This window comes from Hydrogenophaga sp. (assembly GCF_026125785.1).
Lineage (GTDB): Bacteria > Pseudomonadota > Gammaproteobacteria > Burkholderiales > Burkholderiaceae_C > Hydrogenophaga.
Genome location: NZ_JAHCKL010000030.1, coordinates 1 through 40,373 on the forward strand (window position 1 = coordinate 1; position 40,373 = coordinate 40,373).

The window sequence follows — 40,373 nt, forward strand, 5'->3', positions numbered from 1 at the left end:
CGGCCAAGGCCGCTGCTCACGCCCGTAATGAACCACGTTCTTTGGGTCACGATAGTTCTCCTTATGCTTTCGAAGGCATGAAGATGCTGAGGGTGAAGGCACGGTAGTCCTGCTCCGAGGTACTGCGGCGTGCCTTCAGGATGGGCTGGATGTCGTTGGTCGGCGTATAGCGGAGTTGGTCGGTCCCGTCCGTTGCCGCCGCGAAGATCGATGCCACGACCTTCTCAACGGCATCCGCATCGGCGTTGCTGCCCATTCCCGCATACATCTGGCCGATGTGCCCCAGGAACGGACCGTAGTCGGGGATCTGCTGCTGGCTGCCGCTTTCGCCGCCTACACGGGCCATGAAGTTCGTTTTCATGGCGCCGCCCGGCTCCACGATCTTCACCTTGATGCCCAGCGAGCCGAGTTCATAGGACAGGCCCTCAGACCATCCCTCCAGCGCGAACTTGGAGGAACTGTAGACCGAGGCCATCGGGAAGCCGATGGCGCCGGCTCCCGAACTCACATTGACGATCGTGCCTGCCTGCTTCGCACGGAAATGCGGCAGGATCGCGCGCACCACATCCATCGGGCCGAAGACGTTGACATCGAATTGCGACTGAATGGCATCGCGCTGAATGCCCTCGAAGATGCCGAACAGACCGTAGCCGGCGTTGTTCACAACGACATCGATCTGGCCGAATTGAGCGACGCCCTGCGCGATTGCATCGTCGATGCTTTTTTTATCCTGCACGTCGAGGCGGCTAACCACGACGCCCTTGCTTGCCAGCAGTTCCGGCGACGCTGCTGCCGGATTGCGCATCGTGGCGATGACATTCCAGCCAGCTTGCGAGAAGTGGCGAGCGACAGCCTCGCCGAAGCCGGTTGAGGCACCAGTGATAAGAACGGTTTTCATCATCAAATTCCTAGAGGTTGTTCAGTTTTCGTACTTTATTCAGAATGATAGATGATGTAAACTGTTCAAAACAGAACAGCATAGTGTCGAAAACCGTACAATGGAAGAACTTGGACTACGATCCTTGAAGGTCGCCAATGCCGTGGCAGCTCATGGAAGCTTCCGCGGTGCCGCGCATGAACTGGAAATGTCGCCCTCATCGGTCAGCCACATCGTGGCCAATCTGGAGAGCCGACTAGGCATACGGTTGTTCTTAAGAAATACCCGCAGCGTGTCGCTGACGGAGGCTGGCGAGTCCTTCTTGAAGCGCGTTAGACCCGCCCTTGAACAGATCACCCAAGCCATTGATGGCGTCAACGATCTGCGCGATAGGCCGGCGGGGCTGATTCGGCTCAATGCCGCCGCATGGGGAGCGGATCGCCTGTTACCCATCATCGTGGGCTTCATGCAGAAGTACCCTGATATTCGGGTGGATCTCGTTACCGAAGGACGCTTGGTGGACATCATCGGCGAAGGTTTCGACGCGGGACTACGGTTGGTATCGGTAGTCCCTCAAGACATGATCGCCTTGCCCTTGGGCATCGACGAAGCATTAGTCATCGTCGCCTCGCCGGCGTATCTCAGTGCCCGTGGCACCCCCGTCACTCCCGGCGACCTTTTGAATCACGAGTGCATCCGTGCCCGCTTGCCCAGCGGTTCACTGATGAGATGGGAGTTCCCTAAAGGCGGCACAACACCGGAGATTGGTGTCGCGGGTCGTCTGGTCTTGGGCACAACGGCTCTCGCTGCGAAGGCTGCCGCTGCGGGCGCTGGAATAGCCTACGTGGAGCAGCGCGAAGCCCAACCATTCTTGGACAAGGGCGACTTGGTTCAGGTGCTTAACAAGTGGACGCCGCCATTCGAGGGCGAGGCGCTTTATTACCCTCGGATGCGCCTGCCCTCGGCCGCGTTTCGGGCCTTTATTGATTACGTCAAGGAATGGAGACTCGCCAGAGACGTAACGCAAGGTCTTCAACCCAAATAGCTCCGCGCGCTCACTCTGGCAATACAACTCCAGAAATTTCCTCGCAGATACGGATGAGGCGATCCTGTAGCGTGGAATCTAGCGCCTGCGGGTTCGCCGCCATACGCTTCAGGTGATAGAAGTACTTGCCCGAGACGTCGGTTTTGGAGTCCTCGGTGGCGGCAAGCCAAGCCTGAGTTCGGTGCGCTTGATCCATATCGTCCGGCGCGCCTGGCCCGCCCATCTTTGTCGGCACCCACCCCGGCTCCAAGGCATTGGCGCGAACATCAGGCCAGCGCCGCGCGATGGCGAAGGCCAGCATGGCATCGTGTAGCTTGCTTTCGGCATAGGCGTCCGAACCGTTCCATCGGCGTTTGCGCCAAAGGATGTCGTCCAAGTTGGCTTGCGCATGGTGATGCATGCCCGAGCTGAGGTAAATCAGACGCTTCGGCCGCTCGATCAGCGCCGTGAGTATGTAGGCCGACAGCGTGTTGATCGCAAAGACATGCGGCAGGCCATCACTCGTCAAGCGATGCCCTTCACGGTATCCGACTGCTGCGTTGTGGATCACGGCGTCGAAGCGACCCAGCGCGTTGACCTGTGCCGCAATGTCTTTGGCGCCAGCGATAGTTTCCACATCGCCGACGACCACGGCCTCCGCTTGGGGCAATTCGCGCAGAGCATCCTCCGCGCGCCTGGCATTGCGGGCGTGAAGCACAACTTTGTGCCGTTGCTGTACTAGGAGCTCGGCGGCCATGAGGCCAAGACCGGTAGATGAGCCGGAAATGAAAATGCGAGACATGATTTTCTCCTTAGATGAGTCGGCGGACAGTGCCCGGCCGACAATGTGTGATGTTCAAGGTTGCGGAGTGCGCGATGTGGCGGCGAGCACGGCTCCAACCAGTGCGCAGGCCGCGCCGAACAGATAGACGGAGGCATAGCCGAAACTCCCGGCGATGGCTCCTGCGGCTGGCCCCGAGATGCCGTAGGCGATGTCGAGAAAGGCGACGAATGCGCCCATCGCGCTGCCGCGGTTGGCCGGCGGTACTCGCTTGAGTGCTTCGACGCCCAGCGCCGGGAACACAAGCGCGCAGCCGAGGCCAGTCACCAGCGCGCCGGCGAGTGCCACCCATGCGTTCGGCGCAAGCCACAACATGGTTTGGCCGACTGCTTCGACCACCAGCGACCACACAGCGACGCGGTAGCCGCCCATGCGATCCGGCAGATGCCCCAGCACCGCACGCACGAAGATGAAGCCGACACCAAAGGCCGTCATCACAAGACCGGCATTGCTCCAGTGACGTGCTGCGAAGAACAGCGAAGCGAATGCAGTGAGTCCAGACAGGCCGACCCCTTGGAGCATCAGGCCAACACCTTCGCGCCAGATCCGGCCGATCACGCGGTAGAACGGCAACCGCGCGCCGCCGGGCGACAGATAAGACGCTGAACCCCACGCGATCAGCACGGCAAGCGCGGGAGCGACGATGCAAGCGATCATGGCGGCAGCGAGACCGTAGCCTTGGTACAAGGCCATGCCGATCGGCGCGCCGATCGACAACGCGGCAAACATGGCGATACCTGTCCAGGACATGGACATGCCGGCCCGCTGCGGGCCTACCGAGGCAATCGACCAGGAAACGCAGCCGGTCACGAACTGGCTTTCGCCGAAACCGGCAGTCAGGCGACCCGCAATGACAATCGCCAAGCTGGCCGCAGGCGATATGCCGGGCATGGCAGCAACCCAGTAAAACAGTCCAGCGAGAGCCGAGACGGCCGCACCTTGCAGAGCGGAACGCTTTCCACCTTGCTGATCGGTCATGCGGCCGGCATAGCCGCGCGTCAGCACCGTCGCCAGGAACTGGATGCCGATCACCAGTCCGACCACGAGATTGCTGTAACCGAGATGGTCGTGGACGAGCAGGGGGATAACCGGCAGCGGTAGACCGACGGCCAGGTAGCCGCAAAACAGTGCGGCGATGATGCCCGTTGCCGGGCGCGACAAGTGTGCAAGAGCGGCATCGGCCTGCGCCGCCCGCTTCATAGCGAGAGCTTGCATGACAGCCTCCAGTTAAGTGATTGAAAACGAGGCGGCCCGGCGATACGGGCCGCCCTATTCCTTTACGCTGCCGCGCCGAAAAGGTCGGCGCGGTAGCCGCTCGCTTCGATGAGGTAGTCACGCGAAGCGGTGACATCCGCGTTGAGCTTGCTCAGGTCCATGCCGAGCAGTTGGCCGTTACGCTTGCGCAATTGACCCGCCACCATCACTGTGTCCACATCGGCACGTTCGACCGCTTGGACGATCGTGCCAATGGCGTTGGTCACGGGGAAGACCGCGATGCCGTTGGTGCGAACCATGATGATGTCGGCCTGCTTGCCCGGCGTCAGCGTGCCGATCTGATCCTCCAGACCGGCGGCACGGGCACCGTTGACCGTTGCGGCCTTCAGCACTTCTTCGACGGAAATCGGCGCGGGTGCGTCGGCTTCGCCGCGGAAACGCCGATAGCGCATCGCTGAACGCTGCTGCCCGAACAGGGCGTGCATTTCTCCGAACATGTCACTGCCGAACGCCGTATCGAGGTCGATGCCGAGTGCCGGTGTCAGGCCATGATCCACGGCCTGCTGATAGGCAAAGGTCTCGTCGTCGAAGCCGAACAGTGCATCCGAGCGCGGGTTGACCGTGATGTTCACGCCTGCATCGGCCAGCAGCTTCCACGTCTCCTGCGGCACGCGCGTGCAGTGGTTGAAGATGTTGTGCGTGCCCAGCACGCGTGGCTTGGCGAACTCCGGGCCGAGCTTGGCCAGGTCGCCAATGAACTCGGTCAGGATGCGCATGTCGAGGCCGCGCGCGACCTTCCACCAGTCCAGATTGAGCTGGCCGAACAGGCCCACATGTACGAGGCTGTCCGCGTTGTTCCAGTTGTGCGCCAAGCGTTGCAGGTCGCCCGGCAAGTGGGTCGCAGACGCCTTCTTGTCCATCGCCGCCCCGACCATGTGCAGCGCACGAATGCCGGTGGTATCCAATGCATCGAGCGCGGCATCGGTGTGCTCGGGGCTGCGCGAACTGTGGCAGGCGTCGATGATCGTGGTGATGCCGGCATCCAGCGACGCGGCGGCCGTGAGCTTCGTGCTCAAGTACATGTCCAGCGGGCGGTAGTGAGCGCCCAATTGTTCGGCGACTACATCGATGTAAGCGAACAGGTCGTCCACGTTCGGCATCATGCGGCGCATCACGCCGAGCCACATGTGATGGTGGGCATCAACCAGGCCCGGCATGACGATGTGGCCGGCAGCGTCGATGACCTGGGCGTCCGCGGCCTGCAAGGCCGGGCCGACCGCAGCGATACGGCCATCCTGAACCAGGACATCGCCGACGGCGAGATTGGGAACCTTGGCATCCAACGTCAGGATGGTGCCGCCTTTGAAGAGAGTGCGTTGCGTATTCATGGAATGCTCCTTGGAGGTGAGGTGGATCGGTCGCCACGAAGCCCGCTCAGTGGATATTTCCCCCTGGAAAACTTCGACTTGTGTCGGCACGGTTGTCACGATAGGTTGCGAACCATCTTTGATAAAGGTAGATTCACTCAAATTATTTTTGCTAAAAATCAAAGATGGGGGCGATATGAGTTTCGACGGACGGCTGTTGTCAGGGATGAGCGTGTTGGCTGCGGTCGTGGAGGCTGGCAGCTTCAGCCGTGCTGGCGAGGTGCTGGGGCTGTCGGCTTCAGGGGTGAGTCGGTCGATCTCTCGGCTGGAGGAGAGATTGGGTGTGCGGCTGCTGGATCGCACGACGCGCACGCTTCACCTAACTAGCGAAGGTGCCGGCCTATATGAACGCGCTGCACCGCACCTTGAGGGGATCGAGGAGGCCGCCAGCTACGTGTCCGGTGCGGCTGTCACAGTTCGCGGTACTCTGCGGATCAGCCTGAACCCGATCTTCGCGCGTCATGTTCTGGCGCCCAAGCTGACGCTGTTGCGCGAGCGCCATCCCGGCCTTGATCTGACGGTTCTGCAGCAGCCAGACGTGGGAGATCTGGTGACTGAAGGCATCGATGTCGCCGTGCGTTTCGGCCCCCAGCCGCCGTCGACTATGACCTCACGGCTATTGCTTGAAACGCGCGTCCTGACTGTTGCCTCACCCGCTTATCTGGCGCGACATGGCCGACCCAAGCGCCCGGAGAAACTGTCCGATCACGATTGCATCCAGTACATCGACCCACGTAGCTCCAAGCCCTTCCCGTGGGAATTCCATCGCGGCAGAGAAATCCTGCCAGTGAAGACTCAAGGCCATCTCACGACCACCGACGTGGATCTCATGGTTCAGGCGTGCGTCAGTGGATCGGGCATTGCCCAAGTGCTTGCACTTAGCGTCCGCCACCTAATAGCCAGTGGTGATCTAGTCGAGCTGTACCCTGATTGGCCCGACGAAACGTATCCTTTGTACGCCACTCGTCCATCTCGGCGCCTAGCGCCAGCGGCGGTAGAGGCCTTCTTGGATTTCTGCACAGAGATTTGCCGCGTACATGCAGCATAAGGCGCGTGAAGCCTGAATCACCCCGGCCTCATCGCATTGCGGCATCGTTGCGTTTGAACATTTCCATCCCCCACTCCCGCTGGCCACTTCAGGAAGGCCCGAACACGCGGAGATAACTGGCGCCCTTGGGGAAGTGTGGCAGTGAGGAACTGCATCGGGCCACCACTGCGAAGATCCTCCTGGACCACCGACCGCTCAGGCCTCGAGTGCCGCTAGTTTGAGAGGATTCGGCAGCGGTGCGCGCGCGATCTGGGCTGGAGTCGCATTCGCCTAGCCCCAGTTGGTACCCGTTGGTCCACCAAAGTGACGCCGCGCCCCCGTTTCCTTATCTGACGGCCAGCCAGTGTTTATTGTTCGATTGCATGGAACAGTAATGGCGACTCTCGGGCGATTATCTTTTCCTCTCCGGTTTGCATAGTTCAATTGCCCGCCGATCTTGGCGGCCAACTAACCGGAGAAATCACATGAGCACTACGGAAACCAAGGTCGCCATCGTTACAGGCGCATCCCGCGGCATCGGCGCAGCAATCGCCCAGCGCTTGGCCCAAGACGGCTTTACCGTCGTCATCAACTATGCCGGCAACGTCAAGGAAGCCGAAGAACTGGCCGCGAAGATCGAGAAGGCTGGCGGCAAGGCGCTGACTGCCCAAGCCGACGTCAGCGATGCGAAGGCCGTCGCCCGCATGTGGGACGCCGCCGAGGCGGCCTACGGCGGCGTAGACGTTCTGGTCAACAACGCCGGCATCATGCGTCTGGCGACCATCGCCGAGGGCGACGACGCGCTGTTCGACAGCCAGATCGCCATCAACCTCAAGGGTCCCCGCAACACCATGCGCCTGGCGGCACAGCGGCTGCGCAGCGGCGGTCGGATCATCAACCTGTCGTCGAGCGTCGTGGGCCTGTACCAGCCGACCTATGGCGTCTATGCCGCCACCAAAGCGGGCGTCGAGGCCATGACCCACGTCCTGTCCAAGGAGCTTCGTGGCCGCAACATCACGGTCAACGCGGTCGCGCCGGGTCCGACGGCCACGGCCCTGTTCCTCGACGGCAAGCCGCAGGCGGTCATCGACACCCTGACCAAGCTCGCCCCACTGGAGCGCCTTGGCCAGCCCGAGGACATCGCCAACACGGTCGCCTTCCTCGCCGGCCCGGACGGAGCATGGATCAACGGCCAGGTCCTGCGCGCCAACGGCGGAATCATCTGACCGGCACAACTCACCCCATTAACAGCGTCCGCTTCCTAGCGGGCCAACCGAAAGGAATACAGTCATGAGCAAGAAAATCATTCTCGTCACCGGCTCCTCCAGCGGCTTCGGCCGCCTGACCGCCGAAGCCTTGGGCCGCGCCGGCCACACCGTGTACGCCTCGATGCGCGACGTCGCCGGCCGCAACGCCAAGAACGCCGCCGAGCTGGCCGCGATCGCCGACAGCGACATCCGTCCGATCGAATTGGACGTGCAGTCCGAGCCGTCGGCGAACGCCGCGGTCGAGAAGATCATCACCGAGAGCGGCCAGATCGACGTGATCGTCCACAACGCCGGCCACATGATGTTCGGTCCGGCGGAAGCCTTCACCCCCGAGCAGTTCGCCCAGCAGTACGACGTCAACGTGCTCGGCACGCAGCGCGTCAACCGCGCCGCGCTGCCGCACATGCGCGCCCGCCGCGAGGGCCTGCTGGTATGGGTATCCAGCTCCAGCTCGGCCGGCGGCACGCCGCCGTACCTGTCGCCCTATTTCGCGGCGAAGGCCGGAATGGACTCTCTGGCGGTCCTCTATGCGCGCGAACTCGCCCGCTGGAGTATCGAGACGACGATCGTCGTACCCGGTGCCTTCACCAGGGGCACTAACCACTTCGCCCATTCCGGCCGTCCTGCCGACGAGGCGCGGCTCGCTGAGTACGAAGCGGGTCCGTATGCCGGGTTCGGCGAGCAGGTGCAGAAAGCCTTCGCCGCGATCGTGCCCGAAGACGCTGATCCGGCGCCGGTGGCCGAGATGATCGCCGACGTCGTCAACATGCCCTTGGGTGAGAGGCCGTTCCGCATCCACTACGACCCGACGCAGGATGGCGCCGACGTGGGCTTCACCGTGCTCGACCGCCTGCGTGCCGAAATGCTCCACCGCGTCGGCCTGTCCGACTTGTTGAAGCCGGCTAAGAAGGCATGACCAGCACGCGGGATCGCTGGCGGTGACCACTGCCAGCGATCAACCAATCGCACAACGAATTGATCTGATTACAGGAGAATTGATATGTCCCATCCCACCCCCTCGCGCCACGCCTTCGTAGTGACCACTGTCGTGGCGGCCGTCACAGCTGCGCTCGCGGCTGCCGGAAGCATGGCGCTGTCCTTGCCCGTCTGGGCCATGTTCGTCGGCTGGATCGCGTTCTTCACGCGCGGCCTCAATACGCGCAGCGCATTCGAAAACCTTGCGTGTGTCGGCATCGGCATGAGCATCGGCGTGGTCGCCGCTCTGAGCATTTCGCAACTGGCCACGGTCGCGGGTCCGGGGCTGGCGCTGCCGGCGGTCGTGTGCGTAGTGGCGCTCGTCGTTGTTGCCCTGCGCGGGCTGCCAGTCCTGAACAACCTGCTGGGCTATTTCCTCGGCCTCGTGGCGTGGTTCGCCGCCCACCTTGAGCCGTCAATCGAAAGCGTCGCACAACTGTTCGGCGCAAGCATGATCGGTTCCGCTGCAGGTTGGATATCGCACATGGTCCCGCCTCGCTTGCTGAAGCAGGCACAGGCGCATGCTTGATCCAGAAAGCCTGTTCGTTATTCGCAATCCTGACCACTGCTGGAGAGTCGCCGACCGCGATCCGCCATCAGTGGTCTTTTAACGCTCTCAACTTTTCCCTCACTGCTGTGCAGCGTCCCCAGCTTCAGAATCCACTATGCAGGGGTTAGGTAGAAGTCCGCCATATGAAACCGGCTCGACGACTGTTGGATCGTCTCGCCACCCGCTGATTCGATGCGAGGCTCACGCGTCCGGCGCGGCTTTCCTGGCGGCGTTCTTTCGCGCGAACTCACTTGCCGCCCAGTCTAGGAATACCCGTACTCGCGGCGAGAGCTGACGGCTGCGCGGATAGATCAGCGAGACAGGCACCGACGGAGGGGGATGATCCTTGATGACTTGGACAAGGGTACCGCGCCGCAGATCCTCCTCGACATGGAAGCGCGGGACCTGCGCCAGCCCGATGCCGAGGCGAATGCCAGCGAGATAGCTCTCGGTGCCGGTGACGGACAGCGTAGCAGGCACCGTCACTGTGCGCTCTTCGGTGCCGTCGCCAAACTCTAGCGGGGTTATGCTGCCCGTGGTCAGCGAGCGTAGTCCGACGACACGATGCCCTTCGAGGTCATCAATGCCGGACGGCGTGCCGTACCTTTCAAGGTAGGCCGGCGTTGCGCACGTCAGGCGTTCCAGTACTGCCACCTGCCGCGCCACCAGGTCGCTGTCACGCAGGCGGCCGTAGCGCAGCGCGCAGTCCACACCCTCCTGAACCAGGTCCACCCAGCGGTCGCTCTCGCTCATTGCAAGCTCGATATCCGGGTACTTGGCAAAGAACTCTGGCAGTCCGGGCAAGATGAAGTGTCGGGCCAACGTGCCCTGGACCTCTATGCGCAGCAAACCCTTGGGGAGTGCCCCGCTGAAGGCGCCCTCAGCATCCTCTATGTCGTCGAGGATCGCCACGCAGCGCCGGTAGTAGGCCTCGCCGTCCAGAGTCGGCTTTACTACCCGAGTCGTGCGTTGCAAGAGCCGCACGCCGAGTCGTGATTCCAGCTCCTTGATCACGGTAGTGACCGTAGAGCGCGGCACTTCAAGATCCTGCGCGGCGACGGTGAAACTGCGTCGCTCAACGATGCGGGTGAAAAGCCGCATCACGTCTAGCCGGTCCATCGTCACGCCCCTTTTGTTCGTTCTTATTGAATAGTAATGACCATTTTAGGACGATTATCCATACGTGGCCAGCGCCCATAGTTGACCTAACCGCAGGTCGCTTCGCGCACCCAATGAGATCGGTTGAGCCCTCCCTATGAGCCGCTAACCATGAAAAACCATCGCCCTTCCCGCGCAGCAGCGATCGCCACCTTCACGATCAGCGTGTTGGTTGCGGCCTGCAGTTGGCCCGGCCGGGCAGTCGATGACGCCCCGGAGAACGCCACGATGAAACCCTCGGTGACCTATCTGCATCTGCTTCGCCACACGCCCATGTTCACGCAACTGGACACGTTCCAACTGCGCTGGACAATCGAACGCTCTCGTGAATGGGAGGCCCGCCCCGGAACGGTGGTCTCCACCTTCTCGCCGTGCAAGATGGCGAAGGCATAGGCGATACCGTTACGTACATTCCATCGCGGTCTGAAGCCTTATAAATCTTGGACTTAGGCTTGAGGCTGCGCAGTGCGGTGTCGGTAAGCATCGAGGTTTTTCTCCTGTTTCGTGACGGCTTTTACCGTCAGGGGCCAGGAGACCTGCTGATGCCGGGAAAGCCGCATAAAACAAGCTTTCCCGAGGAGACCTTTACCGTCAAAGACGGCTTTGGTCTGGATAGTGAACGGGACGGTTTTAATCCGGTCCTCAGTTCTTACCGCCAGTTCCACCGCCAACCTGTTCTGCTGGCCGGCGATAGCCACCGATAGTTGTCGTGACGTATCGTCTTTTAAATCAACACGTTACAACGGTTTTTCGATAGCCTCCGATAGTCCCCGAAGGACCTGATTTCACTCCCACTCGATCATCAACAAGCCACGCAAGTCCGCGTGGTTAAAGGGTTTGGCTTTGATCGACATAGGCCCATACCGCCGCTTTTACCGTCAGGGAAACACGCCCTTTCCTGGCGCGGGTTTGCGCGGCATCGGCTCATCATCAATCAGCTTTAATCATACCGAACAAGGGGCCGAACTTCATCCTCTCGCCTCGCGCTGTGATTCCGCATACGAGAGCTTCTTTCGACCCATCATGCGATGCGATGCCGAACCCAAGTGGCTGCCTCTTCAACGGAAGACATGACCCGGCACGGGAAATCGCGTTCGATGCTCAAGTGCCGCTGCGTCAGAAGCGTGTGCATAGGCCCGTCCGTCAAAAGGACATCGCAGTAGCCTAACGCAGCGCCGGCATGATGAAAGTCGAATATGTCGTTGGCATTCAGCTTCTGCGTGCGATTCCAGCGTAGCGCCGCATGCAACAGAGCACCAACTTGCAGCGTGCGCAGAGCACGCCGACCGACTGGCTTCCGGACTGCTGCCCGTAGCAAGCCGAGACACTGCCTCGTGATTCCTTCCCGCTCATCTGCTGAAGGTTGGATGCCGAGGCCGAGCGACTTCACGGCCATGTCGTGCAGCACCTCGGCGGCGATCGGAGCTGCGAGTTCCAAGACACCATTAATCTCGTCGCGATAGACCTGCGCGAAGCTCTTCATCGACGGAGCGTGCGCCGCGTTGTCACGATTCAGCCGATCGGCAATGTCGACGAATGGCGAGGCGGGCGGCCAAGCGTCCCCGATGGTCTCAACCATCGTCGATAAAGAAACCTCCCAGAGGTGGTCGAAGAACGCCTTCTGAATGACGAGTCGCTCATCCTCTGGGAAGGCTGTGGCCACTGGATGCTGGACACCCAGGATGTACGGGACCTTGGTCCAGACCAAGTGTTCCAATGGATGAACGCTGTGCCCAACATTCGCATGGAGGAAATGCGCCACTTCCGTTGCCACGCGCGTCGGTTCGGGACTAAGCGTGATGCCGCAGCTCAGCTCGTCAATCAGTTCGGCCGTTGCACCCCGGGTTACTGGGTCCGACTGCTTCATTAGGGCGTGTTAACACTAATGGCGACGGCGACGATTGCGCCAGAAAATCTCCGACATGGAGATCACGCCCGAACAATTCGCTACCATTGAACACTGCCTGCCCAGGCAGCGTGGCAACGTCAGCCTGAGCAATCTGCAGGTGGTCAATGCGATCCTCTATGTGGCCGAACATGGTTGCAAGTGGCGCGGACTGCCCAAACGCTTCGGCAACTGGCACACGATTTACACGCGCATGAATCGCTGGACCAAAGCTGGCGTCCTGGATCGCATGTTCGAGGAGTTGCAGCGTGCGCAAGTCGTGCGTATCAGGATCGAAGCCGTCTCGCTGGACTCCACAAGCATCAAGGTCCATCCCGACGGCACAGGGGCACTAAAAAAAAGGTCCGCAGTCCATCGGAAAGTCCCGAGGCGGATGGAACACCAAGATTCATATGGTTGCCGCGGATGCTCGAACGGCCGTGACGTTTTGCCTCTCGCCTGGGCAGGCGCACGACGCACCCGAAGGCCGGCGCCTGCTCAGCAGTCTTGGGCCGACCAGCAGACCGGTGCATTTGTTGATGGACCGTGCCTACGAAGGCAACGAGACACGGCAGCTGGCACTGGATCTGGGTTTCATTCCGGTGGTGCCACCAATGAAGACGCGGATCGAACCGTGGGACTACGACCGCGAGATGTACAAGCGCCGCAATGAGGTGGAGCGGTTGTTCCGTCGACTCAAAGGCTATCGCCGTATCTTCTCGCGGTTCGAGAAACTCGACCTCATGTTCCTGGGCTTCATCAGCTTCGTGCTCGTCGCTGATGGACTGAGGATGTGTTAACAGGCCCTAGTAAACGGCAGCGGATTTATCGAGCTTTGTTGGTTTTGCCCACCAGAGGTGGGTATAGGAAGTTCAACCGCCCTTTTTGGCGAGTCTGGCGGGTAGGAAGCGGCCGCGCAAGCGCCGCTTTGGGCACAGATCGGGCACAGATCGGGGGTTCATGCGTGGGTTTTCGACATCGCGGGGCCGCGCAGCGGCTCAGTGCGTAGCCATTTCTCACCGAATCCCGGCACAGGGCCGAGCGCAGCCCTGCGGGGTCGTGGCCGCATCGGATCGGACTCTGGCTTGGCTGCCGGCTGTGTGGCCGGCGCCTCATCACGCGGCCGGCGGCGGCGCGCGCGCTGCGGGCCGGTAGTGCGCTTGCTCCAGCGCGCCGTGTTTCTCGAAGTGGGCGAGGATGGCGCGAATGGCCTTGGGGTCTTCGATGCTGGCGACGATCCGCACCGCGCCGCCGCAGTGGGCGCAGGTGGTGACGTCGATGGAAAAGACCCGCTTGAGCCGTTGCGCCCAGCTCATCGCACGGCGCTTCTGCTCGGGGCTGCGCGGCTCGTCGTGGGCGCTTGCGTCAACCGGCACCGCATCGCCCGCAGGCCGCCTGCCGCGCCCCGAGGGCGTCAGCTGCGCACGCAGGTTTGCATTCGGGGCGAATACGCCGTGGAAGCGGGTGAGATGCGCGCGAGGTGGCGGGACCAGTGCCGCCAGCTTGGCGATGAAGTCCACCGCATCCCATTCGACATGCGTGGTCCCATTTCGCCACGGCGTCTTGAGCTGGTAACGCACCCTGCCCTGTGGCGAGATCGACAGCCGCTGCTCGCTGATCGCCGGGCGCGTGATGTAGCGGCACAGCTTTTCGAGCTTGTGGCTTTCGTGTGCTTCCGCGGCCACGCCGGCATGCAGCGAGAAGCCGCCGACCTTGCCGGCGTCGCCCTCCAGCGAGCCTGCGTCACCGGGCAATGTTTGCAGCGTGACGACCTTGCGGCCAGCGTCGCGACCGGTGGCGATGCGGTAGGTCATCGAACTCATCCGCAGCCCATCCATGCCGTCGTCGCTACCCGCGCTGTCGGACAGGAACACGGATTCGTCTTCGCCTTCGAGCCAGCCGCGGCGCGACAGGTGCCGGCACACGCGATGCGCGATGGTGTGCCGCGACCGGCACGGCAGGAAGGGCGTGCGTACGCTAGAATACGCGCTGGCGGAGTCGGCCAGACAGTCGCGTCATCCCTTCGGGGTGCCGAGGAAAGTCCGGGCTCCATAGGGCAAGGTGCCAGGTAACGCCTGGGCGGCGCAAGCCGACGGAAAGTGCAACAGAAAGATACCGCCTACGTCTTCTTCGGAAGGCCGGTAAGGGTGAAATGGTGCGGTAAGAGCGCACCGCGAGTCTGGCAACAGACCGGCACGGCAAACCCCACCTGGAGCAAGACCAAATAGGGATCCTTTGGCGCGGCCCGCGTTGGATCCGGGTAGGTTGCTTGAGCGTTGCGGTGACGTAACGCCTAGAGGAATGACTGTCCACGACAGAACCCGGCTTATCGGCCGGCTCCGCCTCTTTCTTACGGTAGGCCGAGCATGGCTCGGCTCTACAGTAGAGCCGAGCCATGCTCGGCTGCTCTTCGCCCAGATGCTTGGGATGTTGTTCAACCCGGCGTGCGGTACTGCCCGGCGGAAATGAACTGCTCGAACCGTTCGCACCACACCACTACGGTGGTGTAATCGTCCACGTTGACGCTTTCAGGCACGTCCACCAGGAAACGGTTGAAGGTCTTCACCTCGCCGATGCGCTGGGCCTGTGCCTTGATCTTCAGGAAATCGGCCTTGTTGTCGACGAAGTCACGGACCAGGTACACCTTGTAATCCGGACCCGGACCCATCTTGCCGTCGAACGCGACCTGGCGCGGGCTGACGCTGACGTTGCCTTCCGCCCAATGCACCGCATCACTGCCCTTGAGGTCGCGGCGAAAGGTGGTGCGGTAGGGGGCGTCTTTCATGGCCGCCTGCACCTGCGCAACCGGCGGGTCATCGGGGGCGATCAGGATCGGCAGGAGATAGACGCCCAGGCCGAAGCCCAGGCCGAGGGTGAGCAGGTGGGTGGCGAGCAGGATGAGGATGCGGCGCATGGGGCCTCCTTGTGGTTGCGATCGATCGCGCGGCGAAGTGCCGGGCCTGACCACCCTGGGAGGTCAGGGCCGGGGTATAGGAAGTTCAACCGCCCTTTTTGGCGAGTCTGGCAGGTAGGAAGCGGCCGCGCAAGCGCCGCTTTGGGCACAGATCGGGCACAGATCGGGGGTTCATGCGTGGGTTTTCGACATCGCGGGGCCGCGCAGCGGCTCAGTGCGTAGCCATTTCTCACCGAATCCCGGCACAGGGCCGAGCGCAGCCCTGCGGGGTCGTGGCCGCATCGGATCGGACTCTGGCTTGGCTGCCGGCTGTGTGGCCGGCGCCTCATCACGCGGCGGGCGGCGGGGCGCGCGCTGCGGGCCGGTAGTGCGCTTGCTCCAGCGCGCCGTGTTTCTCGAAGTGGGCGAGGATGGCGCGAATGGCCTTGGGGTCTTCGATGCTGGCGACGATCCGCACCGCGCCGCCGCAGTGGGCGCAGGTGGTGACGTCGATGGAAAAGACCCGCTTGAGCCGTTGCGCCCAGCTCATCGCACGGCGCTTCTGCTCGGGGCTGCGCGGCTCGTCGTGGGCGCTGACGTCCACTGGCACCGCATCGCCCGCAGGCCGCTTGCCGCGCCCCGAGGGCGTCAGCTGCGCGCGCAGGTTTGCATTCGGGGCAAACACACCGTGGAAACGGGTCAGGTGGGCGCGAGGTGGCGGGACCAGTGCGGCCAGTTTCGCGATGAAGTCGACCGCATCCCATTCGACATGGGTGGTGCCATTGCGCCATGGCGTCTTGAGCTGGTAACGCACCCTGCCCTGTGGCGAGATCGATAGCCGCTGCTCGCTGATCGCCGGGCGCGTGATGTAGCGGCACAGCTTTTCGAGCTTGTGGCTTTCGTGTGCTTCCGCGGCCACGCCGGCATGCAGCGAGAAGCCGCCGACCTTGCCGGCGTCGCCCTCCAGCGAGCCTGCGTCACCGGGCAATGTTTGCAGCGTGACGGCCTTGCGGCCAGCGTCGCGACCGGTGGCGATGCGGTAGGTCATCGAACTCATCCGCAGCCCATCCATGCCGTCGTCGCTACCCGCGCTGTCGGACAGGAACACGGATTCGTCCTCGCCTTCCAGCCAGCCTTTGCGCGTCAGGTGCCGGCACACGCGATGCGCGATGGTGTTGGCCAGTTCCGTCAGTTGCGCCGATGTGGGCGCACGGGTGCGGTGCAGGCGCGGCTTGCGCTGCGGACGCTCGGTGGTGTCCTCGTACACGCCGTCGAGCCACAGCATGTGGAAGTGGATGTTGAGATTCAGCGCGCTGCCGAAGCGCTGGATCAGGGTCACCACGCCGCATTGCGCCGTATCCCGCGGCACGCCGGCCTGATCGGCAAGCCAACCGGCGATCACACGATGCACGATGCCCAGCACCGGGCTGATGGCCTCAGGCTTGCTGGCGAACAGGAAGCGCAACGGGTACGGGAAACTCAGCACCCATTGCCGCACCGGCCGCGGGCCGAACACCTCGTCCACCAGATGCCGCGCCGACTCGGCCATGCGCCGCGCCCCGCAGCTCGGGCACAGCCCGCGCTTCTTGCAGGAATACGCCACCAGCCTCTCGGCACGACAGTGCTCGCAGACCACGCGCAGGAAGCCGTGCTCGAGCACGCCGCAGCGCAGGTAGGTCTCGAACTCCTCGCGCACATACTCGGGCAGCGGGCGGTCTTCTACCTCACGGCGCGCGAGAAAGTCCGGCCAATGCGCCTGCACCAGCGCGTACAGCAGGGTGCGCTCGGGACGGTGAGGCGCATAGCGAGCCGTGGGCAGATGCGCTGCCGGCGACGTTGCGTGCGCCACGGCATCCTGCAGCTGCGACACGGTCGCGGCGAAGCGCGGCACGAAACACTCCGGTGCAGGGAATGGCTGCTCAGGCTTGCGCCCGCCCCGGCCGGTTCATATCGGCCTTTTCCGGTTTTCGTATCGGACATCGCCGAAAAGCAGTTGCTCGAAGTCGCCGATCAGATGTTATACAAAGCTAAAACCCAAGGCCGCAATCAAACCAGTGTGTTCGCCACACTGTAAGAGATCTGTTCACGCTGCGCTGATCTCAAGACCTCATAAAAACTGAGGTCTTGCTTCGGTCGATAAGCTGGTCTGATATTGGCATTATTTATTCCTTTCAAATACATGGGTAATGCGACTTACACAGATTTTTTATGCTCTCTTGGACTCCATGTGAAGGAGATCGTCACATTCTTTACATATAGAAAATAGAGTTCTTTAGCCAGCTGCAATTTCAGATTAACCGATTCGGTAAGCTTTCTGCATTTCCGGAGACAACTTTTTTAGCCAGCTTGAGAGACTGAAGCCTTTTCTATCGGTACTATTTAATTTAGTAAAATACAGATGTTCATCCCAGCGAGGACCGAAATCTACTTCTGCAAGACTTACAAGCTGTTTGTTTCTGCGAAGACGATGCTTTTGATGGTAATCTTCGGCGGGCCAAAAATAACCATTTTGTTCTCCGGCCTCAATCACCTCGGGAGATTTCTCCTTTCCAATCGCTTGAATCAGTTCTTCAGCTACTTGTTTTTGCTCCAGATCAAAAACAAAAAGTATCTGGCGATACTGGCCCTGCTTTCTACCATGAACAGACCATGATTCAAAACTTCCAAGAAGTTCCCTGTAGCTGATTTGGTCTTTATCGTAGATCACTCTGACGACTTCGGCGTGTCCGTTGATGTTGCGGTAACTCGGATCCAGAGTTGATGCTCCAGCGTAGCCAACACGTGTTTGCACTACTCCCTGCGTCCCTCCAAAATTAGAATCCGGTCCCCAAAAGCAACCCATGCCGAAAACCGTTTGACTAAGCTTCCCGATTTTCAATGCTTCTTCGATTGCTTCAGGGGTTGCAAATTCATAGCTTTCAACACCGTCTTCTTTATTCATTTTTAGATCCGACATATTTTTCTCCTAACTTTCAAGAATTGTAGCCACTCCCATTCCTCCCGCCGTGCAAACGACGATAAGGCCACGTTTTCCAGGACCAGCTGAGTGCAGTATCTTTGCTAAAACTCCGACGATCTTAGCGCCAGTAGCCGCAAACGGATGCCCAAGGGCAATGCTACTTCCACGGACATTTAGCTTCGAGCGGTCAATTTTTCCGAGAGGCTCTGATCGTCCCAAACGTGTTTTGCAGTATTCAGCAGACTCCCACGCCTTCATCGTGCAGAGCACTTGTCCAGCGAACGCCTCGTGAATTTCGTAAAAATCAAAATCCTGAAGCTTTAAGCCGTTTCGCTTCAATAATTCACTGACCGCCACAGTTGGAGCCATGAGCAAACCTTCGCCAGCGACGTAATCCACGGCAGAAGTATGAGAATCCACAATCTTAGCCAACAGGGGCCAATTATTCTTTTTTGCCTCTTCTTCTGATGCTAAAAGAACGGTGGATGAGCCATCTGTGAGCGAGCTTGAATTTCCCGCCGTCAAAGTCCCTTTTTCTGATTTATCAAAAACAGGTTTTAACTTCGACAATTTTTCCAAAGTTGTATCAGCACGCAAAATTCCATCGGTCTTATTTCCTTGGAATGGAAAGACGAGATCATCATAAAACCCATCTTTATATGCTTGAGCTGCATTTCTGTGACTTGCCAGCGCTAACTCATCTTGCTCTTGGCGAGAAATATTCCACTCTTTAACCATGAGCTCGCAATGCTCACCCATTGATTTTCCGGTGCGTGGCTCAACCACTGCGGGCAACACTGGCTTTAGATCGCTAGGTTTAATTCCTAAAATGATTTTTACTTTCTCACCAAGCGTTCTGGCAGAATTCAACGCAATCAATTTTCTTGCGAAAGTTCGACTAACCATAATGGGCAAATCGCTGTTGCTATCAACACCGCCCGCAATGCCACTTTCAATTTGGTGGCTAGAAATTTTGTGAGCAATCTGAATCGTATTTTCCAAGCTCGTTCCGCAAGCACGTTGCACGTTATATGCCGGAGTGTTTGGATGCAAACCGGAGGATTGAACGACTTCACGAGCCAAATTCCAGTTAGCCGAGCTGTGCATGACAGCTCCTAAGGCTACATCGCCCACAGTTTTTCCTTCCAAGTTATATCTATCAACTAAACTCTTTAGGCTCGCCGTCATTAGTTCTTCACTTGAGACGTCTCGATATGCGGTCATAGATTTCATAAATGGAATCCGAGCTCCACCTACGATATAAACGTTTCTCGTTTTCATAATTTCACCTCCGGCTTTGTGTGCCGTTCAAAAACTTCTCCGACCTTCACGTCGTACGATTCAAAAATGTAGTCTTTGCCAAGCATCTTGGCTTTTTTGTGTTCGGGATGCTTATCCCAAGCATCGAAAGCTTCTCTGGTAAGGAACTCGACAATTAGAACATCTTCACCGTTAGGAGAAGAAAACCGCTCATGGCTTCCGTAACCAGGAATGGCTTCGACAAGCGCGGACATCTCGGCGTATCTTCTTTCAAACTCCCCACCGTGCTCCTTGGCAACACGACTGCGGAAAACTGCTATAATCATTGATCTGACTCCTTACTAAGCTAATTACAATCCTCAAAAAAAAGATCTCGTTATTTCATCGAAGCTTCCAACCACTTGTCGAGATCCTTGAACTTGGGGTTTCTCAGCTTCTTTGTCCCAACCAGTATTGTCGGGAAATTTAACTTTCCAGTAGTATAAAGGGATCGCAGTTCATCAGCTGCCGCGTCGTCTTCGTGAACATCTAAAAAATCAAACTCGATTCCTTTTTCTTTCAAGTACGACTGGTAAATCTTGGTTTTGTGGCAGTCCTTATGACCGAACAGCTTAATCCCCACGACCCCCTCCATTTTCTAAAATTACTCTACAAACTTCAACGACTCCGAGTTGATGCAGAATCGAGCCCCAGAGGGCTCAGGACCATCTGGAAAAACGTGCCCTAAGTGGGCTTCGCACACATTGCATAGCACTTCGATTCTTCGTCCGTAAGTCGTGTCCAGTTCATATTGAATTACGTTGTCGGCGACGGGCTCAGAAAAACTCGGCCAACCTGTTCCCGAATCAAACTTAACGTTCGAATCAAACAGTTCAGTGTCGCAGCCCGCGCAGGCATACCGTCCTGCCTCATAAAATGAACAGAGTTCCCCAGTGTGAGGGCGCTCGGTGCCTTTCTTCCGCATGACATTAAATTGAGCGGGCGTCAGAATTTTTTTCCACTCTTCCTCGCTCTTTTCTACTTTTCTAGGAGGAGCGGGAGTGCCGTTATCGAGATAGTTGTTAATGCTTTCCCAGTTGAACATAAATTTGCTCCTTTATTTTTGGGTTTGTTCTTTAGCTATCAATCCACGCGAAGAAGTCAGTCGCGCTACCAATGAATTTTCCATCCACAAAAACTTGCGGAACAGTTTGAAGGTTGGTTTTTTTCTTCAACTCATCATAAGTCTTGGGATCGTCATCCACGCGAATTTGTTTAAAATCAACTTTTTCAGAAGTTAAGTACTCCTTCACGCGTTTACTAAACGGACAATGGTCTTTTGTGTAGATGACAACGTTCTTAAGTTCGCGTATAGGAAGTTCAAACGCCCTTTTCGGGCAGTCTGCTGGGTAGGCGGTGGTCGCGCAAGCCCCGTTTTGGGCACGGATCGGACGTCTGTGAGTGGGATTTCGGCATCGCGGGGCCACGCAGCGGGGTTGTCAGCAGCCATGCTTCGCTGATTCCCGACAGCGGGCCGAGCGCCGCCCTGCGGATCGTGGCCGCATCGGCTCGGATTCCGGTTTCGCCGTCGGCTGTGCAGCCGGCAGATCGTCACGCGGCTTGCACTGGCGGTGCGCGCGCTGCGGGCCTGTAGTGCGCTTCTTCCCGCGCGCCCTGCTTCACGAAGTGGCCAAGGATGGCGCGGATGGCGGCAGGTTCCTCGATGCTGGCGACGATCCGCACGGTGCCACCGCAGTGGACGCAGGCGGTGACGTCGATGGAAAAGACCCGCTTGAGGCGTTGCGCCCAGCTCATCGCACGGCGCTTCTGCTCGGGGCTGCGCGGCTCGTCGTGGGCGCTGACGTTGACCACTTCCGGGCCCAGGCGCAGGAGCAAAGGGCACGCGAGCAACGTCAGCACGAACAGGCCCTTCAGGCGTTGCAGGTCGAACTCCGCCAGGCCGCGGACCAGGTCACCGCCAAGAACGCGGAGCTGCTGAGACTCAATCGTGATAACGGCCGCCTGCTTGAACAGACCACGCACCAGCAGAAGGCGTTGACGGAGGCCGAACGCGAGGTCCGCAAAGCTCGTGAAGAACTGGAATCCTTGCGACCGCTTCCGGCACAAGTGACATCCCTCGAACAGCGAACGGCAAAGGCGATCACAGACGCAGAGGTGCTGCAGTCCCACCTGGACCAGGCGAGATCGCAACTTGAGCAAACGCGCCGAGAGCTACGCGATTCCGAACTCGAACGCGAGCGAACCCAGGCTCGGTTTGAAGGCATGCAGGCCGCGTGGGCTCAGCGTGATGCGACATTGACGCCGGCGACGGAGCCCGTCGAGCGCACCGGCAAGCGTCGCGTGCGTCCGCCTGCAGCCGAAGAGGCGACCCAAGACCTTCCTCTGAAGTAATGGGCGCCAGCGGCGCGGCGAAGGAACACAACGTCTCACTGATCTGCGGTGGCGAAATTGCTGCAGCGACAATCGGTTACCGAAGATTGTCGGACTTTTCCCGAATTAACGGCCAACCCTCGGTAACGGTGTTCATGTGAAATCTCCTGTCCCACAAGGGGACCTTGTTCAAACAATGGAAGACATAGTGAAAAGGTTGGGAAGTCAGTCGTTGCTGTGCATGGGCGCTCTCCTTGGGTGTTGGGCTCCGCAGGGGCCGCGAAGCCCTTCGCGGCCATGGGCAGCAGCTGGGGCCGGCGCGGGTGCGCCGTCAAGGGAGGAAGCGAAGGCGCTGGCGCGGCCCGCAGGCGCAGCCGAGGACACGGGCGCCGCAGCGGCCCTTGACGGGGGGAGCGCCCGCAAAGGCCAGGCAAGCCGGTGAAACCGGCGCGCAGGGGGTGCGAATCGCGCAGCACTGCCGGAGAGAAAGGGGTCGGCCCATTGGGTTGAGGGTCAACCCCAACAGCGCAGCACAGCATCAGAAAAGCGCCGCTCCCGCGATGTACGGGGCGGCGCCACAAGGCCTCAACGCAGCGTCAATCTGTCGCAGGCACCATCGCCTGCAGTTGTTCGATCACGCCAAGCTCGACAAAGACACACGGCTGCTCGGCCGCGACCGGAACGTTGAACACCCGGGCGAAGGCATCCCGCTTCAAATGCGCCAGCCGCCCGGTGCGGTACGCCTGATCAGGCTTCATCAGGCCCGAACCCGACGGCGTTCCGCTGCGCTGCGGATCGCATTCGACCAAGGCCACGAAGCCCTCCGAAAACAGGCGCTGGTGCTTGGGACACAGCCCCCAGCCCGTCGTCGTGTGGTGCTTCATGCTCGCGCGCAGGCGCCGGTCGAGCAAGATGTTGCCGGTATCAAAAGCAGTGCCGCACACCAGACAAAGCTGCTGCTCCAGCGAAACGTGTGATTTGTCGTCCATGACCAACTCCGGTGATCGGGCGGGATTGCCCGAGACCGGAAACGGCACGCCGCAGCGCAGCGGTCACAGGTTCGAAGACGGCCGAACGGCCGCCAGCGACCACAGGACGCGCAGACCTTGACAGCGAGAACGGTGTGCAAGGATGAAGGGATCAGCAAGCCAGCCCCACCACACAAGCAGGCACGAAACAGGCAAGCGCAGCGCGCAGGCCGGGGGCCCACCGACGGCCGGAGTGCGTCAGAGATCGGAGCCGAATGGCTGCGACCCGCAGGGGCGCGGGGCGCAGCCCGCAGAGCCCGACGGAGGTACGCCGAGACGCGAACGCCAATCTCTCGCACCAAACAACATCAAGTTCTGCGAGAACCACCGATGTCAAAGAACAAGCTACAAACGAAAGCAATGAATACACCTCGACCCAGCGGGCCAAAGCACAGTACGTACAGGTGGCGCCAGCCATGCGCTCGACCAAGGTTTCCCTCGTAGCCGCCTGCACCAGACCCCATATTGCCGGGGACTTCTATACCGACAACCAGTTCGTCAGTCTCGTCACCGAAACCCCCGCGACTTCGGTGTATGCATGCTCGTTGTTCAGAATAACTGGCAGCTTGATTTGAACGGCAGCAATTCAACGCTCTTGGCTGAGTTCAATCAGGCGCTGACGGAACACCTGTTTCAGTCAGGCGTTCCGTCCCAGTCCGTGTTGGAGACGAACTCCGCCGCGTCGACCGCTTGAGCCAGACCCCCTTCGCGCACTGCAGCCCGTGCCAGCAGGTGAGAAGCCACCGGCAAGGTCGCCAGCAGAAAACCCAGGATCAGCAGCAGCCGCCAGGTCCAGGCCGTGTCCTGGGCCACGAGCAAGGCGCCCACGCACACGAGCGTCAGCGCCAACGTGCCCGCCTTCGTCGCCGCGTGCTGGCGGGCCAGTGCATCGGGCAACACGATCACGCCCCAGGCTGCGATCACCAGCAACACCGCGCCAGCAGCAAGCAGCAGCCCGCCCAGGGTCGTCATCATCGCCGCTCCTCCTGCGTATCGGACGGCGCCGACCGCTCGATCAAGCGTGCCCACCCCACCGTCCCCACGAAGCCGACCAGCGCAAGGCCGATGGCCACGTCGAGGAACACGGTGCGGCGGGTGGCCAGCGAGGCCGCAACGCACAGCGCCACGGCGGCCGCCAGGAAGATGTCGAGGGCCACCACGCGATCCGCATGCCGAGGCCCGCGCACGATGCGCACGGTGGCGATCAGGGTCGCGCACAGCGCCAGCAAGGTGAGCACGGCTGTGGCCCAGCCCACCGAGGCCGCGTTCAGCAGCCCGTTCATGCCGACTCTCCAAACCAGGCCAGCAGCGGCGGCTCGAAGTCGCGCCGGATGGCGTCGACCTCAGCCGCCGCGTTGTTCGCGTCGAGCATGTGCAGCACCATCTCCCGGCGCACCAGGTCGATGTCGATCACCGTCGTCCCCGGCGTCAGCGAGATCATGCAGACCAGCAGCGCAGCGCCCTGTGGACTCATCGGCGCGAAGCCGATGCGCACGAAGGTCGCCGCAGGCGCCGTGCCGATAGCCAGGCCGCGCCGAACGATCGCGGCAACCGTTTGCACGCCCGAGGCGAGCATCGCCCAGCCAAAGCGCAGTGGCAAAAGGACGGCGGCGGTGAGCTTGTTCATGCGGCACGGCAATTCATGTGGCGGCTCCTGCGGTTCATTTCCGGCCCAGCGTCGCGGCCGCGGCCTGCGCGAACTCGATCAGTGTCTGGGGTGCAAATCCGATCGCAAGCGTCACGGCCGCCAGGCTGACCGTCGCCGCCCAGGCCGGTGCGAGCGCCACGCGCCGCGCTGGCCATACACCTTCCGCATCGGCCAAGGGATGGGGCTTCCAGAAGGCCTCGGTCCAGATCTTCATCATCGAGTAGAGCGTCAGCACGCTCACCAGCAGGGCCAGCGCGGCCCACGTGTAGCGCCCCTGTGCAAAGGCCTCCTGCAGCACCAGCAGCTTGGCCCAGAAGCCCGACAGCGGCGGAATGCCTACCAGCGACAAGGCCATCACCGCGAACAGCAGCGCCAGCATCGGCCGTGCGGCGGCCAGGCCACCGATGCGCCGCAGGTCGTAGCTGCCGGCCACGCTGGCCACCATGCCGGCGGTCAGGTACAGACTGGCCTTCACCAGGCTGTGGTGCAGCGTGTAGAACAGCGCCGCGGCATGGCCGGCCGGGCCGCCCAGTGCCACCGCCAGCAGCACGTAACCGATCTGGCTGACGCTGTGGAAGGCCAGGATGCGCCGCATGTCCCAGTGGTGCGCCGCGCCCAGCACACCAGCCACCATGGTGGCCACCGCCACCCAGCCCAGCACCTCGTACAGCGCCGCACCTTCGGGCATGAACACGTCGCCCAGCATGCGCAGCACGGCGTAGGCCGCCACCTTGCCCAGCAGCGCGGCGAACAGGGCCAGCACCGGCGCGGGCAGCGTGGGGTAGGACGCCGGCAGCCAGGCATACAGCGGAAAAGCCCCGGCCTTCAGCAGCAGCCCCACCGTCAGCGCCGCCAGCAACGTGTGCAGCAGGGCCGGGTCGAGCTGGCGCGCCGCCAGTGCCAGCCCGCCGTAGTTGAGCTGCCCTGTGGCGGCATAGAGCAGCCCGATGGCGGCCAGCAGCAGGAGCGTGCCGAACAGGTTCAGGCCCAGGTACTTGAAGGCGGCATCGAGCTGGTCGCGCCGGCCGCCCAGCGCGATCAGGCCCAGGGCGCAGATCAGCATCACCTCGAACCAGACATAGAGGTTGAACAGGTCGGCGGTGCTGAAGGCACCGGCCACGCCGGCCAGCGTGCCGTGCAGCAGCGGCAGCAGCAGCCGGTGGCGCGGACCGGGGTCGGCGTCGCTGCCCAGGAAGATCAGCGTGACCAGGCCCATCAGCGCCGTCAACAGCAGCAAGGCGGTGGACAGGCCGTCGAAGCGGAACTGAATGCCGTAGGGCGCGGGCCAATCGCCGAAGCTGACGCCGACCGGGCCGCTGGCGCTGACCTGCGCCAGCAGCGTCACCGCCGCCCCCAGGAAGCCCAGGACGCCGACGAAGCTGATGGCCTGCTGCGTGCGGGACCGGCCCGAGAACAGCGCCGTCAGGCCCGCGGTGGCCAGCGGCACGAGCACGGGTGCGGTGGCGACGATGCTCACGTGTCGGCCCTCTGCGGCCGCGCATCGTCGTCGGCATGGACGGCATCGAAGGCCAGCGGCGGCTTCACGGGGTCCGCCGGCTCGGGCTCCACCAGCCGCAGCGCCAGCGCATCGTCGGTGCCGACGCGCCGCACCAACTGCATGACCAGCACGAGCGCAAAGCACATCAGCGCGAACCCGATCACGATGGCGGTCAGCACCAGCGCCTGCGGCAGCGGGTTGGCCGCCTCCTGCAGCACCCGGCCGCCCGCCTCGATCACCGCCGGCTGCGCCGACCCCAGGCGGCCCGCGGCCAGCAGCAGCAGGTTCACCGCGCTGCCCAGCAGCGCCAGGCCCACCACGCAGCGCAGCACGTCGCGCGACAGCGCCAGGTACAGCCCTGCGGTCAACGTGATCCAGAGCGCGAAGGCGACGGCCCAGATCATTGCGCGCCCTCCTCCGCCTCGTCGCTGTCGAGCAGTGCGATGGCATAACCCCCCAGCGCACCCCACACGCACAGGTAGACGCCGAGATCAAACACCAGCACCGTGGACACCGGCAGCGTCGTGAAGCCCAGCGGCACACCGGCCCACAGGTGCGTAAGGTAGGCCTTGCCCATCAGCCAGGCCGGCAGGCCCGACAGCGCGCCGACCAGCACGCCCAGCGCCGCAAGCCGCACCGGCGAGCGCAGCGGCAGGCGCTGCGTGGCGGCATCGGGTCCGTGCGCGACGGCCCACAGCACGCTGGCGGTCACCGCCAGCAGGCCGCCGATGAAGCCGCCGCCGGGCTCGTTGTGGCCGCGCAGCAGGACCACCAGCGACGCGGCCAGGATCACCACGTACAGGGGCTTAGCCACTACCTCCAGGATGACCAGCCGGCGGTTCATCGTCCGGCCTCCGTGTCGCGCCGGGTGCGCACAGCACGCAGCAGCGGCACCGCCGCCAGCAGCGACAGCATCACGACCGTGATCTCGCCCAGCGTGTCCAGCGCTCGGAAGTCGACCAGGATCACGTTTACCACGTTGCGGCCCTGCGCGGCCGGCACACTGTGCTCGCCGAACCAGCGCGACAGCGTGTCGTCGAAGGGCAGCGCCACGGCGGCCAGCAGCAGCGCGGTCAGCACGGTGGCGAAGGCCAGCGACAGCACGAGCGCCATCGGGCGCCAGACCGGCTCGGGCACGCTCATGGCCTTGCCTTGGCGTTTCAACGCCAACAGCACCGCCGCAACGACGATGACGAACACCGTCTCAACGACCACCTGTGTGAAGGCGACGTCCGGCGCCCCCGCAAAGAGAAACAGCACTGCGCTGCCGTAGCCCACGAGACCGGCACCCAGCAGCAGCACCAGGCGGTCCTTCAGCGTGGCGGCCGCCATGGCGCCGACAGCGATCAGTAGCACGGCACCGGCCACGCCCAATGGCGGCGCAGACCAGGCCGGCCAGGCCAGCGTGGGCGCGGCTGCCACCAGCGGGAGCCCGATGGCCAGCACCGCCGCGGCCGCCGCCACGGCCATGTAACCTGGCGAGCGTCCGTGCTGCAACGCCCGCGTACTGAACGCAGCGAGACGCGGAATCCAGTCCAGGGAACGTTCGTAGAGCCTGGCAAGGCCGAAGGTGGCTAGCCGCGGGGCAACCGCATCCACCATGCGGTGCAGCACGTCCCACAGCAGATAGACGATCGCACCCAGCGCCAGCGTGGTGGCAAAGGTCAGCGACTCTGCCAGCAGTGCCCGCGCCAGCGGCGCCAGCACAGGGTCGTCGCCGGCGGTCATGGCCACCCCCGCAGCTTCTACCATCGGCTGGGCCCAGGCCGGGAACAGCCCCAGCGCGACGCCGAAGCCGGCCAGCACCATGGGCGGCAGCACCAGCGCGGGACCGGCCTCATGCACGCCGGTGAGCGCGGGCTCGGGCGCGCGGTGCCAGAACACGCGCACGGCGGCGACACCGGCCACGGCCACCGCGATGGCCGAGAACACCGTGTTGGCCAGCGGCGCGAAAGCCAGCACGTTGTCGGCCGCCTTGGCGTCGCCGATCAGGTCCTTCACCACGAAGCCGAACGACAAGGGGATGCCGGCCATCGACATGCCGGCCAGCGCCGCCGCCGCCGCGGTCCACGGCATGGCGTGGCGCAGGTTGCCCAGTCGGTCGATGATGCGGGTGCCGGTGCCATGATCGACATTGCCAGCGACGAAGAACAGCGGCGCCTTGTACAGCGCATGCGCCAGCAGCAGCGCGCCCACAGCCACCGCAGCACCTTCGCCTGGCATGCCCACCAGCGCCACCAAGGTGCCCAGCGTGGCCACCGTCGACCAGGCCAGGATGCGCTTGAGGTCGCGCTCGCGCAGCGCCAGCACCATGCCCCAGGCGGCGGTGATCGAACCCGCGCCCTGCAGCAGCACCTGCCACAGCAGCCAGTCGTCGAGGCCGGCGTCCAGCCGCGCCAGCAGGTACACACCCAGCTTCACCATCGTGGCCGAATGCAGGTAGGCCGACACCGGTGTTGGCGCGGCCATCGCGTTGGGAAGCCAGAAGTGGAACGGGAACTGCGCGCTCTTGGTGAAGGCGCCCACGATCACCAACAGGACACCCGCCGTCAGCAGCGGGGTGGGCGCGGTGGCCGGCAGGCGTTCGACGATCACGCTGATGGTGCTGGTGCCCATCACCTGCCCGATCAGGATCAAGCCCGCCAGCAGCGCCAGGCCGCCGGTGCCTGTCACCAGCAGCGCCTGCTGCGCCGCCTTGCGGCTGACCGCGCGTTCATGGTGGAAGCCGACGAGCAGGAAGGACAGCACGCTGGTGGCTTCCCAGAACAGGAAGAGCGTGAACAGATTGTCAGCAGTGACGCAGCCGATCATCGCCACCATGAACAGCGTGAGCTGCACGAACAGCCGCCGTTGCCCCGGGTGGCTTGCGAAGTAGCCGCCGGCGTAGACGAATACCGCGCTGCCCACAGCCGTGATCATCAGCAGCATCAGCACCGCCAGGCCGTCGATGCGCCAGGCCAGCGAGATGCCCAGCGCCGGTATCCACTCGAGCGCACCACCCGTCGGCAGCTGCAGCCACAACAACATGCCCACCACGACGCCCAGCGCGGCCAGAGGCAGCGCCGTGAAGGCGGCACGAGAGGCCAGCCCCATGCCGCCATCGGCCGCCGAGCTCAGAAGCGGCGTGCCCACGCTCAGCGCCCCGCCCGCCGCAACATCGTCACGCCCAGCGTGACGATGGTCAGCGGCACCACGAACCCCAGCATCGCGTCGCCGAAGGCCTGGACGCCGTCATGGCGCTGCGCCGCCAGCACCAGGTAGGCCACATACGCGACGTAGTAGCCCAGGAACAGGCCGCCCTCCCAACGGGCGATCTCGCGACCGGTCAGGAAGACCGGCAGGCAAGCCACCAGTGCGGCGAGCATGACCCACAGATCAAACCGGGCCACGTCCGGCGGCAGCGGCAGCGCGGCACCGGTGCCCACAGCCGCCACGACGGCCCCCAGGCCAACGACGCCAAAGAGGTTGAACACGCAACTGCCCACCACGTTGCCCACGGCGATGTCGCGTTCGCCCTTGAGGCTGGCCACTACCGATGCCGCCACCTCCGGCAGCGAAGTGCCCGAGGCGACGATGGTCAGGCCGATGATCACCTCCGACAGACCGAGTGCACGCGCGAAGATGACTGCCGCCTGCACCAGCCAATCCGATCCCAGCACGAGCAGCACCAGCCCGGCGACGATCAGACCGAGCTGTGCCGGCAGCCGGGCGTCCCACCGCCCCGCCTTGGCCGGCTGCAGTGTGTCGGCGTACTCGTCGGGACCGGTCGCGGCCGGCTCCGCGCGCGACTGCCGGACCAGGAACGCGGTGTAGGCCATCAGCAGGCCGAGCAGCAGCGATCCGTCGAACAGCCCCAACGATCCGTCCAGGCCCAGGACGATGAGCAACACGGCGCCGCCGATCATGATCGGCGCCTCCTGGCGGATGACTTGCCGGTGCACCGCCAGCGGCGTGATGAGCGCGGCCAGGCCCAGGACGAACAGCACGTTGAAGATGTTGCTGCCCACGGCGTTGCCCACCGCCAGCCCGCCCTGCCCGGCCAGCACTGCGCCGGTTGTCACGGCCATCTCCGGTGCACTGGTGCCAAAAGCCACCACCGTGAGACCCACCACCAGCGGCGACAGACCCAGGCGCAATGCCAGGAGCGACGCACCGCGCACGAGGATGAAGGCGCCGGCAACCAAGGCCAGGAGCCCCCCCGCGAACAGAAGAAAAGTCATTGCCGCAAAGTCGCCATGGCTCAGTTGCTCAAGGGAGGTTTCGAGGTGGCGCCGCGCACCCAGCTGCGAACCATGGACAGGAGCGTGCCTCCCGTCAGCATGCCCAGCACGTACACCGCCAGCAGCAGCAACGACAGCGGTAGCGTCAAGCTCGCAGACAGGAACTGCACGGTCACAGTGTCGAGGTTCTGGAACTTGAAGAGAAAAACGACAGCCGTCATGGCGAGCAGCAGGGCCAAGTAGACATGTTTCATGTTGTTCCTTCTTCGCACAGCAGACAAGCTGTTGCGGGAATTATGCCTTTGTTGGTTAGCTCGACAAACAACAAGGCCGACAGCGCTGCAGCGCGGCCGGCCTCGGGAATGGAGAATGGGGGAAGGGGAATCACCTGATGCTTGATCGAACGTTAGCCCGGCATCGAGATGCCAGGGCGCGGCACCACCTGAAAGTCGAGGCCGTAGACCAGTGGTTCGACACACTCCTGGTCTTCCATCGGCAGCACCCACCGCTCAAGTGCCGCGCGCAACAACATCGACTCGCCCGGGTGCACCTCGCCGTCGGCCTCGATGACTTGAGCGCAAAGCTTGATCACCAGCGCCTGCAACGCGACGTTATCGATCTCGTCCAGCCAGGCAGCGAGCGTCGGGCCGTCGATCAGGATATCCCGCCCCGGGCGAACACCGGTCATCAGGTCCTGGCACAACTCGTCCAGAACGACATGCCATTGCAGGCCATGCAGATCGAGCCGTTCGAAGGCCTGCGTGTCGGCCAGTCGCTGCCATTCGACATCCTTGATGTCGCCGTTGGCGAGCAAGGCGGTGGCCAGGATGCGCCCGGCGGCCTGAGGGCTGTTGCGGGGGTAGTGCCGGAAAACTGGGTGGTTCATTGGCTTGGTCCTCCTTAAGGGGCCATGGAGAGCGGTGGATGGCGGTGGTCAGCCGAGCCTGAACACCACGAAGACGGTCAGCGTCATGGCCAGCAGTGTCCAACCAGCGGCTCGCGCCGCGGGGTACCAGCGGGTGACCGATGGCGTGATGGCGATGGTGGTGGCACGTTGCTGCCGGGCGCGGTGGGAATGAAGATGGTGCATCGTGAAGCTCCTGGAGTTAGGGCGTGTTAACACTAATGGCGATTTCTGCGACTGCGCGGGACAATCTCTGGCATGGAGATCACACCCGAGCAATTCGCCACCATCGAGCACTGTCTGCCCAAGCAGCGCGGCAATGTCAGCCTGAGCAACCTGCAGGTAGTCAACGCCATCCTCTATGTGGCCGAGCATGGCTGCAAGTGGCGTGGACTGCCCAAACGGTTCGGCAACTGGCACACGATCTACACGCGCATGAACCGCTGGACCAAGGCCGGTGTACTCGATCGCATGTTCGAGGAATTGCAGCGGGCCCAGGTCGTGCGCATCAAGATCGAGGCGGTCTCGCTGGACTCCACCAGCATCAAGGTCCACCCAGACGGCACCGGAGCGTTAAAAAAAACGGCCCTCAGTCCATCGGCAAGTCCCGAGGCGGATGGAACACCAAGATTCATATGGTTGCCGCGGATGCTCGAACGGCCGTGACGTTCTGCCTCTCGCCAGGACAAGCGCACGACGCACCTGAAGGCAGGCGTTTGCTCAGCAGCCTCGGGGCGACAAGCCGACCCGTTCATTTGCTCATGGACCGGGCATACGAAGGCAATGAAACCCGCCAACTTGCTCTGGACCTGGGATTCATTCCGGTCGTGCCCCCGACCAGCAAACGCCTTGATCCTTGGGAATACGACCGGGCCATGTACAAGCGCCGCAATGAGGTCGAGCGACTGTTTCGTCGCCTCAAGGGTTACCGGCGCATCTTCTCGCGCTTCGAGAAACTCGATCTCATGTTCCTCGGCTTCATCAGCTTCGTGCTTGTCGCAGATGGACTGAGAATGTGTTAACAGGCCCTAGTTCAAGAAACAGTACATCGCTGATGGGACACACCAACTGCCCGTTGGAGACACCAGCTACGAGGGCATCCAAAAGATCCGCCGCTCCCGGTGGACTCGACGCGAGCGTGCGTGCGGCGCGCAGGTGAATCCAGAAGCACTTGTCGAGGTAGATGCGGCCCCGCGCAGCCACCCACTCACCGAGTTCGATCACGCGGCGTCGCTCATACTCATCGACCGTGATCTGTGGCGTAGAACGATGGAACGCAAATCGGTCGGCAATGCGGGGAGAAGTCACTGGGTTTCGTGTCCATTTTTTAGCGGGTCAGGCCGGCTTGTGTTGAGGAATCCCCCTACCCCAACCTTGCGGCCAGCGCATCTGCTTGCTCGGCAAACTTCTTCGCATCGGCCTTCTGCAACTGCGCCAGGTTGTGCAGCTTCCAGCGGATGCCCGGCAGTTGTTCGAGGTGTGCGATGTCCAGCAATGACCACTCCGGCGTGCCAGCGGCCAGCGACAGCAGGAAGCGCCGCTCGTCGTCGTCCAAACCCTGCTGGATTTCGCGCACCATGCGTTCTCGCGCGTCGAGCAGCGCATCAAGCGGCACCGGCTCGGTCGTCATGCCTTGGAAGTTGTGCTCGTAGTCGTGCCGGATGTCTCGCAGCGGCGTGAACAACACTTCATGGATCGGCCGGTTGCTGCTGGCCAGATAGACCACGAAGGCGCGCCGGATGCCGGGCGTGATGCCCTCGTGCGCAAAGAGCTGCATCACGTCGAACAGATCACGCGGATGCTGCCGATCCAGCGCCGCCACCAGCTTGCCGCCGTACACTTCTTCCAGCGACACCACCGGAATCTCCAGATCGGCCATCAACACGTCACGGGCCATCGGCGTCAGCGAGGCGCGGCGCACCGGCTGCACCGTGCCGCGCATGACGAAGTTGACTTCGACCTTGACCTGAATCGAGCCGCGACGCACCAGCAACTTGGTTTCCCCTGCTGCTGCCGCTGGCGCGTGTGTGTGGAATCCTCGCTTCTTCAACCGCTCCGCAGCTTGCCGGATGGCCTCGTTGATGCGCGCCAGTGCCTCGTCGCGCGGCAAGGTGTGATCGGGAAAAACCAGATCGAGATCGACCGACAAGCGCGGCATGTCGCGCACGAACAGGTTGATCGCCGTACCGCCCTTCAGGGCAAAGGTATCGTCAACAAACACCAGCGGCGCGACCTGCGTCAGCAGGCGCGCGGTATCGAGATAGGTCTGGTTCATGGCTTGAGTACCAGCAGGCCATCGGCCGATCGAGACACCCAGGGACGGTCGCTACCCGTCGGCAGCGCGGCCGGATCGAGCTTGGCCGCCCAGGGCAATGACGCCTCGCGGCCGAGTTGCAGGCACAGCCGCACGGTCTTGACGTTTGTGCAGTGTTGCAACAGCTCGCGTAACACGTCGGGGCGCAGGCTATAGGCGCTCTCCACCAGTTCGCGGGCTTCCTGTAAGGGCTGGCGCACGCCAACCTCACTCAACAGTTCCAGCAAGGCGCGCTCCGGCGCGGACACCTGCGGCGCCCCGCTGCGCTTCTCGAACGCGCCAACGTGCAACAAGGCGGCCGGCTGCTCGTCGAACAGCCGTTTGCGGTGGTATTCAGCTGGGAATCGTTCCGTGAACCATTCCGGCAAGCGTGCGGCCTTCCAGCCATACAGATGCAGCACCGGCTGCTGCGCTACGTACTGCCGCACACCGTACCAGTCCAGCGCCGACTTGCCGCCGACGTGCAGCCCCTCGAACTGGCGCTGCAACAGCAGCAGGCTGGGATGAAGCGCCGGGGGATCGTTGGGGCGGCAGAACACCCCCCGCGCCAGGCGCTTGAGCCACCCTGCCCGGACGTAGTGAACAGCCAGGTCAGCAGAGATGCCCAACGCCGCCAAGTCCAGCGAGGTCAGCGGCGTTCCCGGTGCCAACCGGGTGTAGAGCACATTTAGTCTGCTTGAATTAGTCGTAGCCATACTACGATATATATATCTTTTCCAAGAAAACGTCAATTTGATATGGAACCACCAATCGTAGGCTGGATACGACAATGGAATCTAATCCAAACAATCACCCTTTCGGCATAGCCGTGCGGGAAGAAGGTCGGGTGTCATCTCCCCTGCCCCGCCGGAATCCTCGATCCCCAGCGATAAACGCCTCCAGCATGTGCGGGATCAGCGTCATGGCATCGACCGTCTCGCCATACGCCTGCGCGTGCAGCGTGGCGTAGCGGTCAAGGTCGGCTTTCAAGCTGACCGGGCACGCAAAGGTCAGCTTGATGCTCTCGGTCTTGGGCAGCGGCCCGAGCCGCAGGTTCTTGGTTGTGCTCATTGCATCGCCCCCCGTTGGAAGAACATCGGCTGGTAAGGCCGCAACACCAAATCGCGGTTGACGATGATGCGCACCGGCAGGCCCGGCCGCGTGGTCAGCGTCGGCTGGATATTCATGTTGCGCCGGGTGATCTCTTGGCCGACCTGATTGATGCTGTCCTGCGCGCTGTCGCGCCCGGCAATCACGATGCGGTTGCCGTCCTGCCGGTTCTCCGGCGCGGCCAGTTCGGCGCCCACGCCCAGCAGCGTCGTCAACACCGCGCCCGCAACGATGCGATTCCAGTGCCAGTTCACGTCATCCTCCAGGCCGGCGTAGCCGGCCGGATCGGTGCCCACTAGGTTGTCGAGCGTCAGCGAAGACGTGTCGGGCAAGATGATCCGGTTCCACACTACTTGCACGCGGCTCTGCCCGTAGCTGACCTGGCTGTTGTAGCGCCCAAGGATGCGCGCCCCCTGCGGAATCAGCAGGAACTTGCCCGTGGCTGTGTCAAAGACCGGCTCTGTCACCGTGGCGATCACGTCGCCCGGCAAGTCCGACTTGATGCCTGTCACCAGCGCGCCCGCGATCACGGTTCCAGCCATCACCTGATAGGGCGACGCCGGCAGCGCCAGATTGCCGGAATTGCGGGTTTCCGTAGAACCGGCTTTCAGGAACGCCTCTTTCTGGTCTTGCCGGTTCTGCACGGCGGTCGGGTCGGCGGGCTGGGCCGCCGTCGAGGCAGGCCCGGCAGCGAGAGGATCGAAGGCCGCGAGCGTGCTTGCAGCACCCGGCGCTGCCTGCGCGACCGTGGCGGCGGTCTGACCTTGGCCGCCCGAGCGGAAGAACACCGACGAGGCCGCCGCCGCGTCCGCCTCCTTGCGCAAGGCATCCTCGGGATCATGGCCTGGCGGCGCATAGGCCGGCGTCACCGGCTGCTGCGAAGCGACGATGGCAGGGCCAAGGTCGCCTGGTAACGGCGGCCCTAATTCCGGCACTTTTGGCGGTAGCTTCGAGTAGTCCGAAGGCAGGCCATCCAACCCTTCGGACTTCGACACACGATCGACGTTGTAAAGCTCGGTCTGTTCATTGGCCCCGCGCCGCTGCGGTTGCAATGACCAGATCGTGGCCCCGAGCACGGCGACCGACAGGCCGCCAACGAGGATGGCCAGCACGCGCCGGTTCAGGCGCATGACGGGGCGTGGCTGGGCGCGCAGCGGCACCGCCTCGGGCGCAACCTTGCCCGCCTGCGGCGTGGCGAGGTCGGTAGTGTCGTCTTGGCTCATGGTCAATTCCTCCGCGCAACGCCGTCCGTGCGCTCGATCCGTACCACGTCGCCCTTGTCACCACCCAGGCGCAGTTCGGCCGCGCCGAACAGCCGATCCACGATGTAGTACGGCGAGCGGAAGCGGTAGTTCACCAGTTGCCCATCACCTTGTGGCCCAATGACGAACAGCGGCGGCAGCTCGCCTTGCGCGATACCAGGCGGGAACTGGATATAGACCTTCTCGCCGTCATCGAAAGCGCGCAGTGGCTTCCACGGCGGATTGCTGCCCGAGACGGTGTAGCGGAAACGGATCTTCTCCAGCGACAGCCCGCTATCGACCGGCGCGGCGGCACTGGCCGCCTGCGCCTGGCGCTGCAAGGCCAGCATCTTGTCCTTCGGGTACTCCCAGGACACCGACGCCATCCACGTCTTCTCGGTCGAGGTCAACTCGATCAGGTAGGTGCGTCGGCTGGTCGTGATGACCAGATTGGTCTTCAACCCCGAGCGAATCGGCTTGACCATTACGTTCACGCGCAACGCATCACCGCTGCCGCTCGATGTGTCGCCCACGATCCAACGCACGGTATCGCCGGCGGCGACCGTCACCAGCTCCTCACCCGGCTGGAGCGCGATTACGGTCACGCGACCCACGGCCGCATAGACCTGATACAGCGCACCATCGGTATAGGGCCACACCTGAATCGCATTGACGTAGCCCTCGCGCGTGGGCGCGATGCGTGCCTCGGCGTTGGCCCGAGACACGCGCACGGTCTCGTCCGCCGGCTCCGGCGCGGGCTTGGCAGCCTCGGACTCGGGCAATGGCTTCAACTGCGCTGGCATCGGCAGCACCTCGGGCACGGCCACCATCTCCACCGGCTTGGGCGGCTCCGGCAGCGGCTGGGCCTGCACGGGCTCATCGAGCGAGATGGTCGGCGGCGGCTTGCCCTGTGTGGCGCAGCCCGCCAGGGCCGCAAGCGCCAGCACGGAAACATAAATACGGAAAGACGATTTCATGGTTTGGCTCCTTCGGAAGAATCCAGTTCACGCGCCCAGGACAGGCCGTTGACGTAGATGCCCAAGGGGTTCTTGCGCAGGCGCTGCTCGGTGCGCGGGGTCTGCTGCACGATGGAAATCACGGCGTTCCAGCGTTCAGTCCCTGCGGCAGCGCCGTTGACGAAGCGCTGCTCCGTCCAGCGCACGTTGAAAGACGTGTCGCTGGCGCGAGTCACGCTGGTGATCTGCACCGTCACCGACTCCTTGCCGATGCGTGCGAACGGGTCGCTCACGCGCGCGTAGTCGTTGAGGACGGCCGCGCCTTTGTCGGTCGTGTAGTCGTAGGCATCGAGCCAGTTCTGGCGGACAACGATGGGGTCGATTGACAACGAGCGCACCAGACCGATGAAGCGGCCCAGGTGGTACGCAGTCTGTGCATCGCTGGGCCGGTACGGCGTGGCGGCTTCGCCGACCGCGCGCACCTGGCCGGCGTTGTCCACCTCCACGACGTAGGGTGTCACGATGGACTGCGCCGAACGCCACACCAGGCCGCCGGCCATCAACAGCGCGAGCGTCAGGCAGCCGAAGGCCATCAGCCGCCAGTTCTTCGCCTGCACGCGCGGCGAGCCGATGCGGTCGTCCCACACCTGGCCGGCAGCTTGGTACGGCGTGGCAGGCTGCGGCGTGTCGGCATAGCGCACCTGCGGTTTCTTGAATCGCATGGTCAGTTCTCCTTATGAATCGCTTCAGTCGTCGGAGCCGCGCAGGCTCGGCCCTTGGCCAGAGCCGCCGCCATCGCCACCGCGCAGCGCGTGGGCGGTGGTGGTCGCGGCATGGGTGATTTGTTGGCGGCGGTGCAGCCGCTTGGCCCAGGCAGGTTGTTCCGGTGCCTGGGCCGCAGTGGCACTTGCCGGGGCGGGGCCACCTGACGCTCCCGCATCCCCATTCCAGCCTGCGCGGAAGGGAGCGGCCATGCGTTGCCCGGCAGCGGAGGCTCGGGACGCAGCGCCTCGCCCAGCTGCCTGCGCACCCGTCTTGACGACGCTGCCCAGTCCCGCCATTGCGCCTTTCGCACCACCTCCTGCGGCGGCGGAGCCGGCCTGGAATGCCGACTTCGTACTGCCAGCCGCCGATGTGGCCGCACGCGCACCAGCGCCGGCCAGCTTGGCGGCTGCCGGTGCCATGCGCGCGCCAGCCGCCACCGCACCACCGACGCCGGTTGCTGCAGCACCGATAACGACGGCCGTGCCGGCTGCACCGACAGCGGCACCCGCCATCGCACCCGCGCCGAGCTGCGGCGCACCGGACACGAGGCCTGTGGCGATGCCAGGGCCGAAGATGCCCAGCGCCAGCAGCGTGAGTGAGGCCAGCATGATGACCAGCGCGTGGTCGATGGACGGCTCGGCGGGATGAACCTGAAACTGAGAGAACAGGCCCGATCCAATGCCCACGATCACGGCCAACACCAGCACCTTGACGCCGGAGGCCACCACGTTGCCCAAGACCTTTTCGGCCAGGAACGAGGTCTTGTTCCAAAGCGCGAACGGCACCAGCACGAAGCCCGCGAGCGTGGTCAGCTTGAACTCAATCAGCGTGATGAAAAGCTGGATCGCCAGCACGAAAAAACACAGCACCACGATCAGCCACGCGAGGAACATCACCACGATGGGGTCAAGGTTCACGAACACTTCGGGGAACCCGGCCATGTCGCCGATCTGCTTCAGGATCGGCGCACCCGCGTCAATGCCCATCTTCGCTAGGCGGCCCGGCTGCAAGAAGTTCTCCATCGTGATGGCCGAACCGGTGGCGGTGATACCCAAACCCGCAAAGGAGCGGAACACGATGCTGGCCAGCCAGTTGAAGTTATTGAGAATGTAGGCGAAGGCACCGACGTAGAGCACCTTGCGCAGCAGCTTGGCGATCACGTCCTCGCCCTGGCCAGTGGCGTGGCTCATGGCCCAATACAGTCCGGCGATCGTCATGTCGATGACGATCAGCGTGGCCGTGAGGAACGCCACTTCGCCCCGCAGCAGCCCGAAACCCGAGTCGATGTAGGTGGCGAAGGTGTTGAGGAACTGGTCGATGATGGTCACGTCATTCATGGCGTGCCCTCTGGTTCATCGAAGCTGGGCGGGATCGGCGGCAGGTCCGCCAGCGTCCGGTATTCGTCCGGCCCGGACTGGCCGGCGAAGAAGCGCCGCCGGAATACCTCAGCTGCGGCGCGGCAAGCGTCCTCGCCCGTGGTCGGCATAACCTGTTGTGGATGGGCCGCGCATTGCGCGCGCAATGCCTTGAGCCGCACGGGATCGGCGGACAAGGCATCCGCAAGGTTGTCGGTCGGCTGCTCGCCGCACGCAGCCAGCAGCACGACAAGCATCACAACAGACGGGGCGAGGACACATCGCATGGCGACCTCCCGTCAGTCGCGGTAGAAGTTGATGGACTGCGGTGTGTACGGCGTGCCTTCACCGAGGAAGCGTCGTCGCACCTCGCGGGCACGCTCCGTGGCCGCCGCTTGTCGCGCCAGCTCCAGCGAGGCGGCCCGGTCTTGCGTGATCTGGAGCCGCTGTGACTGGATCGACTGCTTGGCCTGCAAGGCCAGCAACTGGTTCATGGCCTGCATGGCTTGCAGCGCACCCTCGGCCGACTGGCTCTTGCCCACCAAGTCGGCCAGCACGCTTTCGTCATCGCTCAGGTTCTGCGACGCCTGGGCCTGCATCTGCATGGTGGTTTGCAGGCCGTTGAGCGTGTTCTTCCAACGCTCCTGCGCATCGAGGTACATCTGATTGCCGCTCACCGTGGCGGCGTATTTCTCGGGGTACAGGCGTGCGAACTCCCGGTCGATGCTCGTCACGTCGTAGGCCAAGCCCTTGGCCTGCGCGATGAGGCGCTGGGTGGTCGCCAGGTTGGCGCGCAACTGGCCCACCACGCTGGACGGCAGGCTGGCCAGGTTGCGCGCCTGGTTGATCAGCATCTGCGCTTCGTTCTGAAGCTGCTGGATTTGGTTGTTGATCTGCTCCAGCGTGCGGATCGCGGTCAGCGTGTTCTGCACGAGGTTCGTGGGGTCGATCACGACCCATTGCGCATAGGCGGTGGCGGTGCAAAGCATGGCCGCGATGGCAGCGGCGACAAGGCGCTTCTTCATGGCAGGTTCTCCAGTGGTTGGTCAGCGAGGGAACCCGGCGCGAGGCCGGGGAACGAGGGCAGCAGGTCAGCCGCCCAATCGAGGCCGCGATGGCGCAGCCAGGCGCCTGCGAAGCCGGGCGTGCCGGCGTCCAGCAGCACGCGGTCTATGTCGCGCTGGTCTTGCGGCGTGGAAGCACCCGCAAACGCCAACGCTGCCGGCCCCAGGTCGAGGTCGAACAGGCGGTTGCCGAGGCGGGATTGGTAGTAGTAGTCGCGCTTGGGCTGCGCCGTGGCGACGATTTCGATCTGCCGCCTGTTGAGGCCGAAGCCCTCGTAGATCGTGCGAATCTGCGGCTCGGTCGCCTGCGGGTTGGCGAGGAAAATGCGGCTCGCGCAGCTCTCGATGATCGCGGGCGCGATGCTCGATTCCTTGACGTCGGCGAGGCTCTGCGTGGAGAAGATGACGCTGACGTTCTTTTTCCTGAGCGTCTTGAGCCATTGCCGGATACGCGCGGCAAACACCGGGTCATCAAGGAACAGCCACGCTTCATCGAGAATCAACAGCGTGGGCGCACCGTCGAAGCGTTCATCGAAGCGCGCAAAGAGGTAATGCAGCACGG

At 62.8% G+C, this 40,373-nt stretch carries 46 protein-coding genes, 1 other RNA gene and 2 pseudogenes; 11 read left to right on the forward strand and 38 right to left on the reverse strand.

From position 1 onward, the window contains the following. Nucleotides 1-61 precede the first annotated feature (61 nt). Nucleotides 62-898 (reverse strand): SDR family oxidoreductase, encoded by an 837-nt coding sequence (locus KIT53_RS19045; RefSeq protein ID WP_297755988.1) that lies wholly within the window; start codon nucleotides 896-898, stop codon nucleotides 62-64. 124 nt (nucleotides 899-1,022) lie between these two features. Between KIT53_RS19045 and KIT53_RS19050 the strand changes: the two genes are divergently transcribed. Continuing rightward, nucleotides 1,023-1,922, forward strand: coding sequence for a LysR family transcriptional regulator (locus KIT53_RS19050; RefSeq protein ID WP_297755989.1), 900 nt, complete (start codon nucleotides 1,023-1,025; stop codon nucleotides 1,920-1,922). Nucleotides 1,923-1,932: 10 nt separating this feature from the next. Here KIT53_RS19050 and KIT53_RS19055 read toward each other — a convergent pair whose 3' ends face one another. From KIT53_RS19055 to KIT53_RS19065, 3 genes are all read right to left on the reverse strand, one after another. Further along, complete coding sequence (locus KIT53_RS19055; protein ID WP_297755991.1) at nucleotides 1,933-2,703, reverse strand: SDR family NAD(P)-dependent oxidoreductase; 771 nt, start codon at nucleotides 2,701-2,703, stop codon at nucleotides 1,933-1,935. Nucleotides 2,704-2,757: 54 nt separating this feature from the next. Further along, nucleotides 2,758-3,957, reverse strand: coding sequence for an arabinose transporter (locus KIT53_RS19060; RefSeq protein WP_297755993.1), 1,200 nt, complete (start codon nucleotides 3,955-3,957; stop codon nucleotides 2,758-2,760). A 62-nt stretch (nucleotides 3,958-4,019) separates the two neighbouring features. After that, nucleotides 4,020-5,345, reverse strand: a complete 1,326-nt coding sequence (locus tag KIT53_RS19065; RefSeq protein ID WP_297755994.1) for an amidohydrolase family protein — start codon at nucleotides 5,343-5,345, stop codon at nucleotides 4,020-4,022. A gap of 175 nt (nucleotides 5,346-5,520) precedes the next feature. Between KIT53_RS19065 and KIT53_RS19070 the strand changes: the two genes are divergently transcribed. From KIT53_RS19070 to KIT53_RS19085, 4 genes are all read left to right on the forward strand, one after another. Then, nucleotides 5,521-6,432 carry a LysR family transcriptional regulator gene (locus KIT53_RS19070; protein ID WP_297756025.1) on the forward strand — a complete coding sequence of 304 codons (912 nt, stop codon included), beginning with the start codon at nucleotides 5,521-5,523 and terminating at the stop codon, nucleotides 6,430-6,432. 464 nt (nucleotides 6,433-6,896) lie between these two features. Further along, nucleotides 6,897-7,637 carry an SDR family oxidoreductase gene (locus KIT53_RS19075; RefSeq protein ID WP_297755995.1) on the forward strand — a complete coding sequence of 247 codons (741 nt, stop codon included), beginning with the start codon at nucleotides 6,897-6,899 and terminating at the stop codon, nucleotides 7,635-7,637. 64 nt (nucleotides 7,638-7,701) lie between these two features. Next, nucleotides 7,702-8,595, forward strand: coding sequence for an SDR family oxidoreductase (locus KIT53_RS19080; RefSeq protein WP_297755996.1), 894 nt, complete (start codon nucleotides 7,702-7,704; stop codon nucleotides 8,593-8,595). A gap of 84 nt (nucleotides 8,596-8,679) precedes the next feature. Next, a complete protein-coding gene (locus tag KIT53_RS19085) occupies nucleotides 8,680-9,183 on the forward strand; it encodes a DUF1097 domain-containing protein (RefSeq protein WP_297755997.1) in 504 nt (167 codons plus the stop codon). Nucleotides 9,184-9,405: 222 nt separating this feature from the next. On the opposite strand, the gene KIT53_RS19090 is transcribed toward KIT53_RS19085, so the two are convergent. Further along, nucleotides 9,406-10,323: a LysR family transcriptional regulator gene (locus tag KIT53_RS19090; protein WP_297755998.1), complete on the reverse strand. Its 918-nt coding sequence runs from the start codon at nucleotides 10,321-10,323 to the stop codon at nucleotides 9,406-9,408. Nucleotides 10,324-10,473: 150 nt separating this feature from the next. On the opposite strand from KIT53_RS19090, the gene KIT53_RS19095 reads away from it, so the two are divergent. Together KIT53_RS19095 and KIT53_RS19100 are read left to right on the forward strand one after the other, a co-directional pair. Further along, the gene (locus KIT53_RS19095) at nucleotides 10,474-10,755 is read left to right on the forward strand and encodes a hypothetical protein (protein WP_297756028.1); all 282 of its coding nucleotides are present in this window, start codon (nucleotides 10,474-10,476) and stop codon (nucleotides 10,753-10,755) included. A 59-nt stretch (nucleotides 10,756-10,814) separates the two neighbouring features. Then, nucleotides 10,815-11,066 (forward strand): hypothetical protein, encoded by a 252-nt coding sequence (locus tag KIT53_RS19100; protein ID WP_297756030.1) that lies wholly within the window; start codon nucleotides 10,815-10,817, stop codon nucleotides 11,064-11,066. A 317-nt stretch (nucleotides 11,067-11,383) separates the two neighbouring features. Here the strand turns inward: KIT53_RS19100 and KIT53_RS19105 are convergent, their stop codons facing one another. Then, entirely contained in the window at nucleotides 11,384-12,229 is an 846-nt protein-coding gene (locus KIT53_RS19105) for a hypothetical protein (RefSeq protein WP_052914393.1), read from the reverse strand. A 55-nt stretch (nucleotides 12,230-12,284) separates the two neighbouring features. On the opposite strand from KIT53_RS19105, the gene KIT53_RS19110 reads away from it, so the two are divergent. After that, nucleotides 12,285-13,047 (forward strand): IS5 family transposase gene (locus tag KIT53_RS19110; protein WP_150359743.1). Its coding sequence is split into 2 segments (ribosomal slippage): nucleotides 12,285-12,610 and nucleotides 12,609-13,047, totalling 765 coding nucleotides; the frame shifts between segments, so codons are not numbered across the junction. Nucleotides 13,048-13,362: 315 nt separating this feature from the next. Here KIT53_RS19110 and KIT53_RS19115 read toward each other — a convergent pair. Then, a pseudogene (locus KIT53_RS19115) lies at nucleotides 13,363-14,190 on the reverse strand (transposase); the annotation flags it as partial. A gap of 51 nt (nucleotides 14,191-14,241) precedes the next feature. On the opposite strand from KIT53_RS19115, the gene rnpB reads away from it, so the two are divergent. Then, nucleotides 14,242-14,592, forward strand: an RNA gene (gene rnpB, locus KIT53_RS19120) — RNase P RNA component class A. 89 nt (nucleotides 14,593-14,681) lie between these two features. Here rnpB and KIT53_RS19125 read toward each other — a convergent pair. The 9 genes from KIT53_RS19125 to KIT53_RS19165 form a co-directional block, all read right to left on the reverse strand. Next, nucleotides 14,682-15,161 (reverse strand): DM13 domain-containing protein, encoded by a 480-nt coding sequence (locus KIT53_RS19125; RefSeq protein ID WP_047290306.1) that lies wholly within the window; start codon nucleotides 15,159-15,161, stop codon nucleotides 14,682-14,684. A 328-nt stretch (nucleotides 15,162-15,489) separates the two neighbouring features. Next, on the reverse strand, nucleotides 15,490-16,989 hold the full coding sequence (locus KIT53_RS19130) for a transposase (RefSeq protein WP_297756027.1): 1,500 nt from the start codon (nucleotides 16,987-16,989) through the stop codon (nucleotides 15,490-15,492). 444 nt (nucleotides 16,990-17,433) lie between these two features. Further along, nucleotides 17,434-18,096 (reverse strand): peptide-methionine (S)-S-oxide reductase, encoded by a 663-nt coding sequence (locus KIT53_RS19135; protein WP_001281573.1) that lies wholly within the window; start codon nucleotides 18,094-18,096, stop codon nucleotides 17,434-17,436. 9 nt (nucleotides 18,097-18,105) lie between these two features. After that, nucleotides 18,106-19,380, reverse strand: a complete 1,275-nt coding sequence (locus KIT53_RS19140; protein ID WP_000857678.1) for an acetyl-CoA C-acetyltransferase — start codon at nucleotides 19,378-19,380, stop codon at nucleotides 18,106-18,108. Next, on the reverse strand, nucleotides 19,377-19,685 hold the full coding sequence (locus tag KIT53_RS19145; RefSeq protein WP_002122973.1) for an antibiotic biosynthesis monooxygenase: 309 nt from the start codon (nucleotides 19,683-19,685) through the stop codon (nucleotides 19,377-19,379). The genes KIT53_RS19140 and KIT53_RS19145 overlap by 4 nt, the downstream gene beginning before the upstream one ends. Before the next feature lie 50 nt (nucleotides 19,686-19,735). Further along, on the reverse strand, nucleotides 19,736-19,993 hold the full coding sequence (locus tag KIT53_RS19150) for a glutaredoxin family protein (protein WP_029747652.1): 258 nt from the start codon (nucleotides 19,991-19,993) through the stop codon (nucleotides 19,736-19,738). Between the two features lie 9 nt (nucleotides 19,994-20,002). Then, nucleotides 20,003-20,443 carry a peptide-methionine (R)-S-oxide reductase MsrB gene (msrB, locus tag KIT53_RS19155; RefSeq protein ID WP_000483554.1) on the reverse strand — a complete coding sequence of 147 codons (441 nt, stop codon included), beginning with the start codon at nucleotides 20,441-20,443 and terminating at the stop codon, nucleotides 20,003-20,005. 31 nt (nucleotides 20,444-20,474) lie between these two features. Then, nucleotides 20,475-20,825 (reverse strand): glutaredoxin, encoded by a 351-nt coding sequence (locus KIT53_RS19160; protein WP_223846396.1) that lies wholly within the window; start codon nucleotides 20,823-20,825, stop codon nucleotides 20,475-20,477. Nucleotides 20,826-20,949: 124 nt separating this feature from the next. After that, the gene (locus KIT53_RS19165) at nucleotides 20,950-21,258 is read right to left on the reverse strand and encodes a hypothetical protein (protein WP_297756012.1); all 309 of its coding nucleotides are present in this window, start codon (nucleotides 21,256-21,258) and stop codon (nucleotides 20,950-20,952) included. Between the two features lie 18 nt (nucleotides 21,259-21,276). Between KIT53_RS19165 and KIT53_RS19170 the strand changes: the two genes are divergently transcribed. Further along, entirely contained in the window at nucleotides 21,277-21,750 is a 474-nt protein-coding gene (locus KIT53_RS19170) for a hypothetical protein (RefSeq protein WP_127005324.1), read from the forward strand. A gap of 575 nt (nucleotides 21,751-22,325) precedes the next feature. On the opposite strand, the gene KIT53_RS19175 is transcribed toward KIT53_RS19170, so the two are convergent. The 12 genes from KIT53_RS19175 to KIT53_RS19230 form a co-directional block, all read right to left on the reverse strand. Further along, a complete protein-coding gene (locus tag KIT53_RS19175) occupies nucleotides 22,326-22,718 on the reverse strand; it encodes a hypothetical protein (protein ID WP_047290294.1) in 393 nt (130 codons plus the stop codon). A 672-nt stretch (nucleotides 22,719-23,390) separates the two neighbouring features. Further along, nucleotides 23,391-23,732 carry a monovalent cation/H(+) antiporter subunit G gene (locus KIT53_RS19180; protein ID WP_047290293.1) on the reverse strand — a complete coding sequence of 114 codons (342 nt, stop codon included), beginning with the start codon at nucleotides 23,730-23,732 and terminating at the stop codon, nucleotides 23,391-23,393. After that, a complete protein-coding gene (locus KIT53_RS19185) occupies nucleotides 23,729-24,040 on the reverse strand; it encodes a monovalent cation/H+ antiporter complex subunit F (protein WP_047290292.1) in 312 nt (103 codons plus the stop codon). Before KIT53_RS19185 ends, KIT53_RS19180 begins: the two co-directional genes overlap by 4 nt. Continuing rightward, complete coding sequence (locus tag KIT53_RS19190) at nucleotides 24,037-24,384, reverse strand: Na+/H+ antiporter subunit E (protein WP_047290291.1); 348 nt, start codon at nucleotides 24,382-24,384, stop codon at nucleotides 24,037-24,039. The genes KIT53_RS19185 and KIT53_RS19190 overlap by 4 nt, the downstream gene beginning before the upstream one ends. A gap of 34 nt (nucleotides 24,385-24,418) precedes the next feature. Next, nucleotides 24,419-25,882, reverse strand: a complete 1,464-nt coding sequence (locus KIT53_RS19195) for a proton-conducting transporter membrane subunit (RefSeq protein WP_047290290.1) — start codon at nucleotides 25,880-25,882, stop codon at nucleotides 24,419-24,421. After that, on the reverse strand, nucleotides 25,879-26,307 hold the full coding sequence (locus KIT53_RS19200) for an NADH-quinone oxidoreductase subunit K (protein ID WP_047290289.1): 429 nt from the start codon (nucleotides 26,305-26,307) through the stop codon (nucleotides 25,879-25,881). Before KIT53_RS19200 ends, KIT53_RS19195 begins: the two co-directional genes overlap by 4 nt. Next, nucleotides 26,304-26,747 carry an MnhB domain-containing protein gene (locus tag KIT53_RS19205; protein ID WP_047290288.1) on the reverse strand — a complete coding sequence of 148 codons (444 nt, stop codon included), beginning with the start codon at nucleotides 26,745-26,747 and terminating at the stop codon, nucleotides 26,304-26,306. The genes KIT53_RS19200 and KIT53_RS19205 overlap by 4 nt, the downstream gene beginning before the upstream one ends. Continuing rightward, nucleotides 26,744-29,035 (reverse strand): hydrogen gas-evolving membrane-bound hydrogenase subunit E, encoded by a 2,292-nt coding sequence (mbhE, locus tag KIT53_RS19210; RefSeq protein WP_052914419.1) that lies wholly within the window; start codon nucleotides 29,033-29,035, stop codon nucleotides 26,744-26,746. The genes KIT53_RS19205 and mbhE overlap by 4 nt, the downstream gene beginning before the upstream one ends. 2 nt (nucleotides 29,036-29,037) lie before the next feature. Beyond that, the gene (locus tag KIT53_RS19215; protein ID WP_047290287.1) at nucleotides 29,038-30,123 is read right to left on the reverse strand and encodes a calcium/sodium antiporter; all 1,086 of its coding nucleotides are present in this window, start codon (nucleotides 30,121-30,123) and stop codon (nucleotides 29,038-29,040) included. Between the two features lie 20 nt (nucleotides 30,124-30,143). Then, entirely contained in the window at nucleotides 30,144-30,377 is a 234-nt protein-coding gene (locus KIT53_RS19220; RefSeq protein ID WP_047290286.1) for a lipopolysaccharide assembly protein LapA domain-containing protein, read from the reverse strand. Nucleotides 30,378-30,529: 152 nt separating this feature from the next. Then, complete coding sequence (locus KIT53_RS19225) at nucleotides 30,530-31,009, reverse strand: TerB family tellurite resistance protein (protein ID WP_047290285.1); 480 nt, start codon at nucleotides 31,007-31,009, stop codon at nucleotides 30,530-30,532. A gap of 48 nt (nucleotides 31,010-31,057) precedes the next feature. Next, a complete protein-coding gene (locus KIT53_RS19230; RefSeq protein WP_165710375.1) occupies nucleotides 31,058-31,213 on the reverse strand; it encodes a hypothetical protein in 156 nt (51 codons plus the stop codon). Nucleotides 31,214-31,285: 72 nt separating this feature from the next. Between KIT53_RS19230 and KIT53_RS19235 the strand changes: the two genes are divergently transcribed. Next, nucleotides 31,286-32,049 (forward strand): IS5 family transposase gene (locus KIT53_RS19235; protein WP_121335901.1). Its coding sequence is split into 2 segments (ribosomal slippage): nucleotides 31,286-31,601 and nucleotides 31,601-32,049, totalling 765 coding nucleotides; the frame shifts between segments, so codons are not numbered across the junction. A gap of 341 nt (nucleotides 32,050-32,390) precedes the next feature. On the opposite strand, the gene KIT53_RS19240 is transcribed toward KIT53_RS19235, so the two are convergent. The 10 genes and pseudogenes from KIT53_RS19240 to KIT53_RS19285 all read right to left on the reverse strand — a co-directional run. Next, the gene (locus KIT53_RS19240) at nucleotides 32,391-33,302 is read right to left on the reverse strand and encodes a nucleotidyl transferase AbiEii/AbiGii toxin family protein (RefSeq protein WP_053506162.1); all 912 of its coding nucleotides are present in this window, start codon (nucleotides 33,300-33,302) and stop codon (nucleotides 32,391-32,393) included. Further along, nucleotides 33,299-34,036 (reverse strand): type IV toxin-antitoxin system AbiEi family antitoxin, encoded by a 738-nt coding sequence (locus KIT53_RS19245; protein ID WP_047290281.1) that lies wholly within the window; start codon nucleotides 34,034-34,036, stop codon nucleotides 33,299-33,301. The genes KIT53_RS19240 and KIT53_RS19245 overlap by 4 nt, the downstream gene beginning before the upstream one ends. Nucleotides 34,037-34,130: 94 nt before the next feature. Beyond that, nucleotides 34,131-34,391 carry a DUF2274 domain-containing protein gene (locus KIT53_RS19250; RefSeq protein WP_099605281.1) on the reverse strand — a complete coding sequence of 87 codons (261 nt, stop codon included), beginning with the start codon at nucleotides 34,389-34,391 and terminating at the stop codon, nucleotides 34,131-34,133. After that, the gene (locus KIT53_RS19255; RefSeq protein WP_099605282.1) at nucleotides 34,388-35,653 is read right to left on the reverse strand and encodes a TrbI/VirB10 family protein; all 1,266 of its coding nucleotides are present in this window, start codon (nucleotides 35,651-35,653) and stop codon (nucleotides 34,388-34,390) included. Before KIT53_RS19255 ends, KIT53_RS19250 begins: the two co-directional genes overlap by 4 nt. A 2-nt stretch (nucleotides 35,654-35,655) precedes the next feature. Continuing rightward, complete coding sequence (gene trbG, locus KIT53_RS19260; protein ID WP_099605283.1) at nucleotides 35,656-36,648, reverse strand: P-type conjugative transfer protein TrbG; 993 nt, start codon at nucleotides 36,646-36,648, stop codon at nucleotides 35,656-35,658. After that, nucleotides 36,645-37,349, reverse strand: coding sequence for a conjugal transfer protein TrbF (gene trbF / locus KIT53_RS19265; protein WP_099605284.1), 705 nt, complete (start codon nucleotides 37,347-37,349; stop codon nucleotides 36,645-36,647). The genes trbG and trbF overlap by 4 nt, the downstream gene beginning before the upstream one ends. Before the next feature lie 24 nt (nucleotides 37,350-37,373). Then, nucleotides 37,374-38,729, reverse strand: a complete 1,356-nt coding sequence (gene trbL / locus KIT53_RS19270) for a P-type conjugative transfer protein TrbL (RefSeq protein ID WP_099605285.1) — start codon at nucleotides 38,727-38,729, stop codon at nucleotides 37,374-37,376. After that, the gene (locus tag KIT53_RS19275) at nucleotides 38,726-39,034 is read right to left on the reverse strand and encodes a hypothetical protein (protein ID WP_150359735.1); all 309 of its coding nucleotides are present in this window, start codon (nucleotides 39,032-39,034) and stop codon (nucleotides 38,726-38,728) included. The genes trbL and KIT53_RS19275 overlap by 4 nt, the downstream gene beginning before the upstream one ends. Before the next feature lie 12 nt (nucleotides 39,035-39,046). Further along, nucleotides 39,047-39,772: a P-type conjugative transfer protein TrbJ gene (gene trbJ / locus KIT53_RS19280; RefSeq protein ID WP_297756023.1), complete on the reverse strand. Its 726-nt coding sequence runs from the start codon at nucleotides 39,770-39,772 to the stop codon at nucleotides 39,047-39,049. Continuing rightward, nucleotides 39,769-40,373, reverse strand: a pseudogene (locus tag KIT53_RS19285) (conjugal transfer protein TrbE); the annotation flags it as partial. The pseudogene KIT53_RS19285 and the gene trbJ, both read right to left, overlap by 4 nt.

Coding starts and splice junctions, on each gene's coding strand:
- KIT53_RS19255 (WP_099605282.1), bottom strand. CDS start 35,653: ATGAGCCAAGACGACACTACCGACCTCGCCACGCCGCAGGCGGGCAAG.
- trbG (WP_099605283.1), bottom strand. CDS start 36,648: ATGAAATCGTCTTTCCGTATTTATGTTTCCGTGCTGGCGCTTGCGGCC.
- KIT53_RS19105 (WP_052914393.1), bottom strand. CDS start 12,229: ATGAAGCAGTCGGACCCAGTAACCCGGGGTGCAACGGCCGAACTGATT.
- KIT53_RS19080 (WP_297755996.1), top strand. CDS start 7,702: ATGAGCAAGAAAATCATTCTCGTCACCGGCTCCTCCAGCGGCTTCGGC.
- KIT53_RS19065 (WP_297755994.1), bottom strand. CDS start 5,345: ATGAATACGCAACGCACTCTCTTCAAAGGCGGCACCATCCTGACGTTG.
- KIT53_RS19070 (WP_297756025.1), top strand. CDS start 5,521: ATGAGTTTCGACGGACGGCTGTTGTCAGGGATGAGCGTGTTGGCTGCG.
- KIT53_RS19125 (WP_047290306.1), bottom strand. CDS start 15,161: ATGCGCCGCATCCTCATCCTGCTCGCCACCCACCTGCTCACCCTCGGC.
- KIT53_RS19220 (WP_047290286.1), bottom strand. CDS start 30,377: ATGAAACATGTCTACTTGGCCCTGCTGCTCGCCATGACGGCTGTCGTT.
- KIT53_RS19060 (WP_297755993.1), bottom strand. CDS start 3,957: ATGCAAGCTCTCGCTATGAAGCGGGCGGCGCAGGCCGATGCCGCTCTT.
- trbJ (WP_297756023.1), bottom strand. CDS start 39,772: ATGAAGAAGCGCCTTGTCGCCGCTGCCATCGCGGCCATGCTTTGCACC.
- msrB (WP_000483554.1), bottom strand. CDS start 20,443: ATGTTCAACTGGGAAAGCATTAACAACTATCTCGATAACGGCACTCCC.
- KIT53_RS19180 (WP_047290293.1), bottom strand. CDS start 23,732: ATGATGACGACCCTGGGCGGGCTGCTGCTTGCTGCTGGCGCGGTGTTG.
- KIT53_RS19150 (WP_029747652.1), bottom strand. CDS start 19,993: ATGGAGGGGGTCGTGGGGATTAAGCTGTTCGGTCATAAGGACTGCCAC.
- KIT53_RS19055 (WP_297755991.1), bottom strand. CDS start 2,703: ATGTCTCGCATTTTCATTTCCGGCTCATCTACCGGTCTTGGCCTCATG.
- KIT53_RS19200 (WP_047290289.1), bottom strand. CDS start 26,307: ATGATCTGGGCCGTCGCCTTCGCGCTCTGGATCACGTTGACCGCAGGG.
- KIT53_RS19175 (WP_047290294.1), bottom strand. CDS start 22,718: ATGGACGACAAATCACACGTTTCGCTGGAGCAGCAGCTTTGTCTGGTG.
- KIT53_RS19275 (WP_150359735.1), bottom strand. CDS start 39,034: ATGCGATGTGTCCTCGCCCCGTCTGTTGTGATGCTTGTCGTGCTGCTG.
- KIT53_RS19215 (WP_047290287.1), bottom strand. CDS start 30,123: ATGACTTTTCTTCTGTTCGCGGGGGGGCTCCTGGCCTTGGTTGCCGGC.
- KIT53_RS19190 (WP_047290291.1), bottom strand. CDS start 24,384: ATGAACAAGCTCACCGCCGCCGTCCTTTTGCCACTGCGCTTTGGCTGG.
- KIT53_RS19095 (WP_297756028.1), top strand. CDS start 10,474: ATGAAAAACCATCGCCCTTCCCGCGCAGCAGCGATCGCCACCTTCACG.
- KIT53_RS19135 (WP_001281573.1), bottom strand. CDS start 18,096: ATGTCGGATCTAAAAATGAATAAAGAAGACGGTGTTGAAAGCTATGAA.
- KIT53_RS19145 (WP_002122973.1), bottom strand. CDS start 19,685: ATGATTATAGCAGTTTTCCGCAGTCGTGTTGCCAAGGAGCACGGTGGG.
- KIT53_RS19185 (WP_047290292.1), bottom strand. CDS start 24,040: ATGAACGGGCTGCTGAACGCGGCCTCGGTGGGCTGGGCCACAGCCGTG.
- KIT53_RS19085 (WP_297755997.1), top strand. CDS start 8,680: ATGTCCCATCCCACCCCCTCGCGCCACGCCTTCGTAGTGACCACTGTC.
- KIT53_RS19075 (WP_297755995.1), top strand. CDS start 6,897: ATGAGCACTACGGAAACCAAGGTCGCCATCGTTACAGGCGCATCCCGC.
- KIT53_RS19225 (WP_047290285.1), bottom strand. CDS start 31,009: ATGAACCACCCAGTTTTCCGGCACTACCCCCGCAACAGCCCTCAGGCC.
- KIT53_RS19205 (WP_047290288.1), bottom strand. CDS start 26,747: ATGAACCGCCGGCTGGTCATCCTGGAGGTAGTGGCTAAGCCCCTGTAC.
- KIT53_RS19140 (WP_000857678.1), bottom strand. CDS start 19,380: ATGAAAACGAGAAACGTTTATATCGTAGGTGGAGCTCGGATTCCATTT.
- KIT53_RS19090 (WP_297755998.1), bottom strand. CDS start 10,323: ATGGACCGGCTAGACGTGATGCGGCTTTTCACCCGCATCGTTGAGCGA.
- KIT53_RS19230 (WP_165710375.1), bottom strand. CDS start 31,213: ATGCACCATCTTCATTCCCACCGCGCCCGGCAGCAACGTGCCACCACC.
- KIT53_RS19250 (WP_099605281.1), bottom strand. CDS start 34,391: ATGAGCACAACCAAGAACCTGCGGCTCGGGCCGCTGCCCAAGACCGAG.
- trbL (WP_099605285.1), bottom strand. CDS start 38,729: ATGAATGACGTGACCATCATCGACCAGTTCCTCAACACCTTCGCCACC.
- KIT53_RS19245 (WP_047290281.1), bottom strand. CDS start 34,036: ATGGCTACGACTAATTCAAGCAGACTAAATGTGCTCTACACCCGGTTG.
- KIT53_RS19045 (WP_297755988.1), bottom strand. CDS start 898: ATGAAAACCGTTCTTATCACTGGTGCCTCAACCGGCTTCGGCGAGGCT.
- trbF (WP_099605284.1), bottom strand. CDS start 37,349: ATGCGATTCAAGAAACCGCAGGTGCGCTATGCCGACACGCCGCAGCCT.
- KIT53_RS19240 (WP_053506162.1), bottom strand. CDS start 33,302: ATGAACCAGACCTATCTCGATACCGCGCGCCTGCTGACGCAGGTCGCG.